The sequence below is a fragment of the Chryseobacterium sp. FH2 genome (assembly GCF_001045455.1).
Classification (GTDB): domain Bacteria; phylum Bacteroidota; class Bacteroidia; order Flavobacteriales; family Weeksellaceae; genus Chryseobacterium.
This window is the reverse complement of the sequence record NZ_LFNE01000002.1, coordinates 1-57671: the sequence shown is the minus strand read 5'-3', so window position 1 is coordinate 57671 and position 57671 is coordinate 1. Positions and strand designations below refer to the sequence as shown.

Here is a 57671-nt window from a genome sequence, read left to right as displayed (position 1 = left end):
AATCCTGCAGACTACGCACCAGTCCGTATAAATATGGATAATTGTAGGCTTTTGATTTTCTTTCTGTTGAATTTCAAGGTCGGAAAAAGTGCCTGTCTTTATCTGTGAAAGACAAAAACAAGGCACTAACATTAAAAATAAAAATAGTATGAAGCTTTTCATTTCAAAGTATATTTCACCCCCAAAAAACCTCTGATTCCCTGCATAGGAGCATATCCGTAAGTAGTATCAAAAGTGTAATGATAAGGATTGTTAACAGGGTCATCAATATATTTATCAAAAGGATCAAACGCCCTCATCAACGGGTCTTTTGGTGTAAAATTGAACATATTTTTAATTCCGCCATACACTTCAAAGCCGGAGATGAAACTTTTCGAAACCTGAATATTAGCCAGCGTATAAAAAGGTGAATATTCAGATCGGTAGTCATTTGGTAATACAGGCAATCGCATTGGCCCGTAAAACTGTCCCGTAAAATCAACGGTTAGATTATTTGGAAATTTATAGGTCAAATTATATGTTCCGCTCCATTTTGGCGCATGAAGTTGCTGAACTTTTCTTTCTTTTCCATCAAATTTTTGATATACATCCAGATAGGTCATCCCCAAATTGATACTCAGCGGGAAACTAAAATTGTAATCTACATTCAATGATGCCCCTCTTGAAATTCCATAGCCATTCAGATTATCATATATGATTTTCTGAGGATCAGTATCAAAATCACCAACAATTTTATTACTGAAATAAGTATAAAATGCTGAAGCATCAAAATTGATTAATTTATCACCCACAGGAATTTTCCAGACATAGTTTAAATTTCCGTTGACGGATTTTTCAGGTTTTAAATCAGATTTAATTACCACTTCACGTGAGCCCGTCAAAGCAGCATGATCTTCTGTAAATAAGTTTACTACCCTAAAACCCGTCCCAAAATTAAATCTAAATATATGATAAGGATTTGGAGAAAATTTCCAGGCAAAACGCGGAGAATGTATAGCATGATGGATTTTATCATAATCAAACCTATATCCCAGCAACAAGGTATTTTTTTCGTTAATTCCCCATTGGTCTTGAATGAAAGCTCCAAAAATAGGAGATTTCATAGGGTCGTTTGTCAGACCATCTGCCGATAAAGTTCCCGGAGTATTATCATCATAAAAAGTTTTCTTGAAAGCTAATCCCAAAATCAAATCGTGATTTCCTAGTTTTTTATCCCAATACGTTTGGGTAAAACCAACTTTTTGAGTCGCTTCAAAAGGATTTGTTCCATAAAATGAATTTTGATCATGAAAATTATAAGAAAACTGAGTGATAATATTTTCCTTCAGCGGCCATTGATAAACTCCAAAAGCCTCTACTCTATTCGTATAAATACTTTCTCCATAGACTTCGTTGCTTCCCCGGTGCGATTTATTCCACTGCATTTCACCACCAAAACGGTCTTCATATAAATATCTCAAGGCAAAACCAGCCTGTCGGCTTCCTTTTCTTCGAAAATTCCATTTATTAAAAACTGAAATTCTGTTTTGTAAAGCTGCATCTGTAAAATTATCTTTATTTTGATCTATCCTTTTTTCATAATTGAAATAATTTAAACTTAATAATGAAGCTGCATTTTTCCCGAAATTAAATTTCGTTGACAAATCCACATTATTCTCGCTCCAGGTGCTCGTCATCACGTCAATGCTTAATTTAGGAGCTGTTAAAGCATTTTTAGTGATAATATTGATAACTCCACCCATCGCCTCAGAACCGTAAATGGATGAAGCCGGACCTTTTACCACTTCAATCCTGTCAACCAGACTATTCGGAATTCCACTTAAACCATACACTGTAGACAATGAACTTACAATCGGCATTCCGTCAATCAAAATCATCGTGTAAGGACCTTCCAGACCGTTGATATGAATATCTCCCGTGTTACAGACCGAACAATTCAATTGAGGTTTTACGCCGTTTACCATGGCAATTGCTTCGAAGATATTCGGAGTAGGATTTTTCTGGAAAAACTTTTGACTATAAATTTCTACTACAACAGGACTTTTCGATTTACTGATTGGTTTTATTGTTCCCGTAATCACTACATCATCGATATTTTTTGTTTTGATTTTATTGCTTAAAACTTTACCCGAATCCAGTTTTTTTGGTTTATTTATATTCAAAGTATCCATTTCTTGTGAAAAACAATAGCCTGAAAAAAAGATTACAGAAAATAATATTCGCTTCATGAAATTAAAATTGTTAGACAAAACTAACAATTATTTTTAGAACAACAAACTATATGATAAATGTTGTTGAAATCAATTCACGAAAAATTATTAAATTTGAGAAACTACATATAAAAGTAAAATGAGATATCATCAGTCGGGAAATATCCCACAAAAAAGGCATACGATTTTTAAATCTCCTGAAGATAAATTTTACTATGAACAGCTTTTCGGGACGGAGGGTTTTCATGGAATTTCTTCTTTGTTATACCACATTCACCGTCCTACCCAGATAAAATCGATTGGAGAACCCAAAGATGTCAGTCCGAAAATTGCCGTTGACAAAAATGTAACACCTAGGATGTTTAAGGGGATGAATGTAACTCCTGAAGACGATTTTATGGGCAGCCGAAAGTTCCTTATGGTGAATAATGACCTGAAAATGGGATTATCGAAGCCCAGAAAATCAATGGATTATTTCTATAAAAATGCTGAATGTGATGAGCTTTTATATGTTCACCAAGGAAATGGAGTTTTAAAAACTTTTGTAGGTGATTTAGAATTCTTTGTGGGTGATTACCTGATTATTCCGAGAGGAACAATTTATCAGGTAGAATTAAAATCTGATGATACCGTTTTCTTTGTTTTGGAAAGCCACTCTCCGATTTATACCCCGAAAAGATACAGAAACGAATTTGGGCAATTACTGGAACATTCTCCGTTCTGCGAAAGAGATATCATCGCACCTACTTTCGTTGAACCAAAAGACGAAAAAGGAGAGTTTTTAATTAAAGTAAAAAAAGAAAATCAAATCACTGACTTCATCTATGCAACACATCCATTTGATGTGGTAGGTTGGGACGGTTATTTTTATCCTTATAAATTTAATATCAAAAATTTCGAACCGATTACAGGCAGAATTCATCAACCGCCACCGGTTCACCAGAATTTTGAAGGACACAATTTTGTGGTTTGTTCGTTCTGTGCAAGAATGTATGATTATCACCCAATGGCAATTCCTGCACCTTATAACCATTCAAATATTGATTCTGATGAAGTTTTATTCTATACAGAAGGAGATTTCATGAGCAGAAATCATATTGATTTAATGGATTTTACGCTTCACCCGGGAGGAATCGTCCACGGTCCACATCCCGGAGCAATGGAAAGAAGTATCGGTAAAAAATTCACTGAAGAGTATGCAGTGATGGTTGATCCTTTCCGTCCTTTGAAAATCACTGAAGAAGCTCTGAAAGTTGAAGATCCTTCATACAAAACTTCATGGCTGGATGAGCAGGATAAAACAATTCAGGATCGTTCACAAGAATAAAAATTATTTCAAATAAAAAATTTCACTATGTACAATTATATCAGTGCAGAAGAAGCTATATATACCATCAAAAGCGGAAATCGTGTATTTTTCCACGGAAGTGCATGTACTCCGAATTATTTAATCGATGAATTGGCAAGACAATCTCACAGACTCGAAAATGTAGAAATGGTTTCTATTACCCAACAGGGAAATGTAGAGATTGCAAAGCCTCAATATAAAGACAAATTCTTTGTTAATTCATTATTTGTTTCGACACCTGTGCGTAATGCCGTGAATTCTGACAGAGGAGATTTTGTTCCCGTTTTTTTAAGTGAAATTCCGATTTTATTTAGAAAGAACATTTTGCCGTTAGATGTTGCATTAATAACAGTTTCCCCACCAGACAAACATGGTTTCTGTACTTTGGGGACATCGGTGGATGTGGCAAGATCTGCAGTGGATACAGCGAAAATTATTGTTGCAGTCGTTAATCCTTTGATGCCCAGAACTCACGGTGACGGAATGATTCACATCAGCAGAATTAATAAGTTGGTCTGGCATGAAGAAGAGCTTCCAACAGTAGATTACGGAGCTAAAGTTGGTCCTGAGGAAATGGAGGTCGGGAAAAATGTAGCTGAGCTTATTGAAGACAAATCTACTCTTCAAATGGGTATAGGAACTATTCCAGATGCAGTTTTAAAATGTTTAGGCAACCACAAAGACCTCGGAATTCATACCGAAATGCTGAGTGACGGAGTTATTGATTTGATTCAAAATGACGTTATCAACAACAAATACAAAGGGTACAACGATAATAAAACCATTACAAGCTTCTGTTTCGGAACCAGAAAATTGTATGATTATGTTGATGACAATACTGTTTTCTCATTTGACGATGTAGGAACGGTGAATTTTCCTATCAATATCATGAGAAATAAGAAGATGGTCGCTATTAATTCTGCCATTGAAATTGATCTAACGGGACAAGTCTGTGCCGATTCTATCGGCACCGTGCAATACAGCGGAATCGGAGGTCAGATGGACTTCATGAGAGGAGCTGCTTTGAGTGAAGACGGAAAACCAATCATTGCTATTACTTCAAGAACTAAAAAAGGGGTTTCCAGAATCGTGCCTTACCTAAAACAAGGGGCCGGAGTTGTAACGACCAGAGGTCACATTCATTACGTGGTTACAGAGTATGGGACTGCCTACCTGTATGGAAAAAACCTCCGCCAGAGAGCTCAGGAACTAATCAGCATAGCCCATCCTGATGACAGGGAAATGCTTGAAAAAGCTGCTTTTGAAAGATTTAAACATTAAAATGCCTGACATTATTTTTTTGTTAGGTTGTTTTATTTGATGAAAAAACGTATTTTTAACGTGGGAGAAAGAAATCATAAAAATGTCTTAATATTCTGGCAGTATTTTTGATAAAACCCTTTCTAAAATTTGGAAATTGAAGACTATATATAATTCAATAAGGGAAGAAGTTGTAAAGCATTCCAAAGTAAAGAATTCTGTTTTAGGGAATGTAAATGAATGGAAAAGAAGTCACTATATTATTCTTTCCGAAATCATAAAAGATGAATTATCCGAAGCCGAGCACCTAAAAGGAGGAAAAAAATTCGAGATAGGAAACACTATTTCGCATGTTACTTTACAACGTTTTTTTGAGAATGATTATCAGGATAAAACACATAACGATTTACGTTTCTTAAAAACATTAGATAAAATATGTATCTTCCTGGGTCATAAAGATCTGAATGCTTATATTCAGTTTATAAAGGAAAAAAAACAGGAAAATGAGCAGAACAATCATCAAATTTTTCTGCAAATGGTTTATGACTATTGTGCCACCGTTTTTGAATTTTACAAGAAATTTCCTAAACATGATACAGAGCTTTTCAAAGATTTAGTTTTTGATGGCTCTCCGTTCTTAGAAAGAGCCTCTCAATTTAGCAAAGAATTATGTGACAGGGATTTTCATTTGGTGACTAAAAACAACCGTTCAAACTTTGAGGTTTTTGATATTCACATTGTAACAGATGAGCCGGATAAAAAAATTCTGGAATCTCAGGAATTTTGGAATCTTTTATTCAAAGTAGGAGAATCAGGTGAAGAACATTTCGTAAATCAACTTAATACACAAATCTATTTCCTGCGAAAAATAGACAACGTATGGAAAATCTGGGATAATTATAATCCTGACGCAGGAAGGCTAAATAAAAAAGCCGATTAACAGTAAAACGGAAGCCGTAGAAATTCTACGGCTTCCGTGTTTCGAAATATTTTTTTTTCACTTGCTTTGTTAAACAAATGTATACAAGAAAATTACAATATAATAAACTTAAATATACTTAAATGAACACTTCTTTAACATTATGTTAAGTATCTTCAATGATTATTTGTTAATACTTTTGCCATTCCTAAGATTTTTGTAATTTGCATTCCCAGAAATAAAAGTAAAAATAGAAAATATGTCAACACTTACATTTGCCGAAAAAATTGCTCAAGCAGAGAATTTTTTGCCAATTAATGGTACAGATTACATTGAGTTTTATGTAGGAAATGCAAAACAGGCTGCCCATTATTACAAAACCGCTTTTGGTTTTCAGTCTGTAGCATACGCTGGTCCAGAAACAGGAGTAAGAGATCGTGCATCTTATGTCCTTCAACAAGGAAAAATAAGATTGATCTTAACAACCGGTCTTAAATCTGATTCACCAATCAACGAGCACGTAAAAAAACACGGTGATGGAGTGAAAATTTTGGCACTTTGGGTAGACGATGCTTATAAAGCTTTTGAAGAAACTACAAAAAGAGGCGGAAAGCCATATTTGGAGCCTGTAACTCTTACAGACGAGCATGGCGAGGTAAGAATGTCCGGAATTTACACATACGGAGAAACGGTACACATGTTTGTTGAAAGAAAAAATTACACAGGGCCGTTTATGCCTGGTTACGAAAAGTGGGAAAGCAATTATAAACCGGAAGAAGCTGGTTTATTGTACGTTGACCACTGTGTAGGAAACGTAGATTGGGACAGAATGCTTCCAACGGTTGAGTGGTACGAAAAAGTAATGGGATTTGTAAATATCCTTTCTTTTGACGACAAACAAATCAACACAGAATATTCCGCATTGATGTCTAAAGTAATGTCAAACGGAAACGGCTTTGCTAAATTCCCTATCAATGAGCCAGCAGAGGGCAAAAAGAAATCTCAGGTAGAAGAATACCTTGATTTCTACGAAGGTGAAGGCGTACAGCACATCGCTGTGGCTACAAAAGACATTATCCATACGGTAACAGAACTTAAGAAGCGTGGCGTAGAGTTCCTTTCTGCTCCACCGGAAGCATACTACGACATGGTTCCTGAAAGAGTTGGTCATATTGACGAAGATCTTAAAAAACTTCAGGATTTAGGTATCCTTATTGATCATGATGAAGAAGGATATTTACTGCAAATCTTCACAAAACCTGTAGAAGACCGCCCTACTCTTTTCTTTGAAATTATTGAAAGACACGGTGCTCAAAGTTTTGGTGCAGGTAACTTCAAAGCATTGTTCGAAGCTTTAGAAAGAGAACAAGAAAGAAGAGGAAATCTTTAATTTTTAAAATACAATCTCAGGTTTTGTCAGGATGAAAAATCTTGACAAAACTTTTTTATAAAAACACATTATTATGAAGAAATTTTTCGCTGGAATTTTATTTGTTGGAGCAACTTTGGGCGTAAAAGCACAATACAGCACATTAGATCAAATTCTTACCAGGCTTGAAGAAAGAAAAGGGGTAAATCAACATCTGGAAAATGTAAATATTGATAACAAAAAGTTTGTTTACATTAAAGATGAGGCAGATCATACAGAAAGGGATTTTATTGTAATCAAAGGAAATAAAGTTACTTACGTAGAAGTTTTTGATGATAAAGCAACAGGGGAAAGCAGTTCCAATGTTTTTTCAGGTGACATTGTCAGAAACAAAAAAAACATCATTTCTTTAAGAGCAGATATGCTTGAAAACAAAAAGGTTCCGATTCCTGTTACTAAAACGTTGCTGCTGACGATGCAGGATGATATTTTATATCTTATAGACATCAATACAAGAGCCAGATGGATAGATGAAGCCTCTTATTCAAAGGCAAAAAAATAACAAATATCTGGGTTTGAATGATTGTCATTCCGAAAAATGAGAAATATATTTTGATATTAAAATTAAAAATTAAGACTCATTACCTGAATGACGTTTCCTGATATTAAAAAAAGTAAATTTTTAACGGACTATCTTGATCCAAATTAAAATCTAAACTTATGAAATCATTTGTAGAATATTCCTCAAATTCGGATTTTTCAATACATAATATTCCATTCGGAGTAGCAGTTTTTAACAAAGAATATATTGGCTGCTGCACGAGAATCGGAGATCAGGTAGTTGATCTTGCAACGTTGCATGATCTTGGCTATTTTGAAGACATTGAAGGCTTAGACGATAATGTTTTTGAAGCCTATACATTAAATGAATTTATCGAACTTGGCAAACCTGTAACCAATGCGGCCCGTTTAAAAATTCAGGAATTGCTGCAGGAAGGTTCAATCTTGTCTAAAGATCAGAAAACTATTGAAGATGCATTTTACGATTTAGATAAAGTAAAAATGATGATGCCTGTACATATTCCGAATTATACGGATTTTTACAGCAGTATTGAACACGCAACTAACGTTGGAAAAATGTTCCGTGATCCTGCAAATGCTTTATTGCCAAACTGGAAACATCTACCGGTAGGCTATCACGGCAGAGCATCATCAATTGTAGTGTCAGGAACGGAAATCAACCGTCCAAAAGGCCAGACGAAACCTGCAGATGCGGATAAGCCTGTTTTTGGGCCATGCAAACAATTAGATTTTGAATTGGAAATGGCTTTTATCCTCAACAAAAATACGGAGATGGGGGAAAGTATTTCTACAAAAGAAGCGGAAGATGCTATTTTTGGAATGGTTATTTTCAACGACTGGTCTGCAAGAGATATTCAATCTTGGGAATACGTTCCGCTAGGACCATTTTTAGCTAAAAATTTCGGTTCGTCTATTTCTCCCTGGGTTGTTACCCTGGAAGCTTTAGAACCATTCAGAACAGCTTCTCCAGAACAGGATCCTGAAGTTTTAGAGTATCTGAAATTTGAAGGAGATAAAAATTATGATATTAACCTTGAAGTTTATCTGCAACCTGAAAACGGTGAAGAAAATCTGATTTCTGAAAGTAATTACAAATTCATGTATTGGAATATGACACAGCAATTGGCACATCACACAATCAATGGTTGTAACGTAGAAGTTGGTGATATGTATGCAAGCGGAACAATTTCAGGAAGCGATCCAAAATCTTTTGGCTCAATGCTTGAGTTGACATGGAGAGGTCAGAACCCAATCCAATTGAGCAACGGGCAGGAAAGAAAATTCATTGACGATAATGATACCGTAACGATGAAAGCGTGGGCTGAAAAAGATGGTATAAGAATTGGTTTTGGTGAAGTTTCCGGTAAAATTATTCCGACAGTTTAATGAAAACAGTAATCCCATCCGAAATAACTTCTGTACAATTACAGACTATCATGCAGACGGCTGTTTCACCGCGCCCGATTGCATTGGCTTCAACAGTGGATAAAGATGGTAATAATAATTTATCACCATTTAGTTTTTTCAATATGTTCAGCACAGTCCCTCCAATTCTGATTTTTTCACCATCGAGAAGAGTACGGGACAATACAACTAAACATACGTTGGAAAACGTTTCGGAAGTGCCTGAAGTGGTTATCGGAACTGTAAATTTCCCGATCGTACAGCAGATTTCATTGGCTTCCACTGAATATGAAGAAGGGATAAATGAGTTTATTAAGTCAGGTTTAACAATGAAAGACGCTGAATTAGTAAAGCCTAAATTAATCGAAGAATGCCCTGTAAATTTTGAATGTAAAGTTTTAGAAGTAAAATCTTTAGGAGATCAGGGCGGTGCAGGGAATTTGGTGATTTGTGAAGTTCAGAAAATCCATATCCGGGAAGAATATCTAAATCAAGAAGGAAATCTTGACCAAAAAAAACTGGACATGGTAGCCCGCTTAGGCGGAAACTGGTATTCCAGAAATAATGCAGATAATCTTTTTGAAGTTCCTAAACCTTTAGTAACAAAAGGAATCGGCTTTGATCTTCTTCCTGATGAGATAAAATACAGCAGGATATTCACCGGAAATGATTTAGGAATGCTTGCCAATGTGGAGGTGTTACCTGCTGAAAATTTCCATACTGATGAAAATATACATCAGAATGCACAGAAATTATTATTGGAAAGCAAGGTTGAAGAAGCCTGGAAACTATTAGTAAAACAGCGCTAATTTTTACAAATTTAAAATGCCTTCTTTTTGAAGGCATTTTAAATTTTATCAAACTTGTCAATGAGAAGTTCTTTATCTTTTATATTATCTAAATTAATATTAAACACATTTTCAAGCAAAGTAAGTAATTCTGAATGATTGTTAATTTCAATAATTTCTTTAACTCCATTGTTATACCGAACATGTAAACAGTTGTTATTCAAAACATACCGAGCTATTTCATCTACTTTTGTTACGACCAGATTTTCTTTAAATAATGATGATGGATGGGTGGCTATATACCAATTGGAAATTTCCAGATCAGACTGCTCTACAGGTTCTAAAGAAAACTCATAAATAGGTTTTTTCTCATCTGCTATTAATGATAAAGTATAAACAGGACCATCTTGTAATATCTGAAAAGTTCCGTTACGAGTTGTCTGCTCGCTTTCACAATGTAATAGCAATGGAGCTGTCAAGGTAACTGTGCCAAACCCTACATCTACAAGATATTTTTCTTTGTTAAGATTAACAATAAGCATCATGTGTGTACGTGTGCCCTTCCCTTCCTTTCTTCCCCATAAAACTCTTGCAAGGTGAGTTTCAACATCAAATCCTATTACTTCTAAAATATTTTTCAGTAAAATATTTTGTTCATAACAATACCCTCCCCTATTTTCATTCACCAGCTTATTAAAAACAGATTCTCTGTCTAAGTAAGGAACGTTATTGGTAAAACTATCAATATTTTCAAAAGTAATGTATTGAGGGTGTAGTTGATGTATATTCCTCAATACTTCCCAATCTACGATTATCCCTTCGTTTCCGGTATAATGTATTCTTTTGAAATATTTCTCTAATTCTATATTTCCCATTATTATATATGTTGTTTGTTAAAATTAATCTTATTTAAATAACCTTACCGCTGCAAAAATCCCGAAATTATTCTTCGTTATTTTATCCTGTCCATATTTATCAAAGTTAGCCCCGAAGCCAAAACTATAATCACTATAATTAAGTCCCATTCTTATCATTACGTAACTCCTCGCATGAGCACCATCCCTTACAGATTGAGCATATAATCCCTGCAATCTGGAATATACCTTCCATTTTTCATTTAGTTTAGGCCGATATTCAATCATTCCAAAGCCTTCCAGATTACTGTTATCAGACAAATCAATCCGTGGTGCAACAATTACAGTAATATTTTCAGCTATATAAGAATAAAGTATAGAAACACTAGGTCTCAAACCTGTAGAGGGCGTGTAGTGTACCCCGCCAAGTATTCGAAAACCTGTTGTAAACTCATAGGCTAAGTTGAACTGGGACATGGCATCTTTAGCATTTTTCTCATTCCATTTCGAAGAAATATTACTGACACTGAAAAAAGAAAGTTTCGGAATATCTTTAAAGGTTTTATTGATATTCAGTTGTAAAGCAGCGCCTTTGTCTCCGCTTAATACTTCAAAAATTACAGGTGAGCCCTGGTCTTCTTTAACGTCATTTTCCTGAGCTTTTACCAGAAAGACAACTATTAACAAAAATATTGACAAGCTCTTAAATTTCATTTCTCAAACAATTACACTGCAAATTTCAGCAATACGGTATAATTGTATATAGAACAAATAAAGCAATTAATAGGACAAATCAATCATTTTTCTATATTGATTGGGTGAAATACCTGTATGCTTTTTAAAGAAACGGGTAAAGTAAGAAGGGTCTTCAATTCCTAAAGAATAAGCAATATCACTGATACTTAGCCCCGTATTTGAAAGCAGGGATTTAGCTTCCATTGTCAATGTTTCACCGATAATTGAAGAAGCTGTTTTTCCAGTTGCCGTTTTTACCGATTTATTCAAATGATTAGGAGAAACATGAAGTATATCTGCATACTTTTGAATACTGTGGACGGAATTAATATACTGGGTAACGGCTTTTCTGAAGTGAAAAGCTGTTGTTTCGTTAGCAGTAAGGCTGATTGGAGGAAGTCCCTGTATAACTGATTTTATTTCAGCCAAAAAAGTTTGCAGGTATGAAGCTATTAAACTGATATTATCCTGCTGATATAATTCCTTCATCCTTTTCAGCAGATTCATAAGATTTTCTTTTGTTTCATCATTCACTGTGATACGGTGATCATTTTTTATATCCAAATAACTTAATATTTCCTGCAGGTTTTTAAAACCTTTGTCCCTTGAGAGAAGCTCATCTGGAAAATTGCAGTAATATCCATCAATGTTATCTGAAAATTTCTCAATTGTCCTTATTTTATAAGGCGGCAGAATCATCAGAGTAGATTGAGAAATAGAATAGGAATCTGAACAGACTGTTTTCACCATTTCCCCACTGTTTACAAATACGAAGTCATTTACCGTTAGCCTATGGGGTAGAAAAGGCATCTGTAACTGTTTTTTTTGGACAGAAAGCTCAACAATAAAAAAATCACCTGATTCTCTGTTTTCAACATCTGGCGAATCAGCCTGTGTGGCTGCCCTGAAATTTTCAGGATCATATTGAGGGATTAATTTCATGTATTATTGATCAGATGTATTTACATTTTCTCTTTTATAAAATCAATACATTTTTCTGTTACCAGATTTAAGCTTTCCGGTAAATCATTTTCTTCCCACGGCTCTTTTGCTCCAAAAGTGTGGTTCACATTTTCGACTAAAAACAACTCGGAATTTGGATTTAAAATATGAAGATGTTCGGCATTTTTTACACTCACACTTTCGTCATTTGTTCCATGAATGATTAAAACATGAGCTTTTGCCATTTCTGCAGCTCTTTCTACATCAAACCGGTTGGAATCTTTTTCAAAATCCTGATAAAATTGATAGTAATGCGGCATTTCTTGTTTCGTTCTCCCGTTTAAAACATAATAAACTCCTTTTTCCTTCCAATTTTCAAGTGCATCACCTGCAGGAAAGCGCTCTAAGGTATCAACACCCGCCAATGTAATCAAACCATTGATTCTTTCGTCTTCATAAGTTTTAATAATGGAAATTCCCCCTCCTCTGCTGTGACCAATCAAAATTACTTTTTGATCATCAACTTGAGTATCCTTAATAAAATAATCAATTACCGCGCCTAAATCTGAAAGTTCTTTGGAATAATTATTATTTCCGAAAGCTTCTAAATCAGCAAAATTATGAGAATCTTCAACTGTAGTTCCGTTATGGGAAAAATTAAATTTAACAAAGAAAAATCCGGCTTTTGCAAACTTTTCTGCCATTAAATTCCATGCACCCCAATCTTTATACCCTTTATAGCCATGCACAAAAATCACCAAAGGCAGTTTTCCCCCTTTTTCAGGATAAAAGGCGTCGGCAAGAAAATCTTTGGTTTCAGGATTTGAGATGATAATATTTTGTTTTTTTTTGATGTTCATATTTTACTTTTTACTTGTTGCTCTATTACAAAAGACATAATATTTCCTAGTTTCGTTCTGCTTTAGGGAGTAAGAAAATCAGCGGTTTTCAATTTATCTATAGATATTTTGCATGGTCAATTTGATTATTGCCAAAATCCTAGCATCTTAAATGTATTAAATAAATTTTGTATCTTTTGTAATATCTCAACAATCAATTTTTACTTAAAAATATTAAAAATAGAAATAAACACAAAGTAAAATCTTATTTTTGCGCTATGTTGGATTTAAGAACGGTAACCGTCATGCGTTATATTCTGCCACTTCGGGAAGGAGGTTCTCTTCCGGCTTTGGCAGAAGCTGATGATGATTTCAAATATGTTTTAAAATTCCGTGGCGCCGGACATGGAGTTAAAATGCTGATTTCTGAGTTATTAGGTGGAAAAATTACAGAAATTTTGGGATTAAAAATTCCGGAACTGGTTTTTGTCAATCTAGATGTAGATTTCGGAAGAACTGAAGCAGATGAAGAGATTCAGGATTTATTAAAATTTTCGGAAGGTCTAAACTTAGGTTTACATTATCTTTCAGGCTCAATAGCTTATGATTCAAGCATAAAAATAGATCCTTTTCTGGCTTCAAAAATCGTCTGGCTGGATGCTTTCATTACCAATATCGACCGTACTTTTAAAAATACCAACCTTTTAATGTGGCATAAAGAATTGTGGGTAATTGACAACGGAGCATCATTCTACTTCCATCATTCATGGCAACATTTTGATGCGGCTGCAAAAACTCCGTTCAAATATGTGAAAGATCATGTCCTGCTTCCACAGGCAAAAATGCTGGACGAAGCAGATAAATTTGCAAAAGAAGTTTTAAACGAAAATATTTTCAGAGAAATTGTTAATCTGATTCCCGAAGACTGGCTGCATTGGAATGATGCTGAGGAAACTCCTGAAGAAATCCGTGAGATATATTTCAGCTTCTTGAAAACACGATTAGAAAATTCTGAAATCTTTTTAAACGAAGCCAAAAATGCAAGAGGATAAAATATACGAATATGCTGTAATACGCTTGGTTCCAAAAGTTGAGAGAGAAGAGTTTTTCAATATAGGATTGGTGATGTTTTCTAAAAAGGAAAAATTTATTAAGGTAGAATTTTATTTATGTCCTGATAAATTCAAACTAATGCACAGCAAACTGGATTATGATGACATTATTCAAAACCTTGAAAGTTTCAAAAAAATAGCAGAAGGAAATAAAGAGGGAGGGCCAATTGCACAATTTGAAATTCCTGAACGTTTTCGTTGGTTAACGGCTGTGAGAAGTTCTGTCGTGCAAACTTCAAGACCTCATCCCGGAAAGTCTAAAGATCTGGAAAAGACTTTTGGTAAACTTTTTGAGGAGTTAGTAAAATAACATCGCTTAAAAAATAATCTATGAAATCATTTAATAATAAAATAATTTACGGGTTTTCTATAAACCTGTTTTTTTTATTTTTTCTGGGCTTATTTAATCTAGGTTATTCTCAAGATCAAATTGAATCAAAATCTCCGAAAAGTACAGTTCTTCCTGAAAAAACACTTTTTTCTGAAAATATAACCTATAAAACCAGTGAAAAAGGAGATGCAATTCTTCTGGACATTTACAAACCAAAAAATAATTTGACAGAAAAATTGCCTGTTGTCATTTATATTCATGGCGGCGGCTGGGTTGGCGGTAATAAAATCATTCATGCAGATACGTATATTGAAAATACCATTCTAAAATTAGTAGAAAAACAATATGCTGTCATCAGCATCGATTATACCCTGGTAAGTAAAGACATTCATTTTCCGGCTCCGATAAATGATACTAAAGATGCTATAAGATGGGTAAGAAAAAATGCTGACAAGTATAATTTTGACAGCAATAATATTGGGCTTTTCGGTGTTTCAGCAGGATCTCATCTTTCTTTATTGGCTGCTTATACACAAGATGACGAATTTGTAGGCGATCCTGAATTAGCAACATATTCCGCGAAAGTAAATTACGTTGTTGATAATTTTGGTCCAACGGATTTAAACAAACTTCTGCTTACCAGAATTGGAAAAGTTCCTGTATTTTTTGTGGGATTATTCTCTAAAAGAATTGTGGAACTGAGAGAAAATCTGATCCGTGGAATTTCAGGATATGAAATAAAAACAGACAAAAGAAAAGTGGTAGATTATTTCAAAACAATTTCTCCGATGACGTATGCTGGCCACGGAATTCCTACTTTAATTCTGCAGGGAAATAAAGACAAAATCGTCCCGATGAGCCAGTCTAAAAAGCTTGAAAGAAAGCTTAAAAAAGAAAATATCCAAAGTTCTCTGACAATTGTGGAAGATGGAAATCACGGTTTCAGAACCACAAATAAAGCATATTTAGACGAACTTGCAGATGAAATGGTGAACTTTATTATTGCTCAGAAAAAATAACTAATTGACAGGCTCTTCATACAACTGACTTCCCCAAAACTGAATATCCCTTTCTGCCAGATTTGAGTTGTAAAAAACCTCTTTTACTTCTTCTATGATTTTGGCAACAGCATTCGGATCGGAAGTCCTGATTCTTGTTTCATGGTTTTCCTTTACACCACTTCCCGTAAAATTAAGGGAGCCCATATAAGCAATTTCATCATCAATAATATAAATTTTACTATGAATGAAAGTTGTATTGAAAGAATTCCCGCTATTGGGAGAAACAAACACCTTAAAAGGAAATAGCTGTTTATAGGTATAATGATAAACTTTCGTTTTTTTAATTTTTTTAACGATAAAATCTCTCACAAAAAACATCACAGCAATGATGATAAAACCATATACCAATGTAAAGTTGTTGAAAAGATAAATTAAAGGAATCAAAACCACACCAAGCCCTATCATTGCAAAAAGCAGTGTTCCTGATAAGCTGACAAGATTATCCCGTGTTTCTTTCGCCTTTTCATCAATATGCTTATTTTGAATAATCAGCTTGTGAATATTCTTGTCATATCCATAAAAATCTTCGATTTCATCGCTTGTAACTAATCTGATATTAATACCTTTTGAGTGAAGATAAATCAATTCTTTAATTAAAAAAGGAGAAAGATAAGGCGAGACAATTTTTACATTTCTCTTTGCATTCCTTATATCCTGCATCAGCTTTGCACCCGCACCTTTTCCTATATAAATATCACAGACTGCATTGTTGTAGAACGTTCCCATATCACGAAATAAATTTTAAATCACATTTGTAAGAATAAAAAACTCTGCAAAAGTAAATTTTGCAAAGCTAATATTTTAATAATTATGAAACTTTTATTTCTTTAGTTTCTCAATTCTTTTAATTTCATTCAAAAGCAAAGGAAATGCAGGCTCAGCCATTCCGACATGATCAAAACCGTCTAATTCGTAAAGCGTTGTTTCTTTATGCCCTTTCAATTTCATCATTCTCATCATGTAGGCATTTTCCTCATACCTCCCCAACAATTCCTTTTCGCGATCTCCCGTTATCAAAAGCAAGGGCGGAGCATCTTTCCTGATAAAATGGAGGGGAGCCATCTCATCAATTCTGGCATCCAACTCATCAATTCCCTGCTCTTTTCTGATTGTAAAATGAGAAATCATTTGTCCGCTGAACGGAATGATACTTGCAAATTTATTGGCGTCAATCCCATATTTTTCGAGATAAGATTTATTCAGACCAACCATTGTGGCAAGATAGCCTCCCGCAGAATGTCCCGAAATAAAGATTAAATCTTCACTTCCTCCGTACTTTTTGATATTATTAAAAACCCAGGCCGAAGCAGCAGCTGCATCTTCAATATATTTTGGTGCACTTACTTTTGGTGAAAGCCTGTAGTTTACTCCAACCACAGCAATTCCTTTATTTTTCAGTGCTTCCGGAATTTCTTTCTGCCCGCCCGTTAATCCTCCACCGTGAAACCAAATGACAGTAGGAAAGTTTTTCACATTTTTTGGGACATACATATCTAAAACACATCTTTCATTAATATAGACATCAGATCTGCTTGTCCTTTCATCATAATAGTGAATATTATTTGCCGTAATATATTCCTGAGAAAAAAGAGGTGTTGAAAATAAAGCTACAACTAAAAAAATCAGAATTTTTTGCATATCGGAAAACTTTTTAAAGTTTTAAATATACGAAATTCATATTGTCCCAATTTGAGCAATAATTAAAATCTCTTATTGTATTATAAACAAAACGGACTCAAAAAAATTTGAGTCCGTTCCGAAGAAATTTTTAAAACACTTTAAAAATTGACGTTGAGTCTTGAAAACACATATCTCCCGTTTTGCCCAAACTGCGATGTAGAACGCGAATAGATAAACTGGTCATTATTAGAAGATGCCGGGAGATTTTCCGTAGGATAAATATCAAAAAGATTGTTTACTCCAAGCGTAAGACCTATATTTTTTGTAAACTGATATGCCACAGAAACATCTGTAATTATCTTAGCTGCAATTTTTTGATGCTCATTAAAACCAATGACTCCATCTCCGTTCGCATCGATAATATCAGCTCCGGTTACTTTTCCGAAATAAGTATTTCTTAAATAAAAACTGGCGTTTTTCCAGGCTAAGCTGTGTGATAAACTGGCTTTCACGCGCGGAACCGCTTCCTCGAGATAAACTCTGGATTTTTCTGAAAAGAATGTATTTTCCAGTCCCAGACTTTCTAATTTAGGAGAAGTATGTGTTTGCCCTACTTTATGAGTCTGATTTAAATTAATTGCAAAATTATTATCTAATTTGAAATCTGAAAACCTTGCATTATGTGTGATTACAACATCTAAACCTTTCGTTTCTGTATCAATCGAATTGGCAAAAAACTGTGCCCCGTTTACTCCCAACGCAGTCACCAAAGGCCCTGTAAATTGATCCGTTAATACAATTCTGTCATCAATTCTTGTAAAATATCCATCTGCGGTAAATGTCAAATTAACAGCCGGAATTTTATAGGTAAAACCTACACTTGCAGACTTTGATGTCTCTTGTTTCAATTTTGGAATTCCGAAATCTTCTGCTATTTTAGAATCATTGCTGAAAGTCCCCACTTCTCTCAATTGCCCGTCTGTATACAAAGTAGACGTAACATTATAATAAATCTGGTGAATAGATGGCGCCCTGAAGCCTGTAGAACCTGCAAATCTGAAATTTAAATTATCCGCTAATTTAATTCTTGAAGCTAATTTATAATTAAATGTAGAACCAAAATCAGAATAATTTTCATATCTCGCTGCCGCATCTATTAAGAACCAATCTGTAAAATTTAGTTCAATATCTGCGTAACCTGCAACGGATTGTCTGTTTTTATCTACCGCGTTTTCCGGTCTGAAACCTGCAAAAACCTGTGATCCCCCGGCTAAAGCATTTCCAAAGAAATCTGTCGGACGTTGAGTTGTATTATTCCAGACATTTCCGTTGACGTCGTAAGTTGCATAAGAAGCTTCTTCACCTGCTGTAATTTTGAAATTTTCATAACGGTGTTCTGCTCCGAAAGCTATGTTGATTCCACTCCAGACATCATATTTTTTAGCAATATCCAAATTGATTGTATTCTGAGAAAATCGTAATCCCCCTGCATTGAATTCCTTTGGAGAAGCAAATCTTAAGGAAGTATTTCCTGTATTCTGAATATTATAATCGAAAGAGTTTTGCCCGAAGGTATTACTGAAATCTACATTCCAGCCGTCCCAATTTCCTTTAATTCCTGCGGAAAGCGATAAATCCTGAATATCAGTCCCGATTTGCGGTAAATATCCGTCAATATACAATCCTGTAAAAGTTCTGCTCTGATTGGGCTTTCTGTAAAAACCTCCCGAAGTTCCGCTTCTGTAGCTGTATCCACCGAACGTATAGACTTTCCAGTTGTCATTTATCGGAACTTCAATATTGGCGAAAAGCTGATGATTATTCAGTTTTGACTGACCAACCTGCATATTGTAATCTTTTCTGGAAAGACCTCTGTAATCTAATTCCTGATTGGTAACATCTTGATTTAAAATCCCCTGTAAAGCCGAAATTGTATTAGCGCCCTGAATTTGATTTTGAAAAACTTGTGAAAAATAATTTACACCTTGAGCGTATTGATGAATATAATCAACTAACTGCTGAGAATTTGGAGTTGAATTAATATTTGTAAAAAGAGAAGAAAGGTTTACTCCATCATTCAAAGCCCGTTTTTCAATGGCGTTGTAAGCATTAAAAATTGTTCCGCTTTCCGTTCCTGCTCTATAAGTAGGATTTCTAAATTGCGAAGTCCATGTAATGTTATAAAAGCCCCCTTTTTTACCAATTTTATTACCATAATTCAAATCAACCTGAATATTTTGTCCATCAAAATCTCCTGTATGATCGTTAGCCGTTGGTGTTAAATTTCCTCCATAAGTAAATTGGCCTGCCAGTTTTCCGGTGTCTCTTTTTAATCCTAAATTGATGACTCCTGCAATCGCATCAGAACCATATTGGGCCGAAGCTCCGTCTCTCAACACCTCAATCCTATTGATAGCAAAAGAAGGAATGGCATTCAAATCTGTTCCTACCGTTCCTCTTCCCGGACTTCCGTTTACGTTTACTAAAGCTGAAGTGTGTCTTCTTTTACCATTTACCAGAACCAAAACCTGATCCGGACCAAGGCCTCTCAGCTGAGCGGGATCTAAATGATCTGTTCCATCTGCATTAGTCTGAATTGTTGATGTAAATGAAGGTGCCACTGCATTTAAAATCTGTGAAATATTGGTTTGAGGTAAAACTATAGAAGATTCTTTTATATTAAAAACATCTACCGGAACCGGACTGTCTGTTTTTGATCTTGCACCGCTTCTTGACCCTAAAATTACTACTTCTTCTACATTTGCCGTCTTCACTGTATCTTTTTTCTCCTGTGCAAAGGCATAAGTTCCTAAGAAAAATAAAACTGAAGCCGAAAAAATTGTCTTTCTATTTCCCATACATTCTCCGTTATATTATTTGATTTATGTTTTTTGTGGCGACAAAAGTAAATCATATTTATTAGTCTACAAAATTAATAGACTAATAAATTACAAAAAATGTTATGCTGTTTATTCTATTTTTAGAAATCTGACTTTAAATTTTGGTTAGTTTAGCAAACTTTAGGATAAGATTTTTCTCGCCTTCATGCATAAAAACAACCTTTGCTTTGATATTCTGAGGATCTGTCCCGTCAAGGAAAGTAACCTCCCCAATACCGAATCTATCGTGACGTACTTTATCACCTACTTCAATATCCTGCGAAGAAGCCCCACTTGGATTAATAATTTTCGCTGTAGCTACAGGTTTCAGTTTACGAGGTTCAGCTATTGGTTTAGAATTATCACTTCTTTCAATTGTTTTCTTTTCCACTCTTTTGAAGCTTCTCATTTCAGAAGGATGTTCGTCAAAAATATTTGATTTTATACCTGCATTGTTAATAAATCTTTTTTCAATGGCAGGATTTACAAATTCAATGTATTCTTCGTCTATTTCATTTAAAAATCTTGAGGGTTCTGCATCCGTAATTTTCCCCCACTGGAAACGCGAAACTGCATAAGAAAAAAAGGCCTGTTTTTCAGCTCTTGTCAAAGCAACATAGAATAACCGTCTTTCTTCCTCCAGATCCTCTCTGGTTGCCGAACTCATAAAACTTGGGAAAAGATTTTCTTCCAAACCAACCAAATGAACCACAGGGAACTCAAGACCTTTTGAAAGGTGAATAGTCATTAACGAAACCATCTCTTCCTCATCATCTTTATTCTGTGTATCTGCGGAAAGCGCAATATTTTCAAGGAAATTCGGCAAACTCGGATCTCCGTCTTCCAGCTGCATCTGTTCTTCGATAAACCCCTGCATTGAGTTCATTAATTCCTGAACGTTTTCTACACGGGAAATTCCTTCCGGAGTCTGGTCATCTTTTAAGAATTTGATTAAACCACTTCGTTTTGCCACCTCCATCGCAACATTGTAAGCCGTTTCGGTTTTTAATAATACCTGAAAGGCTTTAATCATTGACCAGAAGTCGTTCAATTTGTTTAAAACTCCGTTGTTTAATCCCAATTGAGGCGCATACATCGGAAGATTCGCCAATATTGCTGAAACGGGTACATTTTGATTATCTGCAAAAACAATCAACTTGTTTTGAGTCGTTTCACCAATTCCTCTTGCCGGATAATTGATGATTCTCATTAGGGCTTCGGAATCATTCTCATTTACCAAAAGACGAAGATAAGCGATTAAATCTTTCACTTCTTTTCTTTGGTAAAAAGACAAACCTCCATACACTTTGTAAGGAATATTTTTGCGTCTCAAAGCATCTTCAAAAGCACGCGTCTGAGAATTTGTTCTATATAGAATTGCGAAATCGCTATATTTTCTTTGTTCTCTGTTCCGGGTTTCCCAGATATTTCCGGCCACGAAGTTTGCCTCATCAGCATCAGAAAGTGAGCGATACACTTTTATCTTATCACCTTCTTCATTTTCACTGAAAACATTTTTTTTGAACTGCTGAAGATTTTTCGCTATTACGGCATTCGCTGCATTTACGATATTTTGTGTCGAACGATAATTTTGTTCCAGCGAAACAGTAACTGCGTCAGGATAATCCTTTTTAAAGTTTAAGATATTATAAATATTTGCACCACGGAAAGAGTAAATCGACTGAGCATCATCCCCTACCACGCAAATATTTTCAAACTTTGAAGCCAAAGCTTTAACGATAAGATACTGAGAATGGTTAGTATCCTGGTACTCATCTACCAAAATATATCTGAACCTGTCTTGATATTTAGCTAAAACTTCCGGAAAGCGAGTCAATAATTCGTTAGTTTTTAACAGCAAATCATCAAAATCCATTGCCCCGTTTTTGAAACATTGCTCTACATATTTCTGATAAATCTGCCCGATGAATTTCATATTAGCTTTTTCATCAGCTTCCATGAGTTCAGGATTATTGTAATAAGCTTTTACGGTAATCAGATTATTTTTGTACGTTGAAATTCTCGACTGGACTTTTTTAGGTTTATATAAATCAGCATCAATATTCATGTCTTTGATGACTTTTCTGATAACGTTAAGTGCATCCTGCTGATCATAAATCGTAAAATTGGAAGGATATCCCAAATAATGACCTTCAATCCTCAAAATCCTTGCAAAAACCGAGTGAAAAGTACCCATCCAAAGGCTTCTTGCATTGCTTTGTCCTACTACTTTTGCAATACGTTCTTTCATTTCCTTTGCCGCTTTATTGGTAAAGGTTAATGCCAGAATATTGAAAGGGTCCACTCCATTTGTGATCAGATGGGCAATACGCATTGTTAATACACGCGTTTTCCCCGAACCCGCTCCCGCAAGTACCATTAAAGGTCCTTGTAATGTGGTAACAGCTTCAAATTGTGATTCATTCAGTCCTTTCAGATAATCCTCCATACTGCAAAAAAATTTTGGAAAGACAAAATTAGTGTATTCTATGGAGAATTCAAATTTTGATTAACAATGTTAAAAATCAGGTATTGGTAAATTGGTATTAAAAGTTTATACTAAACATTTCTAAAATATGTAACAAATCATATAGTTTTTATACTAATTAGCAAACAATTTCTATTTTATGAAAAAAAGAATTCTTTCTGTTGCCGCAGCTGCCTTTTTCGGAATGGCTTTGAACGCACAACAAATTAAATTTGAAGAGTATGATCTTCCGAACGGTTTACACGTGATTCTTCATCAGGACAACTCTGCACCGGTGGTTACAACAGGTGTGATGTACCACGTAGGTGCAAAAGATGAAGTAAAAGGGAGAACCGGTTTTGCTCACTTTTTCGAGCATCTTTTATTTGAAGGCACTCCAAATATCAAGAGAGGTGAATGGATGAAAATAGTTTCTTCAAATGGTGGACAAAATAATGCCAATACAACCAACGACAGAACATATTACTATGAAACTTTCCCCTCAAACAACGAGCAATTAGGCCTTTGGATGGAGTCTGAAAGATTGCGCCACGCGGTAATCAACCAAGTTGGTGTAGATACTCAGAGAGAGGTTGTAAAAGAAGAAAAAAGATTAAGAATGGATAACCAGCCTTATGGTAATCTATTTCCAACAATACAAAAAAACCTGTTTACAAATCACCCTTACAGCTGGCCTACAATCGGGTCTATGGAAGATTTGAATTCAGCAAAGTTAGAAGAATTCCAGGCTTTCTATAAAAAATATTACGTTCCCAACAACGCTACTTTAGTGGTTGCAGGAGATATTAAACCTGAACAGACTAAAAAATGGATTCAGGAATATTATGGAGGCATTCCAAAAGGAACTATTTATCCTAAAAATTTCCCGAAAGACACCCCTATCAGTCAGGAAAAAGAGGTAACAGCTACAGATCCGAACATTCAGCTTCCTGCTTATGTTTTTGCGTACAGAACACCTGCCAACAAAGAAAAAGATGCTTATATATTAGATATGCTTTCTTCTTATCTGAGCAGTGGGAAATCTTCAGTTTTATACAAAAAACTGGTAGATCAGGAGAAAAAAGCGCTTCAGGTTCAGGCTTTCAATCAAGGTCTTGAAGATTATGGCATTTTTGCATTTTTCGCGATCCCAATGGGACAGACACCTAAACAGACATTACAGACAGATATCGACGCTGAGATCAAAAAACTTCAAACAACTTTGATTTCTCAGGAAGATTATCAAAAGCTTCAAAACCAATTTGAAAATCAGTTTGTAAATCAAAACTCAAGCATCCAAGGAATTGCCGCTTCGTTGGCAACCAACCATGTTTTGATGGGAGATACCAACCTTATCAACAAAGAAATAGACATCTACAGATCTATCACCAGAGAAGATCTTCAAAATGCGGCTAAAAAGTATCTTAATCCTAACCAAAGAGTGATCATTAATTACGTGCCTGAAAAGAAGTAATTCTTACAATTTAGGTTAAAAAAAATGATTATGACAAACAATTATTTACAAATGAAAAAGCAATTAACATATATAGCTGCAGCATTTTTCTTCTCAGGAATGATTTCTGCACAAAAAATTGATCTTAATGCAATGCCAAAACCAGGACCTACTCCTGCCATCAACATTGCAAAACCAAAAACTTTCCAACTAAGTAACGGACTTACGGTAATGGTAGTAGAAAACAATAAACTACCAAGAGTAAACGTAACGCTTACGATGGACAGAGCGCCATATAACGAAGGAAGCGTAACAGGAGTAAGCTCTATCATGGCAGAACAGTTCGAAAACGGAACTACAAACCTCAGCAAAGATGATTTCAACAAAAAAGTGGATTATCTTGGAGCTAACTTAAATTTTTCTTCAAACGGAGCTTTTGCAAATTCACTTTCAAAATATTTCCCCGAAGTATTAGGTTTAATGGCAGATGCTATTATCAATCCTAAATTCTCGGCCGAAGAAATTCAAAATTCAAAAGAAAGGGCTATCGAAGGATTGAAATCTGACGAAAAAAATGCTTCTTCTATCGCAGACAGAGTTTCAAGAGCTTTGATGTATGGAAAAAATACGTCCAGAGGGGAATTTGAAACGGTAGAATCTATCAACAAAATTCAATTAGCTGACGTACAAAATACGTATAAAAAATACTACGCTCCGGACAATGCTTATTTAGTAATCGTTGGAGATGTAAAATTTGATCAGGTAAAGCCATTAATTGAAAAATCATTCAACGGATGGAAAAAAGCAAACACGCCAGTAGCCCAATTGGAACCGGCTTCGAATGTTGCTAAAACAGAAATTAACGTAGTAGACGTTCCTACAGCTGTACAGTCTGTGGTATCTGTAAACAACATGAATACATTGAAAATGAAGGATGCAAACTACTTCCCTTCTCAAATTGCCAATTATATCTTAGGAGGTGGTGCAGATGCAAGGCTTTTCATGAATCTTCGTGAGAAAAACGGATTTACTTACGGAGCGTACTCAAGCATGACAGCGAGCAAATATTCGCCTGAATTTTCTGCTCAAGCAAGCGTAAGAAACGAAGTTACGGACAAGGCTGTAAAGGAATTTATGAATGAACTTAACGGAATTTCTACAATAAAACCCGAAGAACTGGAAAATGCTAAAGCTAAATTGAAAGGTTCTTTCATCATGTCTTTAGAAAAGCCTGAAACTATCGCAAGATTTGCCGTAAATCAAAAAATTCAGGATTTACCATCTGATTTTTACACAAATTATTTAAAGTCTATTGATAAAGTAACTACAGCAGATGTTTCAAATGCCGTAAAAGCTACAATCCTACCAAATCAAAGCAGAATTTTTATTGCCGGTAAAGCTTCTGATATTTCTGAAGGATTGGAAACATTGGGTTACCCTGTAAAATATTACGATAAAGATGCTAATCCTGTAGCAAAACCTGCTGCTCAAAAAGTTGATGCAGGTGTTACTGTTTCTTCCGTGGCTGATAAATACATCAATGCAATCGGAGGTAATGCTGCTCTTCAAAAAGTAACTTCTATTTCTACAGATGCCACTACTAAAGTGCAGGGAATGGATATGAGTATGAAAATGATCCAGGCTAAAGGCGGAAAAATGGCGATGAACATCAGTATGATGGGAAATACTATCCAGAAAATTATATTTGACGGAAAAGATGGCTACATGGAAATGCAAGGTCAGAAAAAACCTCTTGATGACAAGCAAAAAACATCAATGTCAAAAGAAACTGAACTTTTTCCGGAATTAGGTTTTGCTAAAAATACGGCTGTCAAATTAGCTGGAATCGAAAAGTATAACAACGAAGATTCTTATGTAGTAAAAGACGACAAAACAACGTATTATTACAGCGTAGCTTCAGGATTGAAGACTGGAGAAGTAAAAACAAGCGAACAAGGTTCCATCCCTACAAGCTATGCAGATTATAGAGATGTATCTGGTGTAAAACTTCCATTCACAATCATTCAGAATATGGGCGGAATGGATATCAATCTGACTGTGAAATCTTACCTCTTAAATCAGGCTAAAGATTCTGATTTCAAATAAGAACAATTTTATTTTATATAAGAAACGACAACAATTGTTGTCGTTTTTTTATTTATACAACAAATCCAACATTTGCGAACATCTTTTTTTGTCGTTCGGTAAAAAAAGATTAAATTTGCCCATTCAAAAAGATATCAGAATTAATGGATACTATATTTACACTATTGATGGTTCTTATTATGATTGCTAGCATTTTACTAGTAATTGTTGTTATGGCTCAAAACCCAAAAGGAGGAGGCCTTTCAAGTACTTTTGGAGGCGCATCTTCTGCACAGTTCGGGGTACAGAGAACCAATGATTTCATGGAAAAAGCAACATGGACTTTAGGAGCAACTATTATTGTTCTTATCCTTTTAAGTGTTGTTATTACAGGAAAACCATCACAAACAGCTCCGGCTCAGCCTATCAAAAAAGAAGCTCCGGCACAATCTTCTGCTCCGGCTTCTAAAACAGCGACTCCGGCTCAAACTCCGGTAGCTCCGGCTAAATAAGAATATAAATTTTTTATAAAAAATATATAAGCAACTCGATTTCGGGTTGCTTTTTTGTTTATTTTAATCTCATTTTTTCAATTTTATGCCTGAGCTTTAGCCCTGCTTTTAAAAACGAATACTGTACAGGTTTTGATTCTTTATAGTATTTGTTAATAAAAATCTGCATTGCCCCGTAAAACCGCTCTAAATAAAGCTTATCTTTAATAGTACTTTCTCCTTTATGATGAAGGATTGATGCTTTCCCGTAATAATAGTTTTGATATCCGTTCCTTAGCAAAGTATAACATAAATCAATATCTTCACCGTACATAAAATAAGCATCATCCAATCCCCCCACCTTTTCATACACATTTTTTTTTACGAGTAAAAAAGCTCCGGTAATCACTTCAACTTTTGAAATCTCAAACTCTCCAACATCATTTCTATAATAAGATTTTGAATTATTTTTTTTTAAATTAATAAACAGTTTTTCAAAAGAATTAAACATATCCGGAACTGAACGTTTACTTTCAGGTAAAAATTCACCTTGTACATCATGCATTCTTACCCCAAGACATCCAAAATCTGTTTTAGAATCTGCAAACTCTATAATATCTTTCATATAAAAGCCTTCAATTTCAGTATCCGGATTTAAGATTAAAAGATATTCTCCTTTTGCTGTTTTGATAGCTTTATTATTTGCTTTTGAAAAGCCTTCATTTTTTTCAGAAGAAATAAATTTAAAGCCGGGAAATTCATAAGTAAGATTTTTCCAAGATAAATCAACAGAAGCATTATCAATAACAACAACCTCATAATCAATATCTTGTATATATTTTTTAATAGACAAGAGACATTTTCTCAGTAATTGGGTTACATTATAATTAACGATAATAATAGACAGCTTCATGATTATCCCTTATTTCGAGTGTTTCTTTGATCATAATAAAATGTTCTGCATAACAAAACTAAGTATTTAACTTTATAAAAAAATCTAAGTCCGATATATTGAATAAAGCTAATGTGCTTTAAAGTATACATCTCTTTTAAATTTCGTTGAAAGCCATTTTTCATTTCATAAAGATTAGCAGACAAACCGGAAACACCAAATGTCCTTTTCCCACCTCCTGCAATCACCAGACTTTCATTAAGAATATACATCTTATTTTTTAAAGCAACTTTCATCCAGTAATTAATATCTTCCGCATATCTTTGATTATCGTTAAAATAGCCAGTATTGTCAAGCACTTTCTTTTTAAACATCACAGTTGAGGGCTGAGTTTCATTTCTTATCAAAAGTTTTTTAAAAGTAATTTCAGCAAGATTATTGAGTACTTTATAAGGCGATAAAATTTTGTTGTCGTTTCTTCTAGTCGCTAAAAAATCGATCCCCAATTTATCATTTTCCAAATAACTAAGCTGTTTTTCAATCTTTTCAGGCAACCATTCATCATCGGCATCCAATAACGCAATATAATCGCCACTTGAAGCCTTTAGTCCTGTATTTCTGGCGTTAGAAACTCCGCCATTTTTTTGATTGAGTATTTGAATGTTCATTTCAGGGTTTCTTATCATATAATCCTTAACAATAATTTCACTTTCATCAGTTGAGCCATCATTGATCACAATAACTTCAAATTCATCTATACCTATACTTTGTGCTTTAATTGAGTTTAAAGCAGTTTCAACAGTATTTTCAGCATTGTATAAAGGGACTATTACGGAAATCATTTAAATAAACATCTGGTTTTAGGAACTGCCTTCGTTATATGGAAGCCTGTTCATAATAGATCTTCCTAAAGAAATTTCGTCAGCATATTCAAGCTCATCTCCCACAGAAATTCCCCTTGCAATACTCGAGAAATTTACGTTAAAATTTTTGAACTTTTTATAAATATAGTAAGCGGTGGTATCACCTTCCATTGTAGCACTCAAGGCAAAAATAAATTCTTTTACCCTGCCGTTATTCAGTTTCTTTTCAATACTTGGAATGTTCAGCTGATGCGGGCCAACACCTTCCATCGGTGAAATTTTTCCGCCCAAAATCAAATATTTTCCTGTATATTTCCCTGTGTTTTCTATAGCAATTACATCACGAACATCTTCAACAATACAAATCAGCTCATCACTTCTTTTTTCGTTACTGCATATTTCACAAATATCAAAATCAGAAAAATTATGACATTCTTTACAGTATTTTATTTCATTTACAAGATTAATCAAAGAATTCCCAAGGCTTACCGCCCTGGAATTTGGTTGTTTCAGTAAATGTAATGCTAAACGCAAAGCCGTTTTCCTGCCAATTCCGGGCAATCCCGAAATTTCATCCACCGCTTTTGCCAAAACTTTACTTGGGTACTCCATAACTACAAAAATAAGGATTATAGTTGTAAAATATGAATAGTCAATTGCAATTATGAAGAATTCATTTTTAGCTGATGGAGTAAAACCCACAAATATTATTTTCCCTTATCATTACCCGATTATACAATTCACAATTCTTCAGTTTTCATTCATAACTCTAAAAAAACCTTTATCTTTGGGAACCTAAATATTAACTTGAAAAAATAAACTAAAAATGGTACTCAACAATCTAAATTATCCATTAGATTTTAAATTTAAAATTTCAACCTTAGCCAGCGATTTCAATATCACTGACAAAAATGGAAACTACGTGGCTTATGTTCGTCAGAAAATGTTTAAGCTAAAAGAAGACGTAATTGTTTTCAATGACGAAAGCAAATCAAAAGAACTTTTCAGAATCAGAGCCAATAAATGGATCGATTTTAATGCTTCATATTCTTTAAATGATATTGTAAACAATAAAAATTTCGGACGATTAGCAAGAAAAGGAATGCGCTCTATCTGGAAAGCCAGCTACGATATTTTAGATGCCAATGATCAGCCTAAATTCAAAATTCAGGAAGACAGCGCCTGGGTAAGATTTTTTGACGGAATGGTGGGCGAACTTCCTATCATCGGTATGTTTACAGGATATTTCTTAAATCCTACTTACACCGTAGCAGGAATTGATGGAAAAGCTTATTTTAAACTAAAAAAAATGCCCTCTTTCTTCGGAAGAAGATTTCAGCTTGACAGATTAATCGATATTGATGATGAAGAGGAAAGTTTAGTCATTCTTTCATTATTAATGATGACACTTTTGGAAAGAGCAAGAGGATAAATACAATAAAACCGCAAACAATGAAATATCTAATCATTTTCTTTTCAGCGTTCTTATTAGTCGCTTGTAAAAAAGACAAAGAAACAATTCAGGGTTCTGTAACAAAAGATTCTTTGAATATTGTTCAGGATTCTGCTAAAACGGATAATTCTTCGGGAAAAATTTTAGTTGAAAATTTTCCTTTCCCGAAAGAAATCAAAGAATGTTCATGTTATTTTGCAAAAAATAAAGCTGATTTTGAAGCTGAAAAATATATTTATGCCGATGACGCCGGAAAAATAGCTTATATGAAACTTGACGGTAAAAGATTAGCCATGAATCTTATCTCATCAAGCGATATGGAAGTTGACGAAGAACTGACTAAAGAAATAGAAAGTGATGATTATAAAATCTCCGTAAAAGGTAAAAAAATAAAAGGTGAAGAAGCTTTATTATTTGAGGGAACATTGACGATCGAAAAACCTGATGGTACCATTATGACAACACCTATTTATGGCGAATGCGGATGCTAAAAATCGAATCAAAACAATAAAAAGAATGCTTCTGAATTATCGGAAGCATTTTTTATTTCGTAATTTTGATAAAAATAAATTTCATGGAATTATCTAATATAGAGCCACAAATAATCTGGAAAAATTTTTCCAAATTAAATGCTGTTCCAAGACCATCAAAAAAAGAAGAAAAAGTAATTGCGTTCATCAAAGAATTTGGTGAAAGTTTAGGCTTACAAACTACAGTAGATGAAGTAGGAAATGTAATCATTAAAAAACCGGCAACAGCAGGAATGGAAAACCGTAAATCTGTTGTTTTACAGTCGCATTTGGATATGGTTTGCCAAAAAAACAATGACGTAAATTTTGATTTTGAAACAGAAGGAATCAAAATGGAAATCGATGGAGACTGGGTAAAAGCAAAAGGTACCACTTTAGGAGCTGATAACGGCCTGGGAGTAGCTACCATCATGTCGATTTTAGAAAGCTCAGATATACCTCACCCAGCTCTAGAAGCTCTTTTCACAATCGATGAAGAAACCGGAATGACAGGAGCTTTAGGATTAAAACCCGGTCAGTTGACGGGGCAAATCTTATTAAACCTTGATACGGAAGAAGACGATGAAATCGATATTGGCTGTGCCGGGGGAATTGACGTTACCATTACTCAAAACTATCAAACCGAAGAAGCAAAAGGGCAAATTGTAAGAATTGAAATAAAAGGCCTTCAGGGTGGCCATTCAGGAATGGATATCCACAAAGGTTTCGGAAATGCAAATGTTATCTTGGGAAGACTTCTTTACCCGGCTTTGGAAAAAGAAAATATTCAGTTAATTTCTATCGATGGTGGAGGTTTGAGAAATGCAATTCCCAGAGAAGCTGTCTCTATTATTTCTGTAAGAAATGCCCAGGAATTTATAGAAGAGGTAACTAACGGTCTTAAAAAAGAAATTTTAGAAGAATTTGCCACCATAGAACCGAATCTTCAAATCAATATCGAAAATTCTACCTCTTCCGACAAAGCACTTTCCGAGACAGATTCAAGGAAAATCATCTTAGCTTTAAAATCTCTTCATAATGGGGTTTACAGAATGAGTCCTGATGTAAAAGATCTGGTGGAATCTTCAAATAATGTGGCAAGAGTAGAATTAAAAGGCGGAGCATTGAAAATTTTAAACCTTTCCCGTTCATCTGTAGAATCTTCTAAAAACTCTGTTGCTGAACAATTAAAATCTGTTGCAGAATTAGCCGGAATGAATACTGAATTCAGTGGATCTTATCCGGGATGGAAACCAAAACCGGGTTCTGAAATTGTACAATTAATGGAGAAAATTTATACTGAAAAATTCCGCGAAAAACCTCACGTTGTAGCTTGTCACGCAGGTTTAGAGTGTGGAATTATCGGAGCCAATTATCCTGAAATGGAAATGGTAAGTTTCGGACCGACAATCAGAGGGGCTCACTCTCCTGATGAGAAGGCAAATATTTCTTCAACACAGAAATTCTGGAGTTTTACTAAAGATATTTTAGCGAATATTCCTTTAAAATAAGAATATAAAATTGCTATATTAAATATCCAAAGTCTCCTGATTTTGGATATTTTAATTTAAACTATTAAGATTAAGAATTAGTATGAAAAGTATAACCGTATTTTGTGGTTCAAGTTTGGGTTCGGATGATGTTTTTAAAGAGCAGGCAACTTTACTTGGACAGACTTTAGCAAAACAAAATATTCAACTGGTTTATGGTGGTGCAGATGTAGGGCTGATGGGGGCCGTTGCAGAAGGCGCTTTGAATTCAGGAGGAAAAGTTGTTGGAGTTCTTCCCTACTTTTTACAGTCAAAAGAAATTGCACATAAGCAGCTAACAGAATTGATTTTGGTTGAAACTATGCACGAAAGAAAAACCAAAATGAATGATTTGTGCAACGGTGTAATCGTTCTTCCCGGAGGTTACGGAACATTGGAAGAGTTTTTCGAAATGATAACCTGGGCACAACTCGGGCTTCACAGAAAGCCAATTGCTGTTCTAAATATTGACGGATTTTATGATGATTTGATTAAATTGGTTCAGACGATGGTCGATAAAGGATTTTTAAAACAAATTAATCGTGATATGCTATTGATAGGTGATAATGTTGATGAACTTTTAGAAAAAATGAGAAACTATAAAGCTCCGACAGTTGGCAAGTGGATTTATAAAGATGAAGTTTAAAAATATAAGACTATTTTCATTGTTTTCAGATTGATCAATAATAATTATGTTTTTATTAAAAAGTGTGTAAATTTAAATACTAGCTAATTAGTATGATAAATGACGACCTAAATAAAATTCTGGCAGAATATGAGGAAAAATTTTCTTTGTATTCTTCTTTTAGCTTTAAAGTTGAAAAAATATTAAAAAAACTATGTAAAAATTTTTCAATACATCAGATTACAAGCCGGGTAAAGACTAAAGAAAGTCTTGCTCAGAAAGTAATAAAAAAAAATAAATACATACATCTTGATGATGTTACCGATATTTTAGGACTAAGAATTATCACTTATTTTGAAGATGATATTTCAAAAATAGAAGAAATCCTTAACAGAGAATTTAAAATTGACTGGATAAATTCTATAGATAAAGGAAATATTGAAATTGATAAATTTGGATACAAAAGTGTTCATTACATCTTACAAATCAATGATAACAGGGCTCAAACAGCAGAATATTCAGTATATAAAGATATTAAATTCGAAATTCAAATCAGGAGTATACTTCAGCATTCCTGGGCAGAAATAGAACATGACTTAGGTTATAAATCCTTCACCGAAATACCTCAGAAAGCAAAACGGACATTTTATAGAGTGGCAGCTTTATTGGAACAGGCAGATATTGAATTTACCAAACTAAAAAAAGAAATTCATTATTTTGAAAATTCTATTAGTAAGAATTTAAAAGACAAAAAGAAACTTATAGAAATCAATGAATCAACTATCATTGCGTTTGTAAAAAAGAATCAGCTTTTGCGCGAAATTGAAAATGAAATAAAAAAAGCTTTAAAACTTACTGAAAATCCCAAGTTTGATTCAACGTACATTTCTTTAAATAATTTATCTCCAAAACTCAAAGATCTAAAAATATTTGATTTAACACAGCTCGAAGAAAACCTGGTACAGCATAAAGAAGAAATCATTACCCATCAAATAGAATACTTGAAATCTTTAAACAAAAATTTGCATGATAATAAAATAAAAATTTCTTTAATTCAGGGAGCACCAATAATTTGGTTAATTAATTATCTGGAGAGCAAAATATAAACTGATAAATAAAAAACTCCCGAAGAAAGATCTTCAGGAGTTTTTAATATAATTTAAATAAAATTTTCTAAGGATAAGGAGCAATTTCTACTTCAAGACCTTCCATTTCAGTTACAATATGCAGTTGGCAGCCTAATCTGCTGTTACCTTTCACATGGAAAGCTTCGCCTAACATTGCATCTTCCTCATCGCCCATTGGCTCAAGCCCTGGATCATTGATTACATAAACCTGACAAGACGCACACATTGCCATTCCTCCACAAACTCCGATAGTTCCTTCTTCTGCTAATTCATACGAACGGATAATTTCCATTAAATTCATGGACATATCAGTTGGCGCTACAATATCATGAGTTACACCTTCTCTATCGGTGATTTTTATATTTATATCGTTCATTTTAGTTGATGGTTGATTGTTTATAGTTGATGATAAAAGCTAGTTTTATTTACAACTAATAACCGTCAACAAATTTAATCAATTTTTTTCACAACGGCCTTCTCAGCTTCTTTTCTACTTCCGTCGAAACCGTCTACTCCACTTACAGTTGTATATTTTAATACAAATTTTTTACCCGGATTTAATCTGTTGTATACACTTTGACACATCAATGTAGCTTCGTGGAAACCACAGAGAATTAATTTCAATTTCCCGGGATACGTGTTGATATCTCCGATTGCGTAGATCCCGTCAATATTTGTCTGATAATCAAGAGCGTTATTTACAACGATTGCATTTTTCTCGATATTCAGTCCCCAATTTCCGATTTCACCCAATTTTGGAGTTAAGCCAAATAATGGAATAAAATAATCAGTTTCAATATCATAAGCTTCTTCACCATCAACCTGTACGGTGATAGCTTCTACTTTTCCGTCGCCTTTAATTGCAGTAACTTCAGCAGGTGTAATTAATTTAATCTTCCCCTGATTCTTTAAATCCTGAACTTTTTCTACAGAATCTAAAGCTCCTCTGAACTCATTTCTTCTGTGAATCAAAGTCACTTCATTGGCAACATTTGACAAGAAAACACTCCAGTCAAGCGCAGAATCTCCACCTCCGGCAATTACTACTTTCTTATTTCTGAAATGTTCCGGTTCTTTTACAAAATATTCAAGCCCCTTTTCTTCATAATCAGCAACATTATTCATCGTAGGTTTTCTGGGTTCAAAAGTTCCCAAACCACCTGCAATAGCAATAGCTTTAGCTCTGTGAACAGTTCCTTTGTTGGTAATCACTTCAAACCATTCATCATCTACTTTTGTATAAGAAACAGCTGTTTCACCCAAAGTAAATCCCGGTTGGAACTGTTTAATCTGTTCCATCAAATTATCTACCAATTCTCCGGCATTTACCGAAGGATAACCAGGAATATCGAAAATAGGTTTTTTAGGATACAATTCTGCCAATTGCCCTCCAGGTTGAGGAAGTGCATCGATGATATGGCATTTCATTTTTAGCAAACCCGCTTCAAATACGGCAAAAAGCCCCGTTGGTCCCGCTCCTATAATCAATATGTCTGTAGTTATCATATGTAAAAGATAATTTAATTATATATGTAACCGCAAATTTACTAATTTTAATGCTAAGCATATTTAATTCAGTCTAAATAAAAACCTGAGATTTATCAAATATCTTTAAAAGTCTTCAAATCTTGAATTTGGCAGCCTTTTTGTAAATGACTTACCATGAAGAAAATTGTAAACCTAATTGCAATATTTATTTTTTCTTTAGGCTTTGCCCAGATCGATAATATTGCAGATGGCGAATCATTGTCTTTCAGAATCCATTACGGTCTTCTGACTGCCGGAAACGCAACCCTAACCACCCAAAAAACCACCTATAAAGGTACTCCTCACCTTTATGCAAAAGGAGTTGGAAGAACTACGGGTGCTGTAAAAGCGTTTTTCAAAGTTGAGGATTTATATGAGAGCTTCATTAATGTTAATACCGGGCTTCCGAGTTTTTACGTTAGAGATGTAAAAGAAGGAGGCTACAGCCAGCATTTTGAAACGGTTTTCAATCACGATAACAACACATTAATTTTAACAGATAAAAAAAATCCTGCCAATGGTTCTAAGGTTTTAAAATCCGTAAAAGGCGTTCAGGATATGCTTTCATGCTTTTATTATTTAAGAAGTAAAAGCCAAAACGAGTTGAAAGTAGGAACCGTCATTAATATGAATGTCTGGATTGACGATGAAATGTTTCCCTTTCAGCTGAAAGTAACAGGGGCAGAAAATTTAAAAACAAAATTCGGAACCATCAATTGCTTAAAAATTATCCCGTCTGTAAAAAGCGGGCGGGTTTTTAAAGAAAAAGAAGGTGTGACGATGTGGGTTTCTAATGATGCCAACCATGTTCCGATGCTATTAAAGGCTGAATTGGCAGTTGGTTCTCTAAAAGCAAGTATTGATGATATAAAAAATGTGAAATATCCTTTGAAGTTTACAAAATAAACATATAGTTAGTTTTTTTTAAGAAAAATGTCTGTGAAGTTTTTACAGGCATTTTTTATTTTCAATGTAATAAATTTTAAATCTTAGTTGTCATAATTCTATAGCACGCTAAGACCATGAAAATTAAATTACTGATTACTATAATTTCTCTCTATTCTTGTTTTCTTTTTTCTCAGAAAAAGGAAAATGATAATATCACAAGAAAGAAAATTTTTATTACGAAAATAGATTCTTCACCTAAAATAGATGGTATTTTGGATGATAAAGAATGGCAAAATGCACCCCTTGCAACCAGCTTTATTGAAAGAAGCCCAAACAACGGAAAACCTCAGCATGATTCTGTAAGAACAGAAGTCAGAATTTTATATGACGATACAGGCATTTATTTTGGAGCTCAAATGTATGATCCGAATCCCAGGAAAATTGCAAAAGAATTAACCGAAAGAGACGGAATCAGTAATGATGATTTTTTTGGAGTTGCCCTGAATGGCTACAATGATAAACAGCAAAGCCTGGAATTTGTGGTAACGGCGGCCGGAGTTCAGTTTGATGCTAAGATCACAACCGATGGTGAAGACGAAACATGGAATTCCATTTGGTACAGCGGAGCAAAAATCAATGATAAAGGCTGGGCTGTGGAAATTAAAATTCCTTATTCGGAGCTGAGATTTCCAAAAAGTAGTGTTCAGGAGTGGGGAATGAATATGTTTCGGAAAATCCAGAGAACAAAAGCTTTTTATGACTGGAATTTCGTTGATAATGCTAAAAATTCTTATACATTATTTGACGGAGTTTTACAAGGTATAGAAAATATCAATCCTCCTACCCGATTATCTTTTACACCATATTTTTCAAGCTATGTCAATAGTTTTGACGGAAAAACCACTTCCAGTTTTAATGGTGGAATGGATGTAAAATACGGAATAAATGATGCTTTTACTTTTGACATGACTTTAATTCCTGATTTTGGGCAGGCAAATTTTGACAATTCTATTTTAAATTTAACCCCATTCGAGCAACAATTTTCTGAGCAGAGGACATTTTTCACAGAAGGAACAGAACTGTTCAGCAAAGGCGGAATGTTCTATTCAAGAAGAGTCGGCGGAGAGCCCAGCATCTATCCTAGAGCAAATGATAATGAGGAAATAACTGAATATCCCGGAAAGGTAAAATTATTTAATGCCTTTAAAATTTCGGGAAGAACAAAAAAAGGATTGGGAATAGGCTTCTTCAACGGAGTTACTCAAAAAATGGAAGCTACAATTTTCAATCACGAAACTGGTGAAACAAGAAAGGAAGTTGTAGAACCTTGGGCCAATTATAATGTTTTGGTTTTCGACCAAAGATTCAATGGGAATTCATCTGTCTCTTTAGTAAATACCAACGTAACCAGAGCTGGTAACTTCCGGGATGCCAATGCGACCGGGATTCTTTGGGATATCAATAATAAGAAAAACACCTATAAAACTTTCGGAAGTCTGAAAGGGAGCTGGGTGATGGATGGAGACACAAAATTCGGGACTCGGGGGGAAGCCGGACTGGAAAAAATTGCAGGGAAACACAGATTTTCTATCAATGGAAATATAACGACAAAAGATTGGGACATCAACGATGTAGGATTTTCAACCAAAACTAATTTTGCAAATTATAATGCATGGTATGGATACAGAATTTTACAGCCAACGGAAAAGCTCAATAATATGTATTTGAACTTTAACTTAAATTACTACCACCGACTCGAACCGTTTTTAAATTCAAACTTTGTATTCAACAATAATAACAGTTTTACGGATAAAAAGTTCAGGGTTTTTGGTGGCGGAATCGAGTTTACTCCTTTCGGTCAAAAAGATATTTATGAACCAAGAACCTCTGGAAGATATTTAAAAGTTCCCGGATATTTTGACACCTGGATTTGGTTTGAAAGTGACAGCAGAAAAAAACTGCAGTATAATTTCACGATTGATTATTATGCTTTTGATGAGAAAGGAAGAAATCAGGTTTTTACTAATTTTGGGCTTCGTTACAGATTTTCAGATAAGTTTAATGTGAATTGGAATTTTAATCCAGGCTTCAGCAACAACGAAACCGGTTTTGCAGGAAAAAATGACACCGATATTTTCATTGGCAGAAGACAAAGAAATACCTATGAAAATGCTTTAACCTCAAAATATACTTTCAACGAAAAAATTGCTTTATCATTAACTTTCAGACATTATTTTTCAGATGTCCATTATAAACAATTCTATACTCTGAATCAAGATGGAAGTTTGACAAACACAGATGACTTTCATAAAAATCTCGACGGAACTTACAATGCATGGAATGTAGACTTAAGATTTTCGTGGTGGTTTGCACCCGGAAGCCAATTGACTTTATTATACAGAAATGCAACTTCAAATTATCTGGAAATGTCAAGATTAAATGTCACAAAAAACTACGATATGCTTTTCAGTGAGCCAACAGTAAATAACTTTTCTTTAAAGCTTACCTACTTTTTAGATTATAACAGAATAAAAAACTGGACAAAGAAAAAAAATGCAAAAAGCTAATCTATATTGAATGTTTTTAAACGCTTCGACTCGGCTCGGCTAACAAAAGTGAACTGCAACATCATCCTTAATTAAAGTTAGTTTTATTAAAAGTTTGCTGAGCGTGTTGAAGCATTTACAAATTCTTTGTCAAAAACAAACACGTGTAAATTTTTCAATAAAATCCCGTTTTTAATTACGTTTTGTTTCTAAGGTCAGTAATTAAAAACAAAAACCTCCGAAGTTTTCGGAGGTTGTTTTTTATTATCACCTGTGTTTATTTACTCTTTGATTCTTTCTCATCATTTGTGCCTTTCGATCCAGAGTCAAAGAGTTTTTCGATACCCTTAATATCCTGGTACAAAAGTACTAACCTATCACTATATAATCACTATAAATCACATAGATATATATCGATGAGTATGCCGATATTTTTCTATAAAAAAACCTCCGAAAATTTCGGAGGTTTTTTTATAATGTTTTAAACTGTTCTAAAGTTCTGATGTCATTTTCAAAGAACATTCTGATATCGCTCATTTGGTAAAGAAGCATTACGATTCTTTCAATACCCATTCCGAAAGCATATCCTGAATATTTATCTGCATCGATATTTACATTTTTTAAAACGGCAGGATCTACCATTCCGCAACCCATAATTTCCAGCCAGCCTGTTCCCTTGGTAATTCTGTAATCAGTTTCTGAGTTTAGCCCCCAATACACATCAATTTCAGCACTTGGCTCCGTAAACGGGAAATAAGAAGGTCTCATCCTGATTTTAGACTTTCCGAAAAGCTCCGTTGTAAAAAACTGGATGGTTTGTTTTAAATCTGCAAAACTTACGTTTTCATCTATATATAAACCTTCAATCTGGTGGAAAATACAGTGCGAACGTGAAGAAACAGCTTCATTTCTGAACACTCTTCCCGGAGATAAAATTCTGATTGGCGGTTGATTTTCCTCCATATAACGAATCTGTACAGAAGAAGTGTGTGTTCTCAATAAAATATCCGGGTTTTGCTCAATGAAGAAAGTATCCTGCATATCTCTTGCCGGATGATATTCCGGAAGATTCAGGGCTGTAAAATTATGCCAGTCATCTTCAATCTCCGGTCCGTCTGCAACTGCAAACCCGATAGACTTGAAAATCTCGATAATCCTGTTTTTCACAAGGTTAATGGGATGTCTTGAACCCAAATCCAACGGAAAAGCAGGTTTTGTAAGATCTTCTTTTTCAAGGATAATAGAAGATTGCGAAGAATTTTTCAAATCCTCCAATTTTCCGTTTACAGCTTGCTTTAAAGTATTAATTTTTTGTCCGAAATCTTTCTTCTGATCGTTTGGAACTTCCTTTAATGTTTCATAGAAATCATTTAAAACTCCTTTCTTACCATTGTACTTAATTCGGAAGTTTTCAATCTCCTCTTTAGACGTAGCATTGAAGCTGTTTACCTCAACCAGTAGTTCTTCTATCTTTTCTATCATTATTTTACCCTTTCAAAATGTTTTGCAAAAATACGGTTTTTTAGTGAAATAATTTTCCTTAAACTGTTAAAAAAATCTGCCTCTTTTTCGGGAGGCAGACTTCAATCACTTATTTCACTTAAATAAAAAAATTATTTTTTTTCTAAAGCTTTTACGCTGATCTGAAGAGTTACCTCATCTTTAATCACTCCGTTTTCAGCAGGAGCCTGGAATTTCACCCCAAACTCTTCTCTTTTAACATCTTTTGGCTCAGTGGCAATACTTACTTCCCCTTCTTTTACAGAAACATTGGCTTTAAACTGAACCGGTTTTGTAATTCCTTTAATGGTAAGATTACCATCCAAAAGTGTATTATAATCACCTTCTGTAGCTGGTGTTACTTTAGTAATTTCGAAAGATGCCGTAGGAAATTTTTCTACTTCAAAGAAATCACCGCTTTTCAGATGACCGTTTAGTTTTCCTAATTGTTCTGTATCATCTTTCAAATCAACAGACGTTAAAGAATTCATATCTGCAACAAATTTTCCGCTTTCCAGCTTTCCTTCTTTTACTGTGACATCACCACTTTCAAATTTAATCGTTCCAAAATGGCTTGTGCTTTCAGATTTAAAAATTTTATATCCTTTCCATTCCACTTTACTGTTTAAAGTATCGAGAACAAACTGGCTACCGTCTTTAGTGGTTGTTATTTCATTGCTTTCACTTGTTACAGGTTTTTCTTTGTTACAAGAAACCATCGCAACAGCAATAAAAAGAGCGGGAATTGCTAACGAAAACAGCTTTCTTTTCATAATTTATAAATTTTTATTACTCCTGCTAATATAATAAAAAAAATCAATTTTTCATAGAAACAAGACATTTCATTACATTTGTATTATGCTATTAGAAATAAACAATTTATATTTTTCATATTCCAAGGAAAAACCCCTGTTTCAGAACCTTAACCTAAGGTTTGAAGAGGCTAAAATTATTGCATTGGCAGGAGAAAGCGGGTGCGGAAAATCTACTTTATTGAGCTTGATTTATGGACTTTTGGATTGGGAAAAAGGTGAAATTATTTTTGACGGGATTAAACTGTTAGGGCCAAAAGGAAATCTCGTTCCCGGTGAAACAGAAATGAAATGCGTAGCTCAAAATTTTGATCTAATGCCATATGCGACGGTTGCCGAAAACGTAGGAAAATTTATTTCAAATATTAATTTAAAACAAAAAAAAGAAACCGTTTCTGAGCTTCTTGAGGTGGTAGGCTTAGAAGAATTCGCCAATGTTTTACCTAAATATCTGAGTGGCGGTCAACAACAAAGAGTTGCTATTGCAAGGGCACTTTCTGTCCTTCCAAAACTTCTTCTTTTGGACGAACCGTTCAGTAATCTTGATTTTCCGAGAAAAATTGAGCTCCGCGAGAAGTTGTTTAAGTATGTCAAACAGCATAATATTTCTTTAATTATTTCCACCCATGAGCTTCAGGATATTATTCCTTGGCTTGACCAGATTGTTGTTCTTCAAAATGGAAGATTAATTCAAAACGATACTCCGGAAAAAACGTACAGAAACCCTTACAATTCTTATGTAGCCAAACTTTTCGGTGAAGTGAATATCTTCAGTGAAACTGAAATTGAGGGTTTTCAGCTTTCAAAATTTTCATACTATCCAAAAGAAATAAAAATCTCTGAAAACGGTATTGAAGCTAAAGTTTTAGAAAGCAGATTTGCTGGAAATCACTATTGGAATAAACTGAAACTGAAAGATAAAGAGCTTGTGGTTTATACTGATGAGAAAATTGAGAATACAGTTAAAGTTTTTTTTGTTTAAGCCAAAGAAAGCTTATTGCTGAGAAGATAAATTAAAATACATTTCTGTCATTCTGAATAGAACAAAACAGAATAAAGAGTAATAAACTTCTCTATTTCAAGGTAACCATCAGATTTACCAGCACTTATTGTTAATTTGTGGATAAAAAAATACAAACATAAGAATGGTGTTTGAAACTTTTTCTTACATTTGTATTTCCACAGCATAAGGAAATTTTTGGTTAATTCTCTTTCTGCCTTTAAGACGAAAATTAGCATCTCTGCAATCTAGTTTTTTTGAAAGATTACACTGTCCAATTCTTTCCTTTTTTTATGCTTTTTTCACAAATTCTGACTTTAATGCCATTGAACCAAAACCATCAATTTTACAATCGATATTGTGGTCGCTGTCTGGTCTTAAACGAATATTTTTCACCTTAGTTCCTGCTTTTACAGGTTTTGGAGCCCCTTTTACCGGTAAATCCTTAATAACAACCACAGAATCTCCATCCTGCAATTCATTCCCGTTGGAATCTAAAATCAGCCCTGAGTTTGATGCTTCAGAAGCTGCTTCTTCAGGATTCCATTCATAGAAACATTGTGAACACACCATCATATTATCGCTCGGATAAGTAAACTCAGAGCTACATTTCGGACAAAGTACAGTATCACTCATATTTTTAATTTTTGCAAAGGTAAGATTTTTGAGCGATGAGTTGAAAATTATAAATTGTGATTTTAATAGCAGATTAGATTATTAAGTATACTTTTTATGCATTTTAATAAGATTAACAATTCATTTAAAGCTAAAAAATAAAGATGAGAACATAATTCACAACTTATAATTTATAGCCAAATAACGTTTAAAATTTCGTATTTTTGCAGATTCAAAATAGCAGAACCCAATTTTATGGAACTTATTCACAGAAACTTAGCGATCGGAATTCACGATGCTTTACAAGAAACATTTTTTGAGAAAAATAAATATGCCGATAAAGTAATCGAAAGACTTTTAAAAGCTAATAGAAAATGGGGAAGCCAGGACAGGGCGGTAGTTTCTGAAATTTTCTATAATATCATCCGTTGGAAAAAACGTCTTGAATATTATATGGGCGAAGGCGTGAAACCTAATAATATATACAAACTTATCATTGCATATTTGCTTTGGAGCAAAACAAATTATAAAAAGTTTGAGGAATTTGATGGAATAAAAATTGCCGATATTCTTACAAAACTTAAAAAAAATACTGTTCCTACAAAAGCTATCGAGCATTCTATTCCAGAGTGGCTGGCTGAAACTTTGGAAAAAGAATTGGGTGCAAAATGGGAAAAGGAAATGTACGCTTTGAATGAGCAGGCACCAACAGTTTTGAGAGCAAACTCTTTGAGAACAACTCCAAGAGAACTCATTTCGGATCTTGCTGATGAAAATATCGTAGCCTATCCTATCAGAAATTATCCCGATGCAGTACAATTAGAAGAAAAGAAAAATGTTTTCCTTACAACTGCTTTCAAAGAAGGGTTATTTGAAGTTCAGGATGCTTCGTCACAAAAAATCGGGTATTTCCTTGATGTAAAAGAAGGACAGAGAGTGGTGGACGCCTGTGCCGGAGCCGGTGGAAAAACCCTTCATCTAGCGGCTTTGATGGGAAATAAAGGCCAGATTATCGCTTTGGATATTTTTGAATGGAAGTTGGCAGAATTGAAACGCCGTGCAAAAAGAGCCGGAGCTCATAACATTGAGACACGTATGATTTCTGACAATAAGGTTATCAAACGTCTTCATGAAAAAGCCGACAGGTTATTGATTGATGCCCCATGCTCAGGATTGGGAGTTTTAAAAAGAAACCCGGACAGTAAATGGAAAATAGACCAGGATTTCATCGACAGAATTAAAAAAGAGCAACAGCAAATTCTTCAGGATTATTCTAAAATGCTAAAAAAAGGAGGAAAAATGGTGTATGCAACATGTTCTATTCTTCCATCTGAAAACAATGGACAAGTTGAAGAATTCATCAAAAACAATCCTAATTTCAAAATGCTAAAAGACGAAAAAGTAATGCCTAGTGAAGGTTACGACGGGTTTTATATGGCCTTGATCGAAAGAATTTCCTAATTAGCAGAATACATCTTATCTAAATATAAATAAACTACCCTTTTTTTGGAGTAGTTTTTTTTATATAAAAAAAAATAAAACATTATTCATCATAATATTTTTAAACCTAAATGTAACTTTTAATAATTTAAGTAAAAAACTATCTTTGTAAAAAACCATTTATTAACCTATTAATATGTCTAAAAGAGTTTTATCAACTTTCTTTATTCTTTTATTTTGTCTGACATTTGGTCAGGCATACGAAATTCAATACACAAGTTCTTACAACGGCAAAACACTGACCGATCAATCCCCTATCCTAGTTTGGGTAAATGAAAAAGAAAATTTTATCCTGAACAATAAAATCAGAGAACAAAAAAGTGATTACCCATTTGAAATTACAAAAATTGAAAAACCATCAAATACGGTAATTTCTTATGCATTCTTAAAACAAGGGGAAACCATTTCTGCATCAGATGCTGAATCTGTGGGAAAACAAACATTTGAATTTACAAACGAAACGAAAAAAATCTTAGGATATAACTGTAAAAAAGCTGTAACAACAGTCAACTCCAATACCATTGAAATTTGGTATACCAATGATTTAGAAATCAATGGAGGCCCTTCTGTTTTAGGTCAAAATTTAGGATTGGTTTTAGAAATTGAAAGAAATAAAAATTCAGTTATAACAGCCAATTCGATTAAAAAAGTAAAGAAACCCGATATTGATATTATTTTAAAAGGCCCAATAACCTCAACCGATCAATCAGGCTATAAAGATCTTCTTTGGAAAAGCAGATTTACCACGTTAAAAGTTTTTGAAAATGAAACCATCAATTTTTCGGATGCATCAAAATCAGATGAAAATATAAAAAGATTTGCCAACGGAACCATTATACTCAAAAAAATCAAATTCCCTGCAATCTTGGAAGGAGAAAATATTTTTGTTGAATTAAAACAACAATCAAACGGTGATGCTTATGACAGAACCGGAACTGTTTTTTTTATTCCACAGGATAAATCACAATCATTTTTTGACGGATTAGAAAAGGGAGCGAAAACGCTTCCTGCTTACGACAATGGAAACGGAAAACAATATTTTGGGGTTACCGCCAATAAAAACTATAATCCTGCTATCGAAATGATGAGATTTTTTACTCCTTTCGGAATTAATACATTTAATCATATTCAACTAAAAAATAAAACTTGGCAAACGGTAAATCCTTATCGGGAGGATATTACAGAGCTAAAACCGTCTTTATCTGAAAAAGAGCTATGGATTGGTACATTTATTGGCAACTATGACAAAGGCGGACATAAAGTAAACCTGGAAATTACTATTCACAAAAGCGATCAAACCGTTAATAAAAATAATACCGTGATTCCTTTATTTAACACCTTAAATATTATGGAAATGGCAGGACAGGATTATTCAACCATGTTTAATCGGGATAAAGGATTATTGGTAGAATTTACATTAAAAAAAGATTTGAAAAATACACAACTAAGATATACAACGACTGGTCATGGCGGTTGGGAAAACGGTGACGAATTTGTTCCCAAAACCAACTCTATATTTTTAGACGGAAAAATAATCTTTTCTTTTGTGCCCTGGAGAACAGATTGCGGCTCTTACAGATTATACAACCCTGCTTCAGGAAATTTCGGAGATGGGCTTTCATCATCAGACCTAAGCAGATCAAACTGGTGTCCCGGAACAATTACCAACCCAAATTTTATTCAGCTGGGAGATCTGAAAGCCGGAAAACATATCATTCAGGTGAAAATACCTCAAGGCCCGAGTGAAGGCACAAGCTTCAGTTCGTGGAATGTTTCAGGAGTTTTGTTAGGTTCTGAATAAAAAACAAAACCTTCTTGTAATGGGATTACAAGAAGGTAAAAACACAAATGATGAAAAAAAATTATTTCGAGCCACAAAGTAACGGCTAAAATTCTAATAATAAATTATCATACATTAATTTTTATTTCATTTTTATTTCGTATACGGACTGTGCTTTCGATTGCACAACGAAAAATTTCAACTAAAATAACAGTTTTAATTAAAAATAATTAAAATTATTCTTTCAAATAAATTATTTAATTAAAAATATAAACTTATTTCATTTTTTTATTGTTAATTTTAAACTACAATTATAATTTTGTTTCAAATTAAATCATAAGAAATGTGTGGAATTGTATGTTTGTTTGATGCCAAACAAAAAACTGAAATATTAAGACCTCAGGTATTGGAAATGTCGAAGAAAATCCGTCATAGGGGTCCGGATTGGAGTGGTGTATTTCAGGATGAAAAAGTAGTTTTCTCTCACGAAAGGCTTGCTATCGTAGATCCCACTTCAGGAAAACAACCTTTATTTACAAAAGACGGGAAAATAGTTTTAGCCGTAAACGGTGAAATTTATAACCACAGAGAATTAAAAGAAGAGTTTCATGATTATGAGTTCCAAACTCAATCTGATTGTGAAGTGATTTTAGCTCTTTATCAGAAATACGGAAAAGATTTCATTGAAAAATTAAACGGGATATTTGCTTTTGCTTTATATGACATCGAAAATAATATTTATCTGATTGCAAGAGATCACATGGGAATCTGTCCGCTGTACCAGGGATGGGACAAGAACGGAAACTATTATGTAGCCTCAGAATTAAAAGCTCTGGAAGGAGTTTGTAAAACCATCGAAACATTTTTACCGGGACATCTTGTATACAGCAAAGACGGAACTGAACTTCAGCAATGGTATAAAAGAGATTGGGAAAGTTATGATCATGTAAAAGATAACGAAACCGATATTTCAAAAATAAGAAAAGGTCTGGAAGATGCTGTTCACAGACAACTGATGAGTGATGTTCCATATGGAGTTCTTCTTTCGGGAGGTTTGGATTCTTCAGTAATTTCTGCAATTACAGCAAAATTTGCAAGACAAAGAGTAGAAAGCGGTGATACACAGGAGGCCTGGTATCCGAGATTACATAGCTTTGCAGTTGGTTTGGAAGGCTCACCGGATTTGGCAGCAGCAAGAAAAGCAGCAGAACACATTGGCTCTGTTCATCATGAAGTTAATTTTACCGTTCAGGAAGGATTAGACGCTGTCCGCGATGTTATTTACCATCTGGAAACCTATGATGTGACCACCATCAGAGCTTCTACTCCGATGTATCTTTTAGCAAGAGTTATTAAATCAATGGGTATCAAAATGGTACTTTCAGGAGAAGGTTCCGACGAGTTATTCGGTGGATATTTGTATTTCCATAAAGCTCCGAATGCGAAGGAATTCCATGATGAAACGGTAAGAAAGCTGGGTAAACTTCATCTTTATGATTGTTTAAGAGCCAACAAAGCATTGATGAGCTGGGGAATTGAAGGACGTGTTCCGTTTCTTGACAAAGAATTTATGGATATTGCAATGAATGTTAATCCAAAAGATAAAATGATAAACATGGAAGAAGGAAAAATCGAAAAATGGGTTTTGAGGAAAGCTTTTGAAGATATTCTTCCTGAATCTATTGTCTGGAGACAGAAAGAACAGTTCTCAGATGGTGTTGGTTATTCATGGATTGACACCCTGAAGGATGTTGCAGAAAAAGAAGTTTCTGACGAAATGATGGCAAATGCAAAATTCAGATTTCCGTTGAATACTCCTCAAAATAAAGAAGAGTATCGCTACAGAACAATTTTTGAAGAACATTTCCCAAGTGAAACAGCAGCTGCGACAGTTCCATCCGTACCTTCCGTAGCTTGTTCTACTCCAATTGCATTAGAATGGGACGAAGCATTTAAGAAAATGAACGATCCAAGCGGAAGAGCTGTAAAAGTACATGAGACTTCCTATGAGAAATAACCTGAGTTATAAATTATGAGTTATAAGATTTGCAGCACCTTATTGTAAAACTAATTAAACTAATTTTACCCTCAAATTTCTAACTTCTATATAAAAATTTATCAATCCTGTAGCAATACAGGATTTTCTTTTGAATTAACGATAATAATATCGATATAATTTAACCGAGAATTAAAATTATTATCTAATAAATAATTATATTTGGAAAACGAAAATATCAATTATAAAGAAATGAGAAGAAACATTACTATCTTATTTGCCTTATTATCTATGACTTTTGCTTTTGGGCAAGGAAAATATGGTAAATATCTTAACTCAAAAAAGCTGGCTTTGGCTTATAAAAGTGTGAAAGATGCTGATAAAGATGATTATTATCAACAATTTTACTGGCTGGTAAAAGCTGAACAGCTAAAAACTTATCCTCACCTTAAAGATATAAAGCCTGTAGTTTTATATGAATTCGTAAAGAAAGTAAACCCTCAGAATCCTACTAAAAAATTAGATGCAAGAGGAAAAGAGTTGAGAAAAACCGCAGAATTATCTTTAAATCAATACTTTAAAAATAAAAACTACGAAAACAATTCTGTTTTGATGTATAACCTTGAAACATATGTAGATCCTTTAAAAGGTGAATACTACACAAAAGTTGACCCGGAAAAAATCAAAGAATTGGTACCGAAAGAATTATTTGCCTTTAATTCTGTTAACAGAAATACGGGAGAAGACAAAACATATTACCTTTGGATTGACAAGAAAAAAGATGATTTCAATATTGTAGATATCATTCCGAACGAAAAAGATAACAAGGAGTTTTACGCAAGAGTGAAACAATATCTTCCAAACTACAAATTCTCTAAATATGTTCCTTCCGTGAAAAAAGGTTCAAAAACGGATAAAACCGATGTAGACTATTATTACATTATGCCTTTTGAGCAGAATACTGATAATATAGAATATAAAACCAAAGATTTCAAGACTTTCTCATTAAGCCAGTACAGAAAAGCCGGCGATGAATGGAAAGGAGTAGAAAAACCTAGAAAATAAATTAAAAAGTCTTGTGAAATTTCACAAGACTTTTTAATTTTATATAGATTTCTTCATCTAAGAAAAAGACTGTTATTATATGTTATTATAACAGTCTTCTTTAAACTAAAAATAAACCTGGAAATTTTAAAAATTTTCAGTCTAAAAACAAAATGTCAGAAGTAACTTCGCAGCCCAATTCGATAAAAAAAATTCTACCACTGATTCTTGCTACCGCGATTTTCATGCAAATGCTGGATTCAACCATTTTGAATACTTCCCTGCCCTCCATCGCAAAAGATTTACAGGAATCTCCGCTCAATATGCAAAATGCCATTATCAGTTATGTGCTGACACTGGCTGTTTTTATGCCTGCAAGCGGATTTTTGGCAGATAGATTCGGAACGAAAAAAGTTTTTATTTTCTCATTAATACTTTTCAGCTTAGGCTCATTGTTTTGCGCGATGTCTCAGAATCTTACACATCTTGTTATTTCACGTGTCATTCAGGGAGTCGGAGGAAGCTTAATGACGCCAGTCGGAAAATTGGCATTAATTAAAACGTTTGACAAAAACGAGTTATTAAAGGCAATGAATTTTGCTATTATTCCGGCGCTTATTGGTCCGGTTTTAGGTCCGCTGGTTGGAGGCTATATGGTAGATTATCTTTCATGGCACTGGATTTTCCTTATCAATATTCCGATTGGAATATTAGGAATTATTTTAGGTATAAAATATATGCCTAATTACCGGTCTACAGATGTCGATTTTGATTTAAAGGGATTTTTGATATTTGCAGCTGCATCTCTTTTGCTTTCCATTTCACTGGAACTTTTTGGAGATTTGCAAAATACCACTCCGGTATTGGTAGTGTTCATTTTAGGTTTCCTTTTCATGTATTATTATTACAGACATGCAAAAAGAGATGACAGTCCTATATTTCCTTTGAATTTATTTCAGGTAAGAACTTTCAGAGTGGGAATTGTCGGGAATTTAGCAACAAGATTGGGAATCAGCTCAGTTCCATTGTTATTGCCATTAATGATTCAGATTGCATACAAACAATCAGCCGTAACATCAGGCTGGATTATTGCTCCAATGGCGATTACAGCAATGTTTGGAAAATCATATGTCATTAAAATTTTAAATAATTTCGGGTATAGGAAAACATTGATGATCAACACATTTATTATCGGAACATTAATCTGTATGCTTGCTATTCCGGATATTCATACTTCCCTGTATTGGTTCATTCCTATTATTTCCGTTTTAGGATTCTTCAATTCGATACAGTTTACCTCGATGAATACAATTTCCATTGCAGATTTACGAAATTTCCAGACCAGCAGCGGAAACTCATTATTATCAGTAAATCAGCAACTTGCTATTGGCTTCGGAATTGCTTTTGGATTGATTGTCCTAAAAATATTCGAAAACAGCCCGGAACTCATCAAGCACGAAATACACAATGCTTTCAGATGGACGTTCCTAACCATCGGAATACTTACCATTATATCAGGATTTGTATTCAGAAGACTTCATATTTCGGATGGAAAAAACCTGAAATCAGAAGAATAAGCTATGAGATAAAACCATTTAAATACTATCTCCTTCCTTAAATTACCACAGATCAATGCGCCTGATTTCTCGTTGTAATAACTTTGTATAAAATAAAAAACCACAATTGTTATGGCAACAAAAAATATAGAAATCATTATACCTCCAAAACCTGCACATTTTGTGGGAGACGGGTTCAGAGTCCATAATTTTATTCCAAGTGCTTACAAATTAGACATGAAAAGAATGGATCCCTTCATCATGCTTGATTATAATTCAAAATATCATTTTAATGGAACAGATCAGCCAAAAGGTGTCGGTGTACATCCTCACAGAGGTTTTGAAACTGTTACTATCGCTTATCAAGGTCGGGTTCAGCATCACGACAGTGCGGGCGGCGGCGGAATCATCGGCGAGGGTGATGTACAATGGATGACTGCTGCAAAAGGTATTTTACATAAAGAATATCACGAAACAGAATGGGCAAAAAAAGGCGGCGTCTTCCAGATGGTACAACTTTGGGTAAATCTGCCTTCCGTTTATAAAATGAGCTGTCCAAAATATCAGGCTATCAAAAACTCTGATATGGAAAAGGTAGATTTAGGTGAAAACGGTTTTATAGAGATTATCGCCGGTGAATATAACAATCATAAAGGTCCCGCTTTTACATTCAGTCCTGTAAACATGATGAATGCAAAATTGAAAGCCGGCGGAAAAGCTACGTTTGACTTTCCCGCAACCTATAATACTGGGGCTTTGGTTATTGAAGGAAGTATTACCGTAAATGGCGAAGAAAAAGTTCCTGCCGATAATTTTGTCCTATTTCAGAATGACGGTGAAACTTTCACTATAGAAGCCACAGAAGATTCAATTATATTAATCATAAGCGGGCTGCCACTGAACGAACCTATTTATCCTCATGGACCTTTTGTGATGAATACCCGGGAAGAAATCATGCAGGCTTTCGAAGACTTCAATTTGGGCAGATTTGGTTATTTGGCAGAGTAAGTAAGATTTAAACTTTACTTAAACCTCAATAGTTTCTTTTTTTATTAACTTTATATAAGGATGTTTCTGATTGGTAACACAGTAACATTTTATTACATTAATTCATTTAATCCTTAAAAACCATTTTATACGTCATGTCAAATATCGGACTTATTATAGAAGAAAAATCAGCAGATATAGGAAACTTTTTGGTGGGAAGACTATTGCCTTTCCGGGAAAAAAGAGCAGTCGGCCCTTTCGTTTTTATTGACCATATGGGACCATCTGAGCTTAAAGATTATCAAAATCTTGATGTTCCGCCACATCCGCATATAGGGCTTTCAACATTGACTTACCTTTTAGAGGGCTCCATTTTTCATAGAGACAGTATTGGAAGCGCTCTTGAAATAAAACCCGGAGCTGTAAACTGGATGACCGCAGGAAAAGGTGTGGTACACTCAGAAAGAACTCCGGAATATTTAAGACATTCTGATAAAAAACTTCACGGATTCCAAATCTGGGTAGGACTTCCAAAACATCTGGAGCAGTCTGAACCAACTTTTCATCATATTGAGGCAGACGATATTCCGGTTTGGGAAGAAGATGGAATTCAATATAAACTGATTGCAGGTGAAGCTTTTGGTAAAAAATCGCCGGTTCCTGTGCACAGCAAATTATTCTTCATTGAAATTAAAACTAAAGATGCAAAAAAAATCAGTATCGGAAAAGATTTATATGGTGAAGCAGCCATGTATGTCTTGGATGGAACAGTTTCTACAGACGGAAACTCTTACGGCTCAAAACAATTAATGATTGCCAAAGACACGAAACTTTGTGAATTTGATATGAGTGAAAACGGAACGGTTTATCTTTTCGGAGGTGAACCATTCGATGAAGAGCGTTTCATATTCTGGAATTTTGTAAATTCAGACAAAGAAGTGATCGATGAAGCCAAAGTAAACTGGAATGATCAAAATCACGATGCCTTTCCTTTGGTTCCGGGCGACGAGAAAGAATATGTACCACTTCCAAAGGCAATTTTAAATAGAAAGTCTTAAAAAATTTAAAAATAAACAATGAAAATATTGGCATTTGCAGGAAGTACATCCTCCACTTCCATCAACAGAGAATTGGTAAAATTTGTTTTGAAAGATTTTCAGAATGAAGAAATTAACTTGATTGATTTAAATGATTTTGATATGCCCGTTTTTTCTGTTGACCGCGAAAAGAAAGGCTTTCCGGATGAAGCTCACAATTTTTTAAAACACATTGAAGAATGTGATGTCATCATCTGTTCGCTTGCAGAGCACAATAGATCGTACAGTGCCGCTTTTAAGAATATTTTCGACTGGGCTTCAAGAATCAATGTAAAAGTTTTTCAAAATAAACCCATGTTTTTGATGTCAACTTCTCCGGGAGGCTATGGTGGGGGAAATGTGATGAATACAGCAAAAACTTTTTTCCCGCAATTCGGAGCTGATATCAAAGATACTTTTTCGCTTTCAAAGTTTTATGAAAATTTTGATTTGGAAAGTGGCGTTATCAATCCTGAAATGCTGAAAGAACTAAAGGACAAAATCAGAAACTTTAAAGATCAGGTTAAAAATTAGTGACTAAAGGAAGAAATCCAAAGGAGAAAATTCAAGGTTAAAAAGAAACAATATGTTCTAAATTTAAATAACATATTTTCACAATAATTTTATATTTGGGAAATCGCCACTTCATTTTTTTATCCTTATATTGCCATAAGTTTTTATTAGATATAACTTTGATATGGTTGATTCCTGACAGAAGAATTGAAAATCATTAAAAGAAAAATTGGTATGGAAACACATGAATACGCTAACGGAGAGATTACTGTCATCTGGCAGCCTCAGAAATGCATACATTCTGCTGTTTGTGTGAAAACACTTCCAAAAGTGTATAATCCGAAAGACAGACCTTGGATAAAAGCAGAAAATGCGACCCCGATAGAGCTGAAAAATCAAATTGATTTATGCCCTTCAGGAGCGTTAAGTTATAAATTCAATACAGAAAAATAATGGCTGTTACGGTAAAAGCAAGCTTAGGAAAAGAAAAATATTATACAGAAGTTATTGCCGGTGAAAATACCCTGATAACTGACGAACCCATAGATAAAGGTGGACAAAATAAAGGATTTAATCCATTTGAAATTCTTGCAACTTCTTTGGCAAGCTGTACTGCCGCTACTTTAAGAATGTATATCGACAGGAAAGAATGGGATATCGAAAAAATCAATGTAGAAGTGGAATTGGAAAATTTTCCTTTGACAAAAAGAGCTGTTTTTAAAAGAGACATTACTTTTGAAGGTACCAATCTTGATGAAGAACAAATGAAAAGGCTCCGCACTATTGCAGACGCCTGCCCTATCCATAAAATACTAACAAACGAAATAGAAATATTAACCAAATTCTCATAATATGATTGAAGTAAAACAAAACAACGACGAAAAACACGGAAATTTTGAAGCATTCATAGATGGAAACCGCGCAGGGCTTATGACTTATACCTGGGCTGGAGAAGAGAGATTTATCATTGACCATACTGAAGTGGAAGAAGCATACAACGGCAAGGGCGTTGGAAAGGAAATGCTGGAAGCTGCGGTAGAATTTGCAAGAAAAAACGGAAAAACTATTATTCCGCTGTGTCCTTTTGCAAAAGCTACTTTCCAGAAACACGAAGAACTTCAGGATGTTTTAGTGAATCAGACTCAGGCACAATAATCAGATCATTTAATAACCCCAAATACAAAACCTTCCGGAGCAAAATCCGGAAGGTCTTTTTCTTTTTGAGCAGAACATAAAAAAACTATATTTGTAAAATTTTAATCGAGTAAAATATGTCTCCAATTATATTGTTATCTATCATTATCATCTATTTCGCATTGTTACTTTGGGTAGCTTACCGTACAGGAAAAGGGAGCGATAATGAAAGTTTTTTCATCGGAAACCGGAAAAGTAATTGGATGCTTGTAGCCTTCGGTATGATTGGGACCTCACTTTCGGGAGTAACTTTTGTGAGTGTTCCGGGAGCAGTCGGAAATGACAAATTTGCCTACTTACAAATCACAATCGGATATCTGATTGGTTATGTGATTATTGCCTATGTTCTTCTTCCTTTATATTATCGCTTAAAATTAACCTCCATTTACGGTTATCTCCAGCAAAGGATGGGACAGCTTTCCTATAAATCAGGAGCCTGGATTTTCATTGTCTCAAGATTAGTGGGAGCAACTGCCAGATTATATCTTGTTGTGAATATTTTACAGGTTTCAATTTTAGATAGCCTGGGAGTCCCGTTTATTGTCACAACGTTAATTATTTTAGGAATGATTATTCTTTACACGTATGAAGGAGGTGTGAAAACCATCGTCTGGACAGATACTTTACAAACATCCTGCATGCTTCTGGGATTGATAATCTGCACAATTTATATGCTGAATCATTTAGGTCTAAATGTTGGAGAAAGCCTTACAGCTATGAACGACAAAGGATATACTAAAATTTTTGATTTTGATCCGAACCAAAAAAGTTTTTTTATCAAACAAGTCCTGGCAGGAGCTTTTATTACGATTACAATGACAGGAATTGATCAGGAAATGATGCAGAAAAGTTTGTCTGTAACCAGGCTGAAAGATTCCCAGAAAAATATGGTTACCCTGGGTTTTATTTTACTTGGTGTCATTTCACTTTTCCTTTATATGGGAGGGCTTCTCCACCTTTATGGTGCGCAGGAACATGTAACAAGTGCGGGAGATCAGCTCTTTCCTGATGTAGCATTGAATCATATGCCTTCTTTCATTTCTATTATCTTTATTATTGCTTTAATTTCAGCTTTATTCCCAAGTGCAGACGGAGCAATGACAGCATTGACATCTTCTTTATGCATCGATGTTTTTGGAATGAAAGAAAAAAAAGACTGGGATGAAAAGAAAAAGGAAAGATTCAGAAAAAATGTTCACCTGATTGTGGCACTGTCTTTCTTAATTATGGTAATTATTTTTAAAATAATTAATGATAATTCCATGATTGGTTTAATCCTTAAACTGGCAGGATTTACCTACGGACCACTTTTAGGGCTTTTTGCTTTCGGGATTTTTACAAAATATAAAGTCGAAGATAGATTGGTGCCTTTCGTTTGTATTGCCTCTCCTATCGCATCTTATTTTATTGATAAATATCAGGAAAATCTTTTCGGAGAATTTAAAATTGGATTAGAATTATTAATAATCAATGGTCTTCTCACTTTTATCGGACTATGGCTGATTAGAAAAAAATAGTTTTTAAAATTTTAGCTAAAGTGCAATCCTGTGGTTTAGTATTTGGTTGAAGCCCTTTTAAAACATCAAAAAATATAAACATTTCAGAATCCGGGTCTTACGCCCGGATTTTTGCATTTCCGTAAGCCAGTAAAAAATTGTAAATTTGCGTGCAAATAAATCTTATATAATGAGTAAAAGTATTGAAGAGTTAAAATCTCTTACTACGCAAATCAGAAGAGACATTTTAAGAATGGTTCATGCTGTAAATTCTGGTCACCCTGGAGGAAGTTTAGGTTGTACAGAATACTTCACAGCCCTTTATGGAAATATAATGAACTATAATCTTCCTTTCACTATGGAAGGTAAAAATGAAGATCATTTCTATCTTTCAAACGGACACATCTCTCCGGTTTACTATTCTACTTTAGCCAGATTCGACTTTTTCCCGGTAGATGAATTGAGAACTTTCAGAAAATTAAATTCCAGATTGCAGGGTCACCCAACGACTCACGAAGGTCTTCCGGGTATCAGAATTGCTTCAGGTTCTCTTGGCCAAGGACTTTCCGTTGCTTTAGGGGTAGCCGAAGGTAAAAAATTAGATGGAGACAGCTCTTTAGTTTATACTCTGCATGGAGATGGAGAATTGCAGGAAGGACAAGTGTGGGAAGCGTTTATGTATGCTGCTGCCAAAAAAGTTGACAATATTATCTCAACTATCGATTACAACGGTCGTCAGATTGACGGTGATACTGATGATGTATTGAGCTTAGGGAATCTTCATGCTAAGCTTGAAGCTTTTGGATGGACTGTTTTGGAAGAGAAAAACGGTAACGATCTTGAAGCTGTAATCGCAATTCTTGAAAAAGCAAAAACTGAAACAGGAAAAGAAAAACCAGTTGTAATTATCCTTCATACAGAAATGGGCTATGGTGTAGATTACATGATGGGATCTCACGCATGGCACGGAAAAGCTCCAAATGATGAGCAATTGGATACCGCATTCAAACAATTATATTTAGAAGCTCCGGCTGATTATTAATCATAATAATTGGTAATAAGGTAATCTTTAATTAATAATTAGAAAAAAAATGAAATATACATATACAGAAAAAAAAGATACTCGTTCAGGATTTGGAGCAGGACTAGCTGAATTGGCAGACAAAAATCCTAATGTAGTTGCACTTTGTGCTGATCTTATCGGCTCTTTGAAAATGGAAAAATTCATTGAAAAAGCTCCGGAAAGATTCTTTCAGGTAGGTATCGCAGAAGCGAATATGATTGGTCTTGCAGCAGGTCTTAGCATCACAGGGAAGATCCCTTTTACCGGGACTTTCGCTAATTTCTCTACATCAAGAGTATATGACCAAATACGTCAGTCTGTTGCCTATTCCGGTAAAAACGTTAAAATCTGTGCATCTCACGCAGGTCTTACTTTAGGGGAAGATGGTGCGACTCACCAGGTTTTGGAAGACATCGGTATGATGAAAATGCTTCCCGGAATGACGGTAATCAATCCTTGCGACTACAACCAGACAAAAGCTGCTACAATCGCTATTGCTGACCACGAAGGCCCTGTATATTTAAGGTTTGGCAGACCTGCTGTACCTGTATTTATTCCTGAAGATATGCCTTTCGAAATTGGAAAAGGTATTCTTTTACAGGAAGGAACAGATGTAACAATTGTTGCAACAGGTCATCTTGTTTGGGAATCTTTGGTTGCTGCTGATGAGCTTGAAAAAGAAGGCATTTCTTGTGAGGTGATCAATATCCACACAATTAAGCCTTTAGATGAAGAAATCATCTTAAAATCAGTTGAAAAAACAGGTGAAATTGTAACTGCAGAAGAACACAACTATTTAGGTGGTTTAGGTGAATCTGTTGCAGGAATGCT

Annotated in this window: 53 protein-coding genes (1 of these 53 running past the window's edge); 35 read left to right on the top strand and 18 right to left on the bottom strand. The window is 34.5% G+C overall.

All coding sequences use genetic code 11. The features are described 5' to 3' along the window. Both ACM39_RS03155 and ACM39_RS03150 read right to left on the bottom strand, forming a co-directional pair. Positions 1-162, bottom strand: the beginning of a protein-coding gene (locus ACM39_RS03155) for a thioredoxin fold domain-containing protein (protein WP_048509582.1). It extends 306 nt beyond the left edge of the window; only the first 162 of its 468 coding nucleotides appear in the window; the start codon lies at positions 160-162; the stop codon falls past the left edge of the window. Beyond that, positions 159-2228 carry a TonB-dependent receptor plug domain-containing protein gene (locus ACM39_RS03150; RefSeq protein WP_048509581.1) on the bottom strand — a complete coding sequence of 690 codons (2070 nt, stop codon included), beginning with the start codon at positions 2226-2228 and terminating at the stop codon, positions 159-161. The genes ACM39_RS03155 and ACM39_RS03150 overlap by 4 nt, the downstream gene beginning before the upstream one ends. A gap of 121 nt (positions 2229-2349) precedes the next feature. Here ACM39_RS03150 and ACM39_RS03145 point away from each other — a divergent pair, with 121 nt between their 5' ends. The 7 genes from ACM39_RS03145 (at position 2350) to ACM39_RS03115 (ending at position 9901) form a co-directional block, all read left to right on the top strand. After that, positions 2350-3537, top strand: coding sequence for a homogentisate 1,2-dioxygenase (locus tag ACM39_RS03145; protein ID WP_048509580.1), 1188 nt, complete (start codon positions 2350-2352; stop codon positions 3535-3537). A gap of 27 nt (positions 3538-3564) precedes the next feature. Beyond that, on the top strand, positions 3565-4839 hold the full coding sequence (locus ACM39_RS03140; RefSeq protein ID WP_048509579.1) for an acetyl-CoA hydrolase/transferase family protein: 1275 nt from the start codon (positions 3565-3567) through the stop codon (positions 4837-4839). A gap of 136 nt (positions 4840-4975) precedes the next feature. After that, positions 4976-5758: a hypothetical protein gene (locus ACM39_RS03135; RefSeq protein ID WP_048509578.1), complete on the top strand. Its 783-nt coding sequence runs from the start codon at positions 4976-4978 to the stop codon at positions 5756-5758. Between the two features lie 238 nt (positions 5759-5996). Beyond that, entirely contained in the window at positions 5997-7127 is a 1131-nt protein-coding gene (gene hppD, locus ACM39_RS03130; RefSeq protein WP_048509577.1) for a 4-hydroxyphenylpyruvate dioxygenase, read from the top strand. Between the two features lie 73 nt (positions 7128-7200). Further along, complete coding sequence (locus tag ACM39_RS03125) at positions 7201-7668, top strand: hypothetical protein (RefSeq protein WP_048509576.1); 468 nt, start codon at positions 7201-7203, stop codon at positions 7666-7668. Positions 7669-7826: 158 nt separating this feature from the next. Continuing rightward, entirely contained in the window at positions 7827-9074 is a 1248-nt protein-coding gene (fahA, locus tag ACM39_RS03120) for a fumarylacetoacetase (protein WP_048509575.1), read from the top strand. Continuing rightward, complete coding sequence (locus ACM39_RS03115) at positions 9074-9901, top strand: flavin reductase family protein (RefSeq protein ID WP_048509574.1); 828 nt, start codon at positions 9074-9076, stop codon at positions 9899-9901. Before fahA ends, ACM39_RS03115 begins: the two co-directional genes overlap by 1 nt. Before the next feature lie 38 nt (positions 9902-9939). Here the strand turns inward: ACM39_RS03115 and ACM39_RS03110 are convergent, their stop codons facing one another. The 4 genes from ACM39_RS03110 to ACM39_RS03095 form a co-directional block, all read right to left on the bottom strand. Further along, positions 9940-10755 (bottom strand): arylamine N-acetyltransferase family protein, encoded by an 816-nt coding sequence (locus ACM39_RS03110; RefSeq protein WP_048509573.1) that lies wholly within the window; start codon positions 10753-10755, stop codon positions 9940-9942. A 30-nt stretch (positions 10756-10785) separates the two neighbouring features. After that, positions 10786-11448, bottom strand: coding sequence for a hypothetical protein (locus ACM39_RS03105; RefSeq protein WP_228377047.1), 663 nt, complete (start codon positions 11446-11448; stop codon positions 10786-10788). 66 nt (positions 11449-11514) lie between these two features. After that, on the bottom strand, positions 11515-12411 hold the full coding sequence (locus ACM39_RS03100; RefSeq protein WP_048509572.1) for a helix-turn-helix domain-containing protein: 897 nt from the start codon (positions 12409-12411) through the stop codon (positions 11515-11517). 20 nt (positions 12412-12431) lie between these two features. Continuing rightward, positions 12432-13271 carry an alpha/beta hydrolase family protein gene (locus tag ACM39_RS03095; RefSeq protein ID WP_048509571.1) on the bottom strand — a complete coding sequence of 280 codons (840 nt, stop codon included), beginning with the start codon at positions 13269-13271 and terminating at the stop codon, positions 12432-12434. 257 nt (positions 13272-13528) lie between these two features. Between ACM39_RS03095 and ACM39_RS03090 the strand changes: the two genes are divergently transcribed. Genes ACM39_RS03090 through ACM39_RS03080 form a run of 3 tightly spaced genes read left to right on the top strand, consistent with a single transcriptional unit; the run spans position 13529 to position 15712 of the window. Continuing rightward, a complete protein-coding gene (locus tag ACM39_RS03090) occupies positions 13529-14302 on the top strand; it encodes a HipA family kinase (RefSeq protein WP_048509570.1) in 774 nt (257 codons plus the stop codon). Next, positions 14289-14672 carry a DUF3037 domain-containing protein gene (locus ACM39_RS03085; RefSeq protein ID WP_048509569.1) on the top strand — a complete coding sequence of 128 codons (384 nt, stop codon included), beginning with the start codon at positions 14289-14291 and terminating at the stop codon, positions 14670-14672. The genes ACM39_RS03090 and ACM39_RS03085 overlap by 14 nt, the downstream gene beginning before the upstream one ends. A 20-nt stretch (positions 14673-14692) precedes the next feature. Continuing rightward, entirely contained in the window at positions 14693-15712 is a 1020-nt protein-coding gene (locus ACM39_RS03080; RefSeq protein ID WP_048509568.1) for an alpha/beta hydrolase, read from the top strand. Here the strand turns inward: ACM39_RS03080 and ACM39_RS03075 are convergent, their stop codons facing one another. The 4 genes from ACM39_RS03075 to ACM39_RS03060 all read right to left on the bottom strand — a co-directional run bounded on the left by ACM39_RS03075 (position 15713) and on the right by ACM39_RS03060 (position 22702). Next, positions 15713-16480 carry a phospholipase D-like domain-containing protein gene (locus tag ACM39_RS03075; protein WP_048509567.1) on the bottom strand — a complete coding sequence of 256 codons (768 nt, stop codon included), beginning with the start codon at positions 16478-16480 and terminating at the stop codon, positions 15713-15715. Positions 16481-16573: 93 nt separating this feature from the next. Further along, positions 16574-17392, bottom strand: coding sequence for an alpha/beta hydrolase (locus ACM39_RS03070; protein WP_048509566.1), 819 nt, complete (start codon positions 17390-17392; stop codon positions 16574-16576). Between the two features lie 140 nt (positions 17393-17532). Continuing rightward, positions 17533-20232, bottom strand: a complete 2700-nt coding sequence (locus ACM39_RS03065; RefSeq protein WP_048509565.1) for a TonB-dependent receptor plug domain-containing protein — start codon at positions 20230-20232, stop codon at positions 17533-17535. Between the two features lie 136 nt (positions 20233-20368). Further along, on the bottom strand, positions 20369-22702 hold the full coding sequence (locus tag ACM39_RS03060) for an ATP-dependent helicase (protein WP_048509564.1): 2334 nt from the start codon (positions 22700-22702) through the stop codon (positions 20369-20371). Positions 22703-22880: 178 nt separating this feature from the next. Between ACM39_RS03060 and ACM39_RS03055 the strand changes: the two genes are divergently transcribed. The 3 genes from ACM39_RS03055 to secG all read left to right on the top strand — a co-directional run bounded on the left by ACM39_RS03055 (position 22881) and on the right by secG (position 26770). Further along, positions 22881-24194, top strand: coding sequence for a M16 family metallopeptidase (locus ACM39_RS03055; protein WP_048509563.1), 1314 nt, complete (start codon positions 22881-22883; stop codon positions 24192-24194). Positions 24195-24245: 51 nt separating this feature from the next. Further along, on the top strand, positions 24246-26279 hold the full coding sequence (locus ACM39_RS03050) for a M16 family metallopeptidase (protein WP_048509562.1): 2034 nt from the start codon (positions 24246-24248) through the stop codon (positions 26277-26279). 143 nt (positions 26280-26422) lie between these two features. Beyond that, positions 26423-26770 carry a preprotein translocase subunit SecG gene (gene secG, locus ACM39_RS03045; RefSeq protein WP_048509561.1) on the top strand — a complete coding sequence of 116 codons (348 nt, stop codon included), beginning with the start codon at positions 26423-26425 and terminating at the stop codon, positions 26768-26770. Positions 26771-26828: 58 nt separating this feature from the next. Here secG and ACM39_RS03040 read toward each other — a convergent pair whose 3' ends face one another. Genes ACM39_RS03040 through recR form a run of 3 tightly spaced genes read right to left on the bottom strand, consistent with a single transcriptional unit; the run spans position 26829 to position 29116 of the window. Beyond that, entirely contained in the window at positions 26829-27668 is an 840-nt protein-coding gene (locus tag ACM39_RS03040) for a glycosyltransferase family 2 protein (protein ID WP_117590717.1), read from the bottom strand. Next, on the bottom strand, positions 27665-28483 hold the full coding sequence (locus ACM39_RS03035) for a glycosyltransferase family 2 protein (protein WP_048509559.1): 819 nt from the start codon (positions 28481-28483) through the stop codon (positions 27665-27667). Before ACM39_RS03035 ends, ACM39_RS03040 begins: the two co-directional genes overlap by 4 nt. A gap of 18 nt (positions 28484-28501) precedes the next feature. Next, entirely contained in the window at positions 28502-29116 is a 615-nt protein-coding gene (recR, locus tag ACM39_RS03030; protein ID WP_048509558.1) for a recombination mediator RecR, read from the bottom strand. Between the two features lie 214 nt (positions 29117-29330). On the opposite strand from recR, the gene ACM39_RS03025 reads away from it, so the two are divergent. The 5 genes from ACM39_RS03025 (at position 29331) to ACM39_RS03005 (ending at position 33726) form a co-directional block, all read left to right on the top strand. After that, a complete protein-coding gene (locus ACM39_RS03025) occupies positions 29331-29936 on the top strand; it encodes a hypothetical protein (RefSeq protein WP_048509557.1) in 606 nt (201 codons plus the stop codon). Positions 29937-29956: 20 nt separating this feature from the next. Further along, the gene (locus ACM39_RS03020; protein WP_048509556.1) at positions 29957-30448 is read left to right on the top strand and encodes a hypothetical protein; all 492 of its coding nucleotides are present in this window, start codon (positions 29957-29959) and stop codon (positions 30446-30448) included. An 83-nt stretch (positions 30449-30531) separates the two neighbouring features. Next, positions 30532-31977, top strand: coding sequence for an aminoacyl-histidine dipeptidase (locus ACM39_RS03015; protein ID WP_048509555.1), 1446 nt, complete (start codon positions 30532-30534; stop codon positions 31975-31977). 82 nt (positions 31978-32059) lie between these two features. Beyond that, on the top strand, positions 32060-32641 hold the full coding sequence (locus tag ACM39_RS03010; protein WP_048509554.1) for a TIGR00730 family Rossman fold protein: 582 nt from the start codon (positions 32060-32062) through the stop codon (positions 32639-32641). A 92-nt stretch (positions 32642-32733) separates the two neighbouring features. Next, positions 32734-33726, top strand: coding sequence for a GTP pyrophosphokinase family protein (locus tag ACM39_RS03005; protein ID WP_048509553.1), 993 nt, complete (start codon positions 32734-32736; stop codon positions 33724-33726). Positions 33727-33793: 67 nt separating this feature from the next. Here the strand turns inward: ACM39_RS03005 and ACM39_RS03000 are convergent, their stop codons facing one another. Together ACM39_RS03000 and ACM39_RS02995 are read right to left on the bottom strand one after the other, a co-directional pair. Then, positions 33794-34123, bottom strand: a complete 330-nt coding sequence (locus ACM39_RS03000) for a ferredoxin (protein ID WP_048509552.1) — start codon at positions 34121-34123, stop codon at positions 33794-33796. A 74-nt stretch (positions 34124-34197) separates the two neighbouring features. Then, a complete protein-coding gene (locus tag ACM39_RS02995; RefSeq protein ID WP_048509551.1) occupies positions 34198-35253 on the bottom strand; it encodes an NAD(P)/FAD-dependent oxidoreductase in 1056 nt (351 codons plus the stop codon). A gap of 156 nt (positions 35254-35409) precedes the next feature. Here ACM39_RS02995 and ACM39_RS02990 point away from each other — a divergent pair, with 156 nt between their 5' ends. Both ACM39_RS02990 and ACM39_RS02985 read left to right on the top strand, forming a co-directional pair. Further along, positions 35410-36180, top strand: coding sequence for a DUF3108 domain-containing protein (locus ACM39_RS02990; RefSeq protein WP_048509550.1), 771 nt, complete (start codon positions 35410-35412; stop codon positions 36178-36180). A gap of 116 nt (positions 36181-36296) precedes the next feature. Beyond that, positions 36297-38729, top strand: a complete 2433-nt coding sequence (locus ACM39_RS02985; protein ID WP_048509549.1) for a DUF5916 domain-containing protein — start codon at positions 36297-36299, stop codon at positions 38727-38729. Between the two features lie 450 nt (positions 38730-39179). On the opposite strand, the gene pheS is transcribed toward ACM39_RS02985, so the two are convergent. Next, positions 39180-40190 carry a phenylalanine--tRNA ligase subunit alpha gene (gene pheS, locus ACM39_RS02980; RefSeq protein WP_048509548.1) on the bottom strand — a complete coding sequence of 337 codons (1011 nt, stop codon included), beginning with the start codon at positions 40188-40190 and terminating at the stop codon, positions 39180-39182. 131 nt (positions 40191-40321) lie between these two features. Then, positions 40322-40981 (bottom strand): YceI family protein, encoded by a 660-nt coding sequence (locus tag ACM39_RS02975; RefSeq protein ID WP_048509547.1) that lies wholly within the window; start codon positions 40979-40981, stop codon positions 40322-40324. 85 nt (positions 40982-41066) lie between these two features. On the opposite strand from ACM39_RS02975, the gene ACM39_RS02970 reads away from it, so the two are divergent. Next, positions 41067-42002 carry a sulfate/molybdate ABC transporter ATP-binding protein gene (locus tag ACM39_RS02970; RefSeq protein ID WP_048509546.1) on the top strand — a complete coding sequence of 312 codons (936 nt, stop codon included), beginning with the start codon at positions 41067-41069 and terminating at the stop codon, positions 42000-42002. 309 nt (positions 42003-42311) lie between these two features. On the opposite strand, the gene ACM39_RS02960 is transcribed toward ACM39_RS02970, so the two are convergent. Then, positions 42312-42656: a zinc ribbon domain-containing protein YjdM gene (locus tag ACM39_RS02960; RefSeq protein ID WP_048509544.1), complete on the bottom strand. Its 345-nt coding sequence runs from the start codon at positions 42654-42656 to the stop codon at positions 42312-42314. Positions 42657-42890: 234 nt separating this feature from the next. On the opposite strand from ACM39_RS02960, the gene ACM39_RS02955 reads away from it, so the two are divergent. The 14 genes from ACM39_RS02955 to ACM39_RS02890 all read left to right on the top strand — a co-directional run. Further along, the gene (locus ACM39_RS02955; RefSeq protein ID WP_048509543.1) at positions 42891-44096 is read left to right on the top strand and encodes an RsmB/NOP family class I SAM-dependent RNA methyltransferase; all 1206 of its coding nucleotides are present in this window, start codon (positions 42891-42893) and stop codon (positions 44094-44096) included. 175 nt (positions 44097-44271) lie between these two features. Beyond that, positions 44272-45936, top strand: coding sequence for a GLPGLI family protein (locus tag ACM39_RS02950; protein WP_053073289.1), 1665 nt, complete (start codon positions 44272-44274; stop codon positions 45934-45936). Between the two features lie 322 nt (positions 45937-46258). Beyond that, the gene (gene asnB / locus ACM39_RS02945) at positions 46259-47932 is read left to right on the top strand and encodes an asparagine synthase B (protein ID WP_048509542.1); all 1674 of its coding nucleotides are present in this window, start codon (positions 46259-46261) and stop codon (positions 47930-47932) included. A gap of 201 nt (positions 47933-48133) precedes the next feature. Next, positions 48134-48976 (top strand): hypothetical protein, encoded by an 843-nt coding sequence (locus ACM39_RS02940; RefSeq protein ID WP_228377046.1) that lies wholly within the window; start codon positions 48134-48136, stop codon positions 48974-48976. Between the two features lie 152 nt (positions 48977-49128). Then, positions 49129-50532 (top strand): MFS transporter, encoded by a 1404-nt coding sequence (locus ACM39_RS02935; protein WP_048509540.1) that lies wholly within the window; start codon positions 49129-49131, stop codon positions 50530-50532. A 111-nt stretch (positions 50533-50643) separates the two neighbouring features. Then, positions 50644-51519: a pirin family protein gene (locus tag ACM39_RS02930; RefSeq protein WP_048509539.1), complete on the top strand. Its 876-nt coding sequence runs from the start codon at positions 50644-50646 to the stop codon at positions 51517-51519. Between the two features lie 134 nt (positions 51520-51653). Next, positions 51654-52556, top strand: a complete 903-nt coding sequence (locus ACM39_RS02925; protein WP_048509538.1) for a pirin family protein — start codon at positions 51654-51656, stop codon at positions 52554-52556. An 18-nt stretch (positions 52557-52574) separates the two neighbouring features. Continuing rightward, positions 52575-53108 (top strand): NADPH-dependent FMN reductase, encoded by a 534-nt coding sequence (locus tag ACM39_RS02920; protein WP_048509537.1) that lies wholly within the window; start codon positions 52575-52577, stop codon positions 53106-53108. Positions 53109-53321: 213 nt separating this feature from the next. After that, positions 53322-53540, top strand: a complete 219-nt coding sequence (locus ACM39_RS02915) for a (4Fe-4S)-binding protein (protein WP_048509926.1) — start codon at positions 53322-53324, stop codon at positions 53538-53540. Next, entirely contained in the window at positions 53540-53938 is a 399-nt protein-coding gene (locus tag ACM39_RS02910; protein WP_048509536.1) for an OsmC family protein, read from the top strand. The genes ACM39_RS02915 and ACM39_RS02910 overlap by 1 nt, the downstream gene beginning before the upstream one ends. Before the next feature lies 1 nt (position 53939). Beyond that, complete coding sequence (locus ACM39_RS02905; RefSeq protein WP_185097444.1) at positions 53940-54242, top strand: GNAT family N-acetyltransferase; 303 nt, start codon at positions 53940-53942, stop codon at positions 54240-54242. 116 nt (positions 54243-54358) lie between these two features. After that, positions 54359-55798: a sodium:solute symporter gene (locus tag ACM39_RS02900; protein ID WP_048509535.1), complete on the top strand. Its 1440-nt coding sequence runs from the start codon at positions 54359-54361 to the stop codon at positions 55796-55798. Positions 55799-55967: 169 nt separating this feature from the next. Further along, the gene (locus ACM39_RS02895; RefSeq protein WP_048509534.1) at positions 55968-56819 is read left to right on the top strand and encodes a transketolase; all 852 of its coding nucleotides are present in this window, start codon (positions 55968-55970) and stop codon (positions 56817-56819) included. A 49-nt stretch (positions 56820-56868) separates the two neighbouring features. Continuing rightward, positions 56869-57671 (top strand): transketolase family protein (locus tag ACM39_RS02890; RefSeq protein WP_048509533.1); only part of this gene is annotated, 803 nt, incomplete at its 3' end.

Excerpts from the sequence above, each read along its gene's own strand:
- ACM39_RS03025 (WP_048509557.1), top strand. The coding sequence starts at position 29,331 with ATGGTACTCAACAATCTAAATTATCCATTAGATTTTAAATTTAAAATT.
- ACM39_RS03110 (WP_048509573.1), bottom strand. The coding sequence starts at position 10,755 with ATGGGAAATATAGAATTAGAGAAATATTTCAAAAGAATACATTATACC.
- ACM39_RS02910 (WP_048509536.1), top strand. The coding sequence starts at position 53,540 with ATGGCTGTTACGGTAAAAGCAAGCTTAGGAAAAGAAAAATATTATACA.
- ACM39_RS02915 (WP_048509926.1), top strand. The coding sequence starts at position 53,322 with ATGGAAACACATGAATACGCTAACGGAGAGATTACTGTCATCTGGCAG.
- ACM39_RS03115 (WP_048509574.1), top strand. The coding sequence starts at position 9,074 with ATGAAAACAGTAATCCCATCCGAAATAACTTCTGTACAATTACAGACT.
- ACM39_RS03150 (WP_048509581.1), bottom strand. The coding sequence starts at position 2,228 with ATGAAGCGAATATTATTTTCTGTAATCTTTTTTTCAGGCTATTGTTTT.
- ACM39_RS03015 (WP_048509555.1), top strand. The coding sequence starts at position 30,532 with ATGGAATTATCTAATATAGAGCCACAAATAATCTGGAAAAATTTTTCC.
- ACM39_RS02970 (WP_048509546.1), top strand. The coding sequence starts at position 41,067 with ATGCTATTAGAAATAAACAATTTATATTTTTCATATTCCAAGGAAAAA.
- ACM39_RS03080 (WP_048509568.1), top strand. The coding sequence starts at position 14,693 with ATGAAATCATTTAATAATAAAATAATTTACGGGTTTTCTATAAACCTG.
- ACM39_RS03145 (WP_048509580.1), top strand. The coding sequence starts at position 2,350 with ATGAGATATCATCAGTCGGGAAATATCCCACAAAAAAGGCATACGATT.
- ACM39_RS02900 (WP_048509535.1), top strand. The coding sequence starts at position 54,359 with ATGTCTCCAATTATATTGTTATCTATCATTATCATCTATTTCGCATTG.
- ACM39_RS02895 (WP_048509534.1), top strand. The coding sequence starts at position 55,968 with ATGAGTAAAAGTATTGAAGAGTTAAAATCTCTTACTACGCAAATCAGA.
- ACM39_RS03010 (WP_048509554.1), top strand. The coding sequence starts at position 32,060 with ATGAAAAGTATAACCGTATTTTGTGGTTCAAGTTTGGGTTCGGATGAT.
- ACM39_RS02905 (WP_185097444.1), top strand. The coding sequence starts at position 53,940 with ATGATTGAAGTAAAACAAAACAACGACGAAAAACACGGAAATTTTGAA.
- ACM39_RS03100 (WP_048509572.1), bottom strand. The coding sequence starts at position 12,411 with ATGAAATTAATCCCTCAATATGATCCTGAAAATTTCAGGGCAGCCACA.
- ACM39_RS02985 (WP_048509549.1), top strand. The coding sequence starts at position 36,297 with ATGAAAATTAAATTACTGATTACTATAATTTCTCTCTATTCTTGTTTT.
- ACM39_RS03125 (WP_048509576.1), top strand. The coding sequence starts at position 7,201 with ATGAAGAAATTTTTCGCTGGAATTTTATTTGTTGGAGCAACTTTGGGC.
- ACM39_RS03000 (WP_048509552.1), bottom strand. The coding sequence starts at position 34,123 with ATGAACGATATAAATATAAAAATCACCGATAGAGAAGGTGTAACTCAT.
- asnB (WP_048509542.1), top strand. The coding sequence starts at position 46,259 with ATGTGTGGAATTGTATGTTTGTTTGATGCCAAACAAAAAACTGAAATA.
- ACM39_RS02975 (WP_048509547.1), bottom strand. The coding sequence starts at position 40,981 with ATGAAAAGAAAGCTGTTTTCGTTAGCAATTCCCGCTCTTTTTATTGCT.
- recR (WP_048509558.1), bottom strand. The coding sequence starts at position 29,116 with ATGGAGTACCCAAGTAAAGTTTTGGCAAAAGCGGTGGATGAAATTTCG.
- ACM39_RS02960 (WP_048509544.1), bottom strand. The coding sequence starts at position 42,656 with ATGAGTGATACTGTACTTTGTCCGAAATGTAGCTCTGAGTTTACTTAT.
- ACM39_RS02995 (WP_048509551.1), bottom strand. The coding sequence starts at position 35,253 with ATGATAACTACAGACATATTGATTATAGGAGCGGGACCAACGGGGCTT.
- ACM39_RS02920 (WP_048509537.1), top strand. The coding sequence starts at position 52,575 with ATGAAAATATTGGCATTTGCAGGAAGTACATCCTCCACTTCCATCAAC.
- ACM39_RS03005 (WP_048509553.1), top strand. The coding sequence starts at position 32,734 with ATGATAAATGACGACCTAAATAAAATTCTGGCAGAATATGAGGAAAAA.
- ACM39_RS02955 (WP_048509543.1), top strand. The coding sequence starts at position 42,891 with ATGGAACTTATTCACAGAAACTTAGCGATCGGAATTCACGATGCTTTA.
- ACM39_RS03105 (WP_228377047.1), bottom strand. The coding sequence starts at position 11,448 with ATGAAATTTAAGAGCTTGTCAATATTTTTGTTAATAGTTGTCTTTCTG.
- ACM39_RS03060 (WP_048509564.1), bottom strand. The coding sequence starts at position 22,702 with ATGGAGGATTATCTGAAAGGACTGAATGAATCACAATTTGAAGCTGTT.
- ACM39_RS03075 (WP_048509567.1), bottom strand. The coding sequence starts at position 16,480 with ATGGGAACGTTCTACAACAATGCAGTCTGTGATATTTATATAGGAAAA.
- ACM39_RS03050 (WP_048509562.1), top strand. The coding sequence starts at position 24,246 with ATGAAAAAGCAATTAACATATATAGCTGCAGCATTTTTCTTCTCAGGA.
- hppD (WP_048509577.1), top strand. The coding sequence starts at position 5,997 with ATGTCAACACTTACATTTGCCGAAAAAATTGCTCAAGCAGAGAATTTT.
- secG (WP_048509561.1), top strand. The coding sequence starts at position 26,423 with ATGGATACTATATTTACACTATTGATGGTTCTTATTATGATTGCTAGC.
- ACM39_RS02950 (WP_053073289.1), top strand. The coding sequence starts at position 44,272 with ATGTCTAAAAGAGTTTTATCAACTTTCTTTATTCTTTTATTTTGTCTG.
- ACM39_RS03095 (WP_048509571.1), bottom strand. The coding sequence starts at position 13,271 with ATGAACATCAAAAAAAAACAAAATATTATCATCTCAAATCCTGAAACC.
- pheS (WP_048509548.1), bottom strand. The coding sequence starts at position 40,190 with ATGATAGAAAAGATAGAAGAACTACTGGTTGAGGTAAACAGCTTCAAT.
- ACM39_RS03070 (WP_048509566.1), bottom strand. The coding sequence starts at position 17,392 with ATGCAAAAAATTCTGATTTTTTTAGTTGTAGCTTTATTTTCAACACCT.
- ACM39_RS02935 (WP_048509540.1), top strand. The coding sequence starts at position 49,129 with ATGTCAGAAGTAACTTCGCAGCCCAATTCGATAAAAAAAATTCTACCA.
- fahA (WP_048509575.1), top strand. The coding sequence starts at position 7,827 with ATGAAATCATTTGTAGAATATTCCTCAAATTCGGATTTTTCAATACAT.
- ACM39_RS03140 (WP_048509579.1), top strand. The coding sequence starts at position 3,565 with ATGTACAATTATATCAGTGCAGAAGAAGCTATATATACCATCAAAAGC.
- ACM39_RS02930 (WP_048509539.1), top strand. The coding sequence starts at position 50,644 with ATGGCAACAAAAAATATAGAAATCATTATACCTCCAAAACCTGCACAT.
- ACM39_RS03055 (WP_048509563.1), top strand. The coding sequence starts at position 22,881 with ATGAAAAAAAGAATTCTTTCTGTTGCCGCAGCTGCCTTTTTCGGAATG.
- ACM39_RS02990 (WP_048509550.1), top strand. The coding sequence starts at position 35,410 with ATGAAGAAAATTGTAAACCTAATTGCAATATTTATTTTTTCTTTAGGC.
- ACM39_RS03035 (WP_048509559.1), bottom strand. The coding sequence starts at position 28,483 with ATGATTTCCGTAATAGTCCCTTTATACAATGCTGAAAATACTGTTGAA.
- ACM39_RS03085 (WP_048509569.1), top strand. The coding sequence starts at position 14,289 with ATGCAAGAGGATAAAATATACGAATATGCTGTAATACGCTTGGTTCCA.
- ACM39_RS03020 (WP_048509556.1), top strand. The coding sequence starts at position 29,957 with ATGAAATATCTAATCATTTTCTTTTCAGCGTTCTTATTAGTCGCTTGT.
- ACM39_RS03090 (WP_048509570.1), top strand. The coding sequence starts at position 13,529 with ATGTTGGATTTAAGAACGGTAACCGTCATGCGTTATATTCTGCCACTT.
- ACM39_RS03065 (WP_048509565.1), bottom strand. The coding sequence starts at position 20,232 with ATGGGAAATAGAAAGACAATTTTTTCGGCTTCAGTTTTATTTTTCTTA.
- ACM39_RS02925 (WP_048509538.1), top strand. The coding sequence starts at position 51,654 with ATGTCAAATATCGGACTTATTATAGAAGAAAAATCAGCAGATATAGGA.